We start from the raw sequence: 55,022 nt of genomic DNA on the forward strand, positions 1-55,022 counted from the left end.
TTCCAGCGACGGAATGAATTCTTCGAGCGGCGGCAGGCTGGGCTTCGTTACATAGATCTTTTCGTTTTTCATGACGCCGTCGAGGAGTTGGGCATTATCGCGCAATGGGCCTGGTACGAACATCACGGCTTAACCTGTTCCCAGGCTGACCAGAACATGATGCCGCAAAGTGTGAGCGGTTTTCGGACGACATCATACTCTAATTATATGCAGCACGATTGCCTCCACGGGATCGCGGCCGAGGTCGATCGCAGCCCGATGGAAAAGATCCTTGCTGATCTTCCGCCGCAGGATCATGCATTCGTGGTCGTCCTCCCAGACGCCATCAAGGCCGGCCGGCACCCCGTCGATATCGCCATGCTTCTGCAGTCGGCGGTGCTCCCGCCCGTCACCGCGGCATTGCGCCCGCACCAGCCGGCCGAATTGATTCCGAGGCGATGATAGGGCGTGCCTGAAATATGCGTGCGGCCGCGCGGAATGCGCAGAAGCTCGCCTCCAGACCGCGCCAGGTACGGCCCCTGCTCGTTGCGAGGATGTTCGCGCTTTCTGTTTGCGGATGATCGTTCATCGGTCCGTTCCATTCACTCTTGAATGGGACGGAGACTATCGCAAGCGCCACTGCCGCAGCAAGAAACGGTGTAGCCGGCGCGGGCGAGTTTTCTCAATCGTGCCGCGACAGGAAACCGGAAACGGTCGCCAGGCAAAGCTGCTTTTCCTCGACATGCGGCATGTGGCTGGAATTTTCGAAGAGCACCCATTCGCAGCCCGGAACGCGTTCGAGATAGGGCCTTACCACCAGGGGCGTCGCTTCGTCGTATTTTCCCGAAATCAGCAGCGTCGGGGCCTCGATTCGGTCGAGCCTGTTCTCGATCGTCCAGTCCTTCATCGTGCCGATGACGTGAAATTCGGTCGGGCCGTTCATGTTGCGGTAGACGGTGTTGTCTTCGTCCATGATCGCAAAGGTCCGCGCCACTTCAGGCGGCCACGGCACCACCCTGCAGACATGGCGGTCATAGAAGACGCGCGAGGCGGCGATATATTCCGGATCGGTGAGGCTTCCCGCCAGTTCATGCTTCAGCAGCGTGTCCTGCACCTCTTTCGGCAGTTCCTGCCTCAGCCGGTTCGCCTCCGAAACCCAGGTGTGCATGTTGGCCGGCGAGTTGGCGATGACGAGCGCCTTCAGGCCTTGTGGCCGGCGCACCGCATGTTCGGCACCGAGCATGCCGCCCCAGGACTGACCGAGGAAGGCATAACGATGCTGAATGCCGAGATGGGAAAGCAGCGCGTCCAACTCTTCGAGAAACAGACCGACCGTCCAGAAATCCGGGCCCTTTTCCGGAAGTCGGGTGGAGTTGCCATTGCCGAGCTGGTCGTAATGGATGACCGGACGGCCGTCGAGGGCGGCGATATCCTTGAAGGAATCGACATAATCATGGGTGCAGCCGGGCCCGCCGTGGGCGACGACGAGAGGTAGCTTGCCGCTCTCCAGCGAACCGGTGACGCGATACCAGGTGTGATAGTCGCGAAAGGGCAGATAGGCTTCGTTGGTCGTGACTTCGCCCACTGGCGTCTCCATCTCTTAGCAATGAGAAAAAGCATAACGCGGCGACGACGGTGAAGGCAGCTATCACAAGTTATAGGGTGGCCAATTATGGGTCGGCCGGTCTTCGAGCAGGCGGTAGTGGGTGGCACGCACCACGGCCTGGGTGCGGTTGCGGGCGCCGAGTTTCTTTGTCGCGGCGTTCAGATGCATCACGACGGTCGGTACGGAACGGTCGATGATGCGGGAAATTTCCTTGGCGGAGTAACCTTCCGCCGAATGACGCAGGCACTCACGTTCCCGCTCGGTCAGGCGGATCGTGCCGACGCTCTTCGCCCGCGTGTCGAAAAGCGAATAGGCGGTCTCATGGAAAACATGGGCAAGCAGGTTAAAGTCGGCGATATAGCGCAGTGCGTGCCGTTCGAAATCTTTGTTCCGGCCGAAGCGGATGCCGGTGACGGTCGCATAGTCGCCGCGTGGCATGTGAACCGGAACGGTGACGCCGGTCGACATATCGCGTTCGCTTAAATAACGCGTCACCGGCGCGGTGTCGTCGTTCATGAAACGGTTGATCAGCGTGTCGGCGTCCGGGTCGTAGTTCCAGAAGAAGGGCGCGGAGGTGCGCAGCGCCACCTGTTGCACCGGATCGATACGGAAATAGCCGCGATTGAACCAGTAGTCGTGCATGTCGTCGGAGATATTCCGCAGCTTCAGCAGCGATGGTATCATGATCGCGCCGTCGAGATCGTAAGGCACCGGCGTATAGTCGTAGATCAGCGCCTCGAAGCCGATCTGCTTCATCGCCTCGAAGGCCTGGTCGATCCGGCCGTCCAGCGTCTCATGCGCTGTGAACTGCCGTCTGATCGTTCCAATGTCGTCAAGAATGGGGTCGTCAAGCATGGGCGGCTCCCGGGTTCGGCATTTCGGCCCACCCTATCACTTCTTATAGCTGGCACAGAATGCGGTTTAAGGTAAAAATTTAGCCGTGCCCAAATATTGAGCAAGCGAAATCTTCTGCCGGAGCGATCAATGTGGCGTGAAATACGGCCAGACGAGCGATTCGAGATCGATGTGGATGGCTATCGCGTCGTTGCCTATAGTTTCGGGACCGGCAGCGAGACAGTTTTCTGCCTGAACGGCGGGCCGGGTCTGCCCTGCGATTACCTGCGCGAGGCGCATTCCTGTCTCACCAACAAGGGCTATCGTGTCGTCGCCTTCGACCAACTCGGCACCGGCGCTTCCGACCGGCCGGACGATCTCTCGCTCTGGACGATCGGCCGTTATGTCGAGGAGACCGAGACGGTGCGTAAAGCGCTGGGGCTCGGCAAGATCCATATGCTCGGCCATTCCTGGGGCGGCTGGCTGGCGATCGATTACGCCCTGACCTATCCCGAGAACCTCAAGACACTGATCCTCGAAGATACTGTCGCCGACATGCCGCATCTGATCTTGGAACTAGAACGGCTGCGCGCAGCGCTCGGCCCGGAAACGGTCTCGATGATGCAGAAGCACGAGGCGCAGGGCACCTACAATCATCCGGAATATCTCGCTGCCGTCACCATCCTCAACTATCGCCACGTCTGCCGTCTGCCGGAATGGCCGGCGCCGGTGCGCCGCTCGCTCGACGATTGGAACATGGCGCCCTATGAGACGATGCAGGGGCCGAACGAGTTCCTCTATATCGGCAACCTCAAGGACTGGAACCGCATCCCCGATCTGCCGCGGCTGACGCTGCCCGTGCTCATCACGACGGGAGAGCATGACGAGCTGACGCCGGCCTGTGCGCTCAGGATGAAGCTTGCGCTGCCGAATGCCGAGCTCAAGGTATTTGCCAATGCCAGCCATATGCCGTTCTATGAGAACCCGCAGGACTATTATCCGGCGCTTCTCGATTTTCTCGACCGGCACGAGGCAGGCTGATGCAAGAGGGAGCGGACCGAACCCGACGAAGACAAAGGGGCGATCGCCGTCATGCATCGCTATAAATTCGTTCTGACGCGACCGCTGCAGTTCCTGCCCGTCATCTTCGGTATCAGCGTCATCACTTTCATTCTGGTCCGGCTGATCCCCGGCGATCCGGCGCGCAATATCCTCGGGACGCGCGCGACGCCGGCAGCGCTTGCCAGCATTCGCGCCCAGTACGGCCTCGACCAGCCGATGTGGCTGCAATATGTCTATTTCCTCAAGAACCTCGCCAACGGCGAGATGGGCAAGTCGATCCTCTACAAGATCGACGTGCTGAAGCTGATTGTCACCCGTATCGAGCCGACACTCGCGCTCGTCGTCTCCAGCGTCGTGCTTTCGGTCCTGATCGCGGTGCCGATGGCCGCAATCGCCGCACGTAATGCCGGCCGGGCGCCGGATCATGCGGTGCGCATCGTCTCGACCTTCGGCATCGGCTTTCCGCCCTTCTGGCTGGGTTTGATGCTGATCATCCTCTTCAGCGTCGAACTCGGTGTGCTGCCGGTCTCGGGCTATGGTGCGACGATCGGCGAAAAGCTGTCGCATCTGGTGCTGCCGAGCCTGACGGTGGCGCTGTCGCTTTCGACCGTGCTGACGCGCAGCCTGAGGGCCGCGATGATCGACCAGCTGAAATCGGATGTCGCGACGGCAGCGCGCGCCCGCGGCATGCCCGAAGGTATCGTCTTCTGGCGGCATGTGCTGCCGAATTCGCTGGTGCCGACGATCAACCTGCTCGCCGTCAATATCGGCTGGCTGATCGGCGGTACGGTGGTGGTCGAGAGCGTCTTTGCGCTGCCCGGCATGGGGCAGCTGCTGGTCCGGGCGATCTTCTCGCGTGACTACATGGTGGTCCAGGGCGTCGCCATGGTCTTTGCCTGCGCCACCGTGCTCATCAACTTCATCGCCGACATCGTCACCGTCGCCGTGGATCCGAGGGTGAAGCTATGAGCATCGAGGCGATCGCCCCCGCATCCCTCGGCTGGCGCCGGTTCTTCGGCCGGCGGCTGATGCTTGCCGTCGGTGCCGGCTTGCTGCTGTTCTTCGTCCTGCTGGCGATCGGTGCGCCCATCATCGCGCCCTACGACCCGATCATGCAGAATGCCGAGGTGCGCCTGCAGGCGCCTTCGCTGTTGCACCCCTTCGGCACTGACAATTTCGGCCGCGATATTCTCTCCCGCGTTATCTGGGGCGCGCGCCTCGACCTGCAGATGGCGCTGATCGGCGTCATCTTCCCCTTCGTGATCGGCACGACAGTCGGCACGATCGCCGGCTTTTTCGGTGGGATCGTCGATGCGCTGTTCATGCGCCTCGTCGATATCATCCTCGCCTTCCCCTTCCTCGTGCTGATGCTGTCAATCATCGCGATCCTCGGCCCAGGCCTCGGCAGTTTCTATATCGCCATGGCGCTGGTCGGCTGGGTCTCCTATGCGCGGCTGATCCGGGCGCAGATGCTGGTGCTGAAGGGCAGCGACTATGCCGTTGCTGCCGTCAGCCTCGGCTTTAGCCGCCCACGCATCATGTTCCGCCACCTGCTGCCGAACGCGATCGCCGGCTCGATTGTCTTTTCGATGTCAGATGCGACGCTGGTGCTGCTCAGCGGCGCTGCTGTCAGCTATCTCGGCCTTGGCGTCCAGCCGCCGATCGCCGAATGGGGTGTCATGGTCGCGGAAGGACAGAGCTTCATCACCACCGCATGGTGGATCACGCTGTTTCCCGGTCTCTCCATCATCTGCCTCGCCTTCGGCTTCAGCATGCTGGGCGACGCGCTCGGCGAACTGCTGGGGGTGCACGAATGAGCGGCTCCGTGCTGTCCGTCCGTGATCTCACAGTCAGGGCGCATGTCGATTCCGGCCCGCGCACGCTGCTCGATGCGGTCTCGCTCGACCTCGGCAAGGGCGAGATCCTCGGTCTCGTCGGTGAGAGCGGCTCGGGCAAGAGCCTGTTCTGCCGTTCCCTGGTGCGCCTGCTGCCCTCCTCGCTGCTGAAGATCGAAAGCGGTAGCGTGCTGCTCGAAGGGCGCGACCTCATGCGGGTCGACGATGGCGAGATGCTGAAAGTGCGCGGCGGCGAGATCGGCATGATCTTCCAGAACCCGACCAGCCATCTCGACCCGGTGATGCGGATCGGCGATCAGATCGCCGAGGGCATCCGCTATCACCAGGGCCTCAACACCCGGGAGGCCCGCGTCGCGGCGACGGAAATCCTGGCGCAAGTCGGCTTCCCCGATCCGAAGCGCCAGTACGATAGCTATCCGCACGAATTTTCCGGCGGCATGCGGCAGCGGGCGATGATCGGCGTGGCGCTGTCCTGCAATCCGAAGATCCTGATCGCCGACGAGCCGACCACGGCACTCGACGTGACCATTCAGGCGCAGATCCTGCGGCTGTTGATTGACATTCGGGACCGGCGCGGCCTGTCGATCATTCTGATCACCCACGATCTCGGTATCGTCGCCCAGACCTGCGACCGCATCGCCGTGCTGCGCGGTGGCAAACTGCTCGAAGAGGGGCCGAAGCGGACGATCCTCGCGCGGCCCCAGCATCCCTATACGATCAACCTGATCAACAGCCACCCTTCCCTGCCGAGCGCGATATCAGCGCCGTTACCCGAGCTTGCCGAAGCCAGCAACCCGGCGAGACCGTTGCTCGAAATCGACGATCTCCATGTGCGCTTCAGAGCGGGCGGTGCGCTGCTCAGGGGCGGTGCCAAGATGGTCAGCGCCGTTGCCGGCGTCAGCCTGCAGATCATGCCGGGCGAGACGGTCGGCATCGTCGGCGAGTCCGGCAGCGGCAAGAGCACGCTTGCCCGCGCCGTGCTCGGCCTCACGCCGCTTTCCTCGGGCCACGTCACTTTCGACGGTATCGATCTGGCTCTGCAGAAAAGCGCGGGCCTCGCAAAGCTCAGACGCGAGACGGCGATGGTCTTCCAGGACCCCTACAATGCACTTAATCCGCGGCTGACGATCGGGCAGATGCTGGCCGAGGTGCTGAAGGTGCAGGGCAAGGTCGCCAAGGCCGATATCCCGGCGCGGATCGGCGAACTGCTCGATCTCGTCGGCCTCGAACGCGAATTCGCCGGCCGCAAACCGCGCAGCATGAGCGGCGGCCAATGCCAGCGCGCCGGCATCGCCCGGGCCCTCGCCGTCGATCCGAAGATGATCATCGCCGACGAATGCGTGGCCGCCCTCGACGTCACCATCCAGGCCCAGATCATCGAGCTCTTCCGCGAGCTCACGGCGAAGATGAATCTCACGCTGATCTTCATCGCCCATGATCTCGCGATCGTCCGCAATCTCTGCGAACGGGTCGTCGTGATGTATCGCGGCGAGATCGTCGAGGAAGGTCGCTCCGAAGAGGTCTTCGCGCGGCCGAAGCATCCCTATACGGCGGCGCTGATCGCCGCCATTCCCGACATCGATCCTGACAAGCGGCTGCTTCAAGACGCCGACGGCAAGGACGATCCGCATTCGATGCCGATCCAGCCCATCAAACGCATGCCATAACAACGAAGGGAACGAACTCATGACAAACAGGTGGAAATCAATCGGGCTTGCAGCCTTGTTCGCCGGCCTGACGCTCAGTGCAAGCTATGCGGAGGCCGCCGGTGTACTCACCATCGGCCGCCGCGAGGATTCGACGACATTCGATCCGATCAAGACTGCGCAGAACATCGACAACTGGGTGTTCTCCAACGTCTACGACGTGCTGATCCGCGTCGACAAGACAGGCACGAAACTGGAGCCAGGCCTTGCCGAAAGCTGGACCACCTCGGATGACGGGCTGACCTACACGTTCAAGATCCGCGACGCGAAATTTTCCGACGGTTCGCCGCTGACGGCGGAAGACGCGGCCTACAGCCTGCTGCGCATCCGCGATGACGCGGCCTCGCTCTGGAGCGATTCCTACAAGGTGATCGACACGGCGGTCGCAACCGACGCGCACACGCTGACGATCAAGCTCAAGAACCCGTCCGCGCCGTTCCTTTCGACGCTGGCACTGCCGAATGCCTCCGTCATCTCCAAGAAGGGCATGGAAGCGCTTGGTCCCGATGCCTATGGCGAAAAGCCGATCGCATCCGGCGCCTTCGTGGTCGAGGAATGGCGGCGCGGCGACCGCGTCATTCTCAAGAAGAACCCGAACTTCTGGCAGGCGGACCGGGTGAAGCTCGACGGCGTCGAGTGGATCTCGGTGCCTGACGACAATACCCGCATGCTGAACGTCCAGGCGGGTGAGCTGGATACGGCGATCTTCGTGCCCTTCTCCCGCGTCGAGGAGTTGAAGAAGGACCCGAACCTCAACGTCGATATCGACGCTTCGACCCGCGAGGACCATCTGCTGATCAACCATGCGCATGGCGCGCTCGGCAAGAAGGAAGTCCGCCAGGCGCTCGACCTGGCGATCGACAAGAAGGCGATCGTCGATACCGTCACCTTCGGCCAGGGCACGGTCGCCAACTCCTACATTCCCAAGGGCGCCCTCTATTATTATGCCGACAATCTGCAGCGGCCTTATGATCCCGCAAAAGCAAAGGAGCTGCTGGCAGCCGCCGGCGCCTCTGACCTGACGCTGAATTATCTGGTGCGCGCCGGCGACGAAGTCGACGAACAGACGGCGGTGCTGGTCCAGCAGCAGTTGCAGAAGGCCGGCATCACCGCCAATCTGCAGAAGGTCGACCCAAGCCAGGAATGGGACATGATCGTCGCCGGCGACTACGACGTCTCGGTCAACTACTGGACCAATGACATTCTCGATCCGGACCAGAAGACCACCTTCGTGCTCGGCCACGATTCCAACAACAACTACTCGACCAATTACAAGAGCGAGGCGGTGAAGGAACTGGTTGCCAAGGCGCGCCTCGAGCTCGACCCGAAGAAGCGCGAACAGATGTATGTCGATCTGCAGAAGATGGCCAAGGACGACGTCAACTGGATCGACCTCTATTACAGCCCCTATATCAACGTCTCACGCAAGAATATCGAGAACTTCTACCAGAACCCGCTCGGCCGGTTCTTCCTGGAAGATACGGTCAAGAACTGAGTTCTGACAGCATGCAGATGCTCCGCCGCCTCCAGGCGGCGGAGCATCATTTGGTGCTGCGACACGTGGCTGGGGCCGCTTGCTTACTCGGCGGCAGCGAGTTTGTCCTGCGTCCTGGTGTCGAAGTCGCTGGCGTCGTGGCGCTCGTGCAACTGGCTCGAGGGCTCGCCGGAGAGGCGGTTGACCATCCGGCCGCGTTGCACGGCCGGCCTGCTGTGGATGGTGTCGGCCCAGCGCAGCACGTTCTTATACTCTTCCACCTGCAGAAACTCGGCTGCACCGTAGGTCCAGCCCTTCACCAACCCGCCATACCAGGGCCAGACGGCAATATCGGCGATCGTATAATCGCTGCCTGCCAGATACTCGCTTTCGGCAAGGCGACGATCGAGCACGTCGAGCTGACGCTTCACCTCCATGGCGAAGCGGTCGATCGCATATTCGATCTTCGTCGGCGCATAGGCGTAGAAATGGCCGAAGCCGCCGCCGAGATAGGGGGCGCTACCCATCTGCCAGAACAGCCATGACAGGCATTCGGCGCGGGCGGCCGGTTCAGTCGGCAGGAAGGCGCCAAACTTTTCAGCGAGATAGGTCAGGATGGCGCCGGATTCGAAGACACGGATCGGCTTTGGCCCGCTGCGGTCCATCAGCGCCGGTATCTTGGAATTGGGATTGACCGCGACGAAGCCGCTGCCGAACTGGTCGCCATCGCCGATCTTGATCAGCCAGGCGTCATATTCGGCACCGCTATGGCCAAGCGCCAGCAACTCCTCGAGCATGATAGTGACCTTCTGGCCGTTCGGGGTGCCGAGCGAATAGAGCTGCAGCGGATGGCGGCCGACCGGAAGCTCCTTGTCATGCGTCGGCCCTGATATCGGGCGGTTGATACTGGCGAATTGGCCGCCATTCGCCTTGTTCCAGGTCCAGACCTTCGGGGGTGTATAATCGAGAGAACCGCTCATCTTTCAAACTCCTGGCATTGATCGGACAGAGCGCGACGCCGGTTGGGGCCGCCGCATTTTTCCTGACATAGCAGAGGCGATGAGGTTTTGTCAGAGGTGTCGGAGAAGGTTCACACAATCGTCAGAGTGTTGGAAAGCCCATGGCTCCATCTCTCATATTCGGTTGCTGCGACTATTGCTTGACCATTGCGATCAGTTTTCGGTTCCCGAGGAAGCGATGATCTCGTCCAGCTGTCCGACGAGCACGCGGCTGCCCTCCACGTCGCCAGCCATCCTGGCAAAGAGGTCCGCCATGCCGCGGAAGATGGTCGCCGCCGGATCATCGTCTCCAAGGAAATCGGCAATCTCCTGCATTTCGGCGACCCATCGATAGGCCTTCGGGTACATGTCGGGAATGGATGTCGACAGCTTGCGATCGACGTCCGGAAGGCTTTCGGAGAGTTCGGCTTTCAGGCTTTCGGCAGCACCCGAACGCGATGCGGCAAGCAGCATGGCGGTGCCGAGGCCGGTAAATCCCTTGTTGATGCCGGCATAACACATCTTCAGGGCCGAGGCGGCGCCGAGCGGTCCGTCGAGCCTGCGGATCCGCAGGCCGCAATCCTCGAGCAGCCGGCTCCGCTCCGCGGTATCGCCGCTGATATAGATGGTCGGACCTGATTTGCCGGGGACCGGCGGCCCGCCGATGATCGCACCGTCAAGCACTTCGACGCCGCTGCTTTCGAAGCGTGCCGCCAACGCCTGCATCGTTTTCGGCGCAATTGCGTTAAGGTCGACGAAGGGCGGCGGGGCCGGCATCCCCGACGATATGTCCGCGACGAGGTCGGCGACCTTGATCGCCTCCGATGGCGGAACGATCGACAGGATCAGCTCGGCCTTCGTCAGCTCCTGGCGGCCGACCGGCACCATGCCGGCTGCCTTTGCCCGCGCAATCGTCTGCTCGCTCCTGCCCTCGAGGTAAGTCAGCACCGTGGCGCCGTGGTCGATCAGCCGTTTGGCGACAGCACTTCCCATCGCACCCGATCCGATAATCGCAAAATTCGGCATATGAACCTCAATCAGTGACGACATCGGGTTAGAAATGTTGCTGATGGCCATGCCGTCAACTGCGACGATTCAGCCGGAGGTTCGTTCACAAGCAGCTGGCCGTTTCATGCGCGCTGCCGTTGCGGCGCTTTTTCTTGATATTCGTCAATGCCGGGATGGTCGACACCGGTATGATCGGTGTTATCATTCGCATTCGAGGATATGGATTTCAATGTATCGAACGATCATCTGCGGCATCGGCATGGGCTCCCGGGAAACGGCAAGCCGCCTTTTGCGTCGGGCTGCTGCGCTGGTGGATGAAGGCGGAAGCCTCGTCGTCATGCACGTCATCGAGAGTATCCCCCACCGTCACCTGACGGAGCTTCCCGAAGAATTCGAAACGACCGCGATCGTCGACGCCGAAAAGAAACTTGCATCGCTTTGTAAAGAGATGGGAGTTCCGGCAACGATCGAGGTTCGTATCGGCGTTGCCGCCTCCGTGCTCGTCTCCGTCGCAAGGCAGAAATCGGCCGATCTCATCCTGCTTTCATCCCATGTGACGGATATCACCGACTACGTCTTCTCCTCGATCGTCGACAAGGTCGTGCGCCACGCCGGGTGCTCGGTTCTCATCGACCGGCGACCCGATCCCGCGCATGAAGGCTCGGCGCCTCAAGTGGAAGACGCGCCGTTGTTTTAGTTCCGCTGCGGATTGATGAAGTCGATCAGAGCGACCGGACTCCCCTCCCCGGCGGCGGCCCGACAACCTATATCATCCCCAAGCCAACCAGCAGTATTCGCTGCCTGACCGGAGATATGCATGAGCCAGGATCCATATGAGCTTCTGGGCGTAAAGCGGGATGCGACGCAAAAGGATATTCAAAGCGCGTTCCGCAAGCTCGCCAAGAAACTTCACCCCGACCTCAACCCCGGCGACAAAAAGGCCGAGGAACGGTTCAAGGAAATTTCAACCGCCTACGAGATCTTGAGCGACGAGGAAAAACGCGGACGCTTCGATCGCGGCGAGATCGATATAACAGGCGCCGAGCGGGCGCAGCGCAATTATTACCGCGACTATGCTTCAAAGAGCGGCCCTGGCGATCCCTATCACAACGGTGCCGGCTTTGCCGATTTCGGCGATGCCGACGATATCTTTGCCAACTTCTTTTCGCGCCGGGCGGGAGGCGGCCAGAACCATGGTCGTGGCCGGGACCGCCAGTTCTCCATGGAGGTCGATTTTCTCGAGGCCGCCAACGGCACCAGGACGGAAGTCAAGCTGCCGAATGGTCCGGCGCTTGACGTGCAGATCCCGCCGGGGACGCGCGACGGCCAGACCTTGCGGCTGCGCGGCAAGGGCGAACCTGGCATCGGAGGCGGACCGGCGGGCGATGCCCTGATCGAAATCCGTGTCCGCCCGCACCGTTTCTTCACGCGAGACGGTGACGATATCCGCCTGGAACTGCCGATCTCCCTCAGCGAGGCCGTGCTCGGTGGCAAGGTTCGTGTGCCGACGCCGTCCGGAGCAGTCAATCTGACGCTGCCGCCTCATTCGAACAGCGGCAAGGTGTTGCGTCTCAAGGGCAAGGGTGTTGCAAAACGCGGCGGCGAACATGGTGACGTCTACATTTCGCTGAAGATTGTGCTGCCCGACGCCCCGGATGAACGGCTGACGGCCTTCATGAAGGAATGGGCAACAGCAAACTCCTACGATCCGAGAAAGAACATGGAGGCTTGATCATGGATGATCTCGAATTCCGTCTTTACTTGAAAATCGACATCGTCCAGCTTGACCTCTGGGTCGAAGAGGGTTGGCTGATCCCGGAGACGTCAGGCGGCCAACGGCAATTTCGCGACGCCGATGTCGCACGCGCCCGGCTCATCCTGGACCTCATGGGAAACATGGGTGTCAACGAAGCCGGCGTCGATATCGTCATGGAGCTGGTCGACGAGTTGCACGGCCTGCGGGGAACGATGGGCAAGCTGATGACCGCCATCAGCAAGCAGGAGCGGGATGTTCAGCACCGGCTGTTCGAGAGCCTCGAGGAGATCGACCGGCTTTAGCCAAAACCAGCTTCTACGTGGTGAACCAATAGCGGACGATGTGGAAGAACAGCGGCGCTGCGAAGGTGATGGAATCCAAGCGGTCGAGCACGCCGCCATGGCCCTCGATCACATAGCCCCAGTCCTTGGCATTGAGATCGCGCTTGATGGCCGAGAGCACGAAGCCGCCGAAGAAGCCGGCGACGACGATGACCGTGCTGATGGCTGCGGCCTGCAGCGGAGAGAACGGCGTCAGCCGATAAAGCAGTGTTCCCACAAGGATGGCCGAGGCGCCGCCTCCGACCAGCCCTTCGATCGTCTTCGACGGGCTGATATTCGGCGAGAAACGGTGCTTTCCGAGGAGCTTGCCCCAGACATACTGGAAGACGTCGCTGAGCTGCACGACCACGACCAGATAGACGAGAAGGAGCGCCGGCGGCGTGCCGGTCTCCAGCATGAGAAGTGCGGGAGCATGGCTGATCGAATAGACCGTCAGCATCAATCCCCATTGCACCCTGGCGCTGCGGGCGAGGAATTCGTTGACGTCACCCGTCAAGGTCGCCACCGCCGGCAGGATCAGGAAGGCATAGACCGGGATGAAGATCGCAAAGAGGCCGTACCACTCCGTTCCGAGCAGCACGTAATGCAGCGGCAAGACGACGAAGAAGGACAGGAAAAGCGCCAGATGATCGCCGCGCCGCGATGGTGTCAGGGTCCAGAATTCGCGAAGCGCCATAAAGGATAGGAATGCGAACAGGATGACGGTCGCCGTGTCGCCGAGCAGGATTGCGCCGCCGAACACTGCGACCATGATCCACCAGGAGCGGATACGGGCGTTGAGATTTTGGACGGTGGCGACGGAGCCGGGCTCGGTTGCGCGCCGCTGCAGAATGAAACCGACCGCGGAGGCGACGGCAAGCAGGCCGAGGATGGCGGCCAGTACGATGGAGAAAATGCTGGTCATGCAATGCGCCCCCCGTCCGCGAGCTCAATGACCGCGGCACGGGCGCGGGCCAGGAATTCGGTCTTTTCCTCGCCCGGTTCGACGCGGAGCGGCTTGCCGAAGCGCGCCGTGCAGGTGATCGGGACGATCAGCATGCTTCCCTTCGGCAGGATGCGCTGAAGATTATCGAGATGGATCGGCACGAGATCGACATCCGGAAAACGGCAGGCGAGGCGATAGATGCCGCTGCGGAACGGGGCGACCTCATCGGTGGCGCTTCTCGTTCCCTCAGGAAAAATCAGGATCGAACGGCCTTCCTCGAGCAGGCGCTCGAGAGGTTCCAGCGGATTGCTGTCGGGCAGAGGTTTGCGGTCTATCAGAACGGCGCGCAGGCACTTCTCCGCTATGAACCGGCGAAAGGCATTGGTTCCCCAATAATCTCGTGCGGCGACCGGATGGGTCAGCCGGCGCACAGGCCACGGCAGGGCAGCCATGACGGCGACGGTATCGACATGGCTGTTGTGATTGGCGAAATAGATGCGGCGGCGGGGATCGGGCGTGCAGCCTCGCCATTCGCTTCGGGCGCCGACCAGAATACGGACGAACAGCACGAGAAGGCGACGGACGAGCGCGATCATGGTCTCTCCAGCGAACGGGCAAGCGTTATCGTGCGTGTGATGCAGGTGATGAGGCTTCCGGCCGCGATGATCGCCGACGCGAGGATCAGCGACCAATTGCTGGCGGATATCAGCGTCTCGATACTCTGGGCAACGAGACCCGCGGTCAGTACCGCCATGCGGCGCTGTTTGGCCATGATGCCGCTGAAGTCTTGGGGAAGACCGACCGCTCCTCCGAAGACCCTGATATAGGCGGTGAGTGCAGCAAGCAGCGCAGCTAACCAGCCGAGCCAGGCAAAGCCGCAGGCATAGCCGGCCGCGACAAGAAGCAGACTGTCGGCGATCCGATCGGGAAATTCATTATAGAGCGGTCCGCTCTTGGTTTTCTTGCCGCCTTCGATCGCGACCATCCCGTCGAGCAGATTACAGACGAGCCGCAACTGCACCGAGATCGCCGCACAGACCATCGCAATCGGATGTGATGTAAGCAGGATAAGCGCTGCGCCGATACCGGCAAATAGGATCGACAGTAGAGAAATGCCGTTCGGCGTGACGCCGGTGCGCGCCAGCCATGCGCTAGTGCCGATCGCCCAGGACGACGATCGGCTCGCGATCGGTCGCCGCGAAGCGTCCTCATCTTCCCCCATTTTCATTTCCCCAACCCCTATCCTCCTTGCATATCCTGCCAATGTCGTCGCGCCAAGCCGCGACGACACACAGGTTCGGAAAATTTGGCTGCAAACACAAGGCGCAACAGATTGAACAGCCTGATTTTTAAGCCCATTCGCTGCTTGACACATTTTTAGGCGCTACTATTATTTTTGAACCAAATGGTAAAAAAGGGGAACAATCAATGACCAAAGATATCCTGATTTCACGCCGGGCAGTGATCGCGTCCGGCATTGCGCTTGGGGTCAGCGGCTTTGCCCCGCTGGCAAGAGCCGCCGCGCCGCTGAAGGTTGCCGGCATTCATGCGTCGCCGGTTGAAAATGCCTGGAACTCCTGTCTGCACAAGGCGCTGCAGGACGCGGCCAAGGAAGGCGTCATCGAATATGTCTTCTCCGAAGGCGTCTCCGGCACCGATTATCCCCGCGCCATGCGTGAATATGCCGAACAGGGCAACAAGCTGATTATCGGCGAGGCCTATGCGGTGGAGAAAGAGGCCCGGCAGGTCGCGGCCGACTACCCCGATACCGCTTTTGTCCTGGGTTCGAGCGGCGAGCAGGCCGGCGACAATTTCGGCGTCTTCGGTACCTGGAACCATGACGGCGCCTATCTTGCCGGCATGCTGGCGGGCAAGATGACCAAGTCGAATGTCGTCGGTTCGGTCGGCGCCATTCCGATCCCCGAGGTCAACATGCTGATCAATGCCTTCGCGGCCGGCGTCAAGGCGGTCAATCCGGACGCGAAGCACCTCGTCTCGTTCATCGGCACCTTCTTCGATCCGCCGAAGGCTCGCGAAGCCGGTCTTGCCCAGATCGACGCCGGCGCCGACATCCTGTTCGGCGAGCGCATCGGCACCGCCGACGCCGCCAAGGAGCGCGGCATCAAGTCGGTCGGCTCGCTGATCGACTATACGCCACGTTATCCGGATACGGTGTTTGCCAACGCCATGTGGTATTTCCGGCCGATCCTGGACGCTGCGATCGCCGATGTCGCTGCCGGAAAGCCGGTCGGCAGGAACTACACGTCCTATGGCCTGATGAAGGAAGGCGGCAGCGATATCGTCTTCGTCAAGGGCGTGGCACCCGCCGATGCGGAGGCTGCGATGGAAGCCAAGCGGGCTGAGATCAAGGCCGGCACCTTCGAAGTTCCGAAGATGACGGACGAGCCGAAGTAATTCGGCTCATGAAGGACGATGCGACGGATCTGGCGGCAGCGATCAGAAATGGCAATCTGAGCGCTGCAGAGGCGATGCAGGCGTCTCTTGCCGCAGCTCAGCGGCAGGAGCCGCTCGGCGCCATCGCCTATCTCGATGCCGCCATGGGTCTCGCCTCAGCCGACGGCCGCGACCGGGAAAATCGGAGCGAGCCCAAACGCTTTTCCAACAGGCCGTTTGCCGGAGTGCCGATCTTGGCGAAGGATCTTGGCGGCCCCTTCGCCGGGCTGCCGGTCACGGCCGGCTCCCGTCTCTTCGAAAGAAAAGGCGGCGAAGCGGACTCCGAACTGGCCGCCCGTTTCCGCGAGGCCGGCTTCTGCCTGTTCGGCCTGACAACCAGCCCGGAATTCGGCCTTTCGCTTGCCAGCGAACCGGCAATCGGGCCGATCTGCCGCAATCCGCTTGATCCGGCCCGGACCGCGGGTGGTTCCTCCGGCGGTGCGGCGGCAGCGGTTGCCGCCGGGATCGTCGCGATTGCGCATGCCACCGATGCCGGCGGTTCGATCCGTGTGCCGGCTGCCTGCTGCGGCCTTGTTGGAATGAAGCCGACGCGCGGCGCCATCCCCGGCGGACCATCTTTCGGCAATCACCTCGCCGGCATTGCGAGCGAACTCGCGGTTTGCCGTTCGGTGCGAGATACGGCGCTGATTTTCGACGAACTGAGCGGCAATTCACGGGGCCCCTTTGCGGATCCCTCCCCTGTCGATATCGTTAACGGCCGTCTGCGGATCGGCCTGTTGATCGATACCGGAGCGGCCTATCCGACCGAGGGTGATCGGCTCGCAGCCGTCGAGGATGCGGCTCGTGCCCTCGAGAGTGACGGGCACGTTATCGTCCCGCTAAGCTGGGTCGAGTTCGAATCGAGCGTCGCCGCCAGCGGCCGCGCCTTCGCCGATATTGTCTCCGTCAACCTTGCGGCGCTCATGAAGGTTGCGGCGCTTGATGAAAGCCGGGCCGAGCCTCTGACGCAGGCTTTCGCGGCGCGCGGACGGGCGCTTTCGGTCACATCGCTCTGGAACACGCTGAATGAGGCCGTCCTGGTGAGCCATAAGCTCTGGGCGCTATTCGACAGGATCGATTGTATCCTCATGCCGATGCTTTCGTCTGCGCCTCTTGTGATCGGCTCCTTTCCGTCCGATCATGCCGATACGGATCTTCATCTCGAGCGGATGACGGCATTTGCGCCGCTTGCCTGCCTCGCCAATATTTCGGGTTTTCCTGCTTTGACTCTGCCTTTCGGACAGGATGAGCATGCCATGCCGCTGCCGGTGCAGATGATGGCGCCGATGGGTCACGAGCCGAGGCTCCTGTCGCTTGCCGCACGCCTGGAGGCCGAGGGGCGGTGGCAGCACCGTTTTCCCGTTGCAGGACTGCCGTCATGACTGGGCCGGTGCTGGAGATTATCGGCGTCAGCAAGCGCTTCGGCGCCAATCTCGCCAATGACGATATTTCCATGACGCTTGCCGGGGGTGAGGTCGTCGCCCTGCTCGGCGAGAACGGCGCGGGCAAGACCACGCTGATGAGCATCCTTTTCGGTCATTACATGCCGGATGCCGGCCGAATCCTGATCGAGGGCACGGAGGTGCCGCCGGGCAAGCCGCGCGCAGCGATCCGTGCTGGTGTCGGCATGGTCCATCAGCATTTTTCGCTTGCGCCCAATCTGAGCGTTCTCGAAAATGTCATGACCGGCACGGAAAGACTCTGGTCCTGGCGCTCGGGGACGCCAGCGGCGCGGACAAAGCTACTGGCAATTTCCGAGCGCTTCGGCCTCAAGGTCGATCCGGATGCCCGCCTTGGCGACCTGTCGGTCGGCGAGCAGCAGAGAGTCGAGATCCTCAAAGCGCTTTACAACGACGCCCGTATCCTGATCCTCGACGAGCCGACAGCAGTGCTGACCAACATCGAAGCCGAGCGGCTGTTCACAACGCTGAAGGAAATGGCCCGCCAGGGCCTGTCGCTGATCTTCATCTCGCACAAGCTCGACGAGGTCATGGCAGCGGCCGACCGCATCGTGGTCTTACGCGGCGGCAAGATGGTCGCCGAACGCAAGGCGTCGGAAACCAGCAAGGCGGAACTCGCCGAACTGATGGTCGGGCGCCGTGTGACGCGGCCCGTGCGCGAGCCGTCGACACCCGGCGCCGTTGCCCTAGAAGCGGTCGATGTGACGGTGCGCACCGGCGGCATCGATCGGCTGAAGTCGATCAGCTTCCGGCTGCACCAGGGCGAGATCCTCGGCATCATCGGCGTTTCGGGCAATGGCCAGGCGACATTGGCGCATCTTCTCTCCGGTATGCTGGCGCGCAGCGCTGGCGACCTGCTGCTGTTTGGCGAAGCCATCGGCAATCTTGGTGTTACCGATGTCGTCGACGCCGGCATCGGCCGCATTCCCGAGGACCGCAACGAGGAGGGCGTGATCGGCGAAATGGCGATCTGGGAAAACACCGTGCTAGAGCGCATCGCATCACCGGCCTTTTCTCGCCGTGGTTTCGTCAACCGCAAGGCGGGCATGGCCTTCGCCAGGGAGATTATCGACGGGTTCGATGTTCGAGGCGGCGGCCCGGCCATCCGCACCCGGCTGCTCTCGGGCGGCAATATGCAAAAGCTCATTCTCGGCCGCAACCTGCATCAGCGGCCGCGCATCCTGATTGCCGCGCAGCCGGCGCGCGGTCTCGATGAAGGGGCCGTGGCGGCTGTCCACGCGCGCCTGCTCGAAGCCCGCCGGCAAGGTACCGCCGTGCTGTTGATCTCGGAAGATCTCGACGAGGTGATCGCGCTTGCCGATCGCATACAGGCAATCGTCGGCGGCCGCCTGTCTCCGCCCGTCGAGGCCGAAAGCGCCGACGCCCGTAAGCTGGGGCTGATGATGGCCGGCGAATGGCAGGAACCCCCAGAGGCCGGCCATGCGATTTGAGCGCCGCGAGCACCGTCCGCTTTACCTGCTGATCGTCACCCCTGTGATCGCGGTCATCGCAGCGCTGGCGCTGGCCGGCATCCTGATATCTATCGCCGGCGCGCCTGTTATCGATGCCTATTGGCGCATCCTGACCGGCGCCTTCGGCTCGCGGCTGTCGGCGACCGAAACGCTGACGCGGGCAACGCCGCTGATGCTGACGGGGCTTGCCGCCGCCGTCGCTTTCCGGGCGCGGCTCTGGAATATCGGTGCTGAAGGCCAGTTCTATCTCGGCGCTGTCGCCGTTGCCGCGGCGAGCTCGAAACTGCTCGGCAATCTTCCCGCCCCCATTCTCATTCCGCTGCTGCTGCTGGTCGGCGCCATTGCCGGCATGGTGTTGATCCTGATCCCCCTCTGGCTCAGGTTGCGCTTCTCGGTCGATGAAGTCGTCACCAGCCTGCTCTTGAACTTCATCGCTGTGCTCTTCGTCTCGATGCTGATCGACGGCATCCTCAAGGACCCGCTCGCCTTCGGCTGGCCGCAGTCGCAATCCGTCAGCGATCACGCCATGCTGCCGAAGCTGATCGCCCGCTCGCGCCTGCATATCGGCTTTGTGATCGCGATCGCCCTGGCGGTCGTCGTCCATTTCATCCAGTCGCGCACCGTGTTCGGCATGCACTCGCGCGCCGCAGGTCTCAATCCCGGCGGCGCGGTCTTCGCCGGCGTCCCGCTCGCCAGAACGCTGGTGAAGGTCGCCTGTCTCTCGGGCGGGCTTGCAGGGTTGGCGGGAGCGATCGAGGTCATGGGCGTCAAGGGTTATGTGACGACCGATCTGTCGCCGGGTTTCGGCTATGCCGGTATTGTTGTCGCCATGCTCGCCAACCTCAATCCTCTCGGCGTCGTCTTCGCCGCCATTTTCACCGCCACCATGTTCGTGGGCGCGGATGGCATGAGCCGAGGCCTCGGCATACCCACATATATCGCCGATGTCACGGTGGCGCTGTCGCTGCTGACGATGCTGATTGCCTTGTTCTTCACCCAATACAGGATACGGCGATGATGCAGCTGTTCGACATCATCGCTTCATCAGGGCTCTGGGCGGCAATCCTGCGGATCGCCACGCCGCTGATTTTCGGCACGCTCGGCGCACTGCTCTGCGAACGGGCGGGTGTGCTCAATCTCGGCATCGAAGGCATCATGACCTTCGGTGCGATGATCGGTTGGCTTTCTGTCTATCATGGCGCCGATCTCTGGACCGGCCTGCTGATCGCGGCGGTGGCCGGCGGGATCTTCGGCCTGCTGCATGCGGGGCTGACGGTGACGCTCGGCCTCTCCCAGCATGTCTCCGGTCTCGGGGTGACGCTGTTTGCCTCGAGCTTCAGCTATTATGTCTTCCGGCTGATCGTGCCGCTTGCCAATACGCCGCCCACCATCGTGCCGTTCCAGCCGATCGCCATTCCCGGCTTGTCGACGCTGCCTTTCATCGGGCCGGCCTTCTTCACGCAGACGGCGCCGACCTATCTTGCGATCGTAATCGCCCTGCTGATGGCCTACATCATCTTCCGCACGCCCGTCGGCCTTGCGATCCGCATGACCGGCGAGAACCCGCATGCGGCTGAGGCTCAGGGCGTCAATCCGATGAAGGTGCGCTACGGCGCGGTGATTGCCGGAAGCGCGCTGATGGGAATGGGCGGCGCTTTCCTGACTTTGTCGGCGTTCAACAGCTTCTTTCCGACCATGGTTCAGGGGCGCGGCTGGATCTGCATCGCGCTCGTCGTCTTCGCCTCCTGGCGGCCCGGCCGAGCGCTGTTCGGCGCGCTGCTCTTTGCCTTCTTCGACGCCTTTCAGCTTCGGCTGCAAACCGCACTCAGCGGGCTCGTGCCCTATCAGCTCTTTCTGATGACGCCCTATATCCTTTCCATTGCCGCCCTTGCCGTCATGGCCCGCCGCGCCCGCGTTCCGCAGGCACTGATGCAGCCCTATCGGCGCGGCGAACGCTGAACCACTTCTGTCCAATGAGGCTCCGATGTTCGATCTGATCGTCAGAAATGCAAATCTCCCCAATGGCCGAAACGGGATCGATATCGGTATCCAGGGCGGCAAGATCATCGCTGTCGAGCCTAATCTCCAGGCGCAGGCAGGAGAAGAGATCGACGCGACCGGCCGGCTCGCCACCCCGCCCTTCGTCGATCCGCATTTCCATATGGACGCTACGCTGTCGCTCGGCCTGCCGCGTATGAACGTGTCCGGCACGCTGCTCGAGGGCATCGCGCTCTGGGGGGAATTGCGGCCGATCGTGACGAAGGAGGAACTGGTCGATCGCGCGCTGCGTTATTGCGATCTCGCGGTCACGCAGGGCCTGCTCTTCATCCGCAGCCATGTCGATACCAGTGACCCCAGACTGGTGACCGTCGAGGCGATGATCGAGGTTCGCGAGAAGGTCGCGCCCTATATCGATCTGCAGCTGGTCGCCTTTCCCCAGGACGGTTATTACCGCTCGCCGGGCGCAATCGATGCGCTCAACCGCGCTCTCGACATGGGCGTCGATATCGTTGGCGGCATTCCACATTTCGAACGGACGATGGGTGAAGGTACGGCCTCGGTCGAGGCGCTCTGCCGCATTGCCGCCGATCGCGGCCTGCCGGTCGACATGCATTGCGACGAAACCGACGATCCACTCTCGCGCCATATCGAGACGCTGGCTGCGGAAACCATCCGCTTCGGCCTGCAGGGGCGCGTCGCCGGCTCGCATCTGACCTCGATGCATTCGATGGGCAATTATTACGTCTCCAAGCTCATTCCGCTGATGGCGGAGGCCGAGATCAACGTCATCCCCAATCCACTGATCAACATCATGCTGCAGGGCCGGCACGACACCTATCCGAAACGCCGCGGCATGACTCGCGTGCGGGAGCTGATGGATGCTGGGCTCAATGTTTCCTTCGGGCACGACTGCGTCATGGACCCCTGGTATTCGATGGGGTCGGGCGACATGCTGGAGGTCGGCCATATGGCAATCCATGTCGCGCAGATGGCCGGCATCGACGACAAGAAGAAGATCTTCGACGCGCTGACCGTCAATTCGGCGAAGACGATGGGGATTGCAGATTACGGCCTGGAAAAGGGATGCAACGCCGACCTTGTCATCCTTCAGGCCAGCGACACGCTGGAAGCGCTGCGGCTGAAGCCGAACCGGCTGGCGGTGATCCGCCGCGGCAGGGTCATCTCCCGCTCGGCGCCACGCATCGGTGAGCTTTTTCTGGACGGGCGCCCGGCCCGGATCGACGGCGGCCTGGATTACGCACCTCGCTATTGAAATGGGGCGAAAGCAAAAGGGCCGCGAAGCCGCGGCCCTCCTCAATCCGCCTGGCCTGGAGCCTATTTCTTCGAGGCCTCGTAGAGCGCCTTGGTTTCGGCGTTCATCGGGTAGAGGCCGGGCAGCGGGGTGCCTTCATCGATCCTGGTCATGATCCAGGCTTCCATGCGCTCCTGTTCCGGGGCTTCCGCCAGTACGGTGTCGAGTAGATCGGCCGGGATCAGCACCGCGCCGTCCTGGTCGACGACGATGATGTCATCGGGGAAAACAGCCACGCCGCCGCAGCCGATCGGCTGCTGCCAGGCGACGAAGGTGAGGCCGGCGACCGATGGGGGTGCTGCGACGCCACGGCACCAGACCGGCAGGTTGGTATCGAGCACGCCGGCAAGGTCGCGTACGACGCCGTCGGTGACGAGTGCGGCAACGCCTCGCTTCTGCATGCGGGCGCAGAGGATATCGCCGAAGATGCCGGCATCGGTGACGCCCATCGCATCGACGACGGCGACACAACCTTCCGGCATCGCCTCGATCGCGGCGCGGGTCGAGATCGGCGAGGCCCAGGATGCCGGCGTTGCCAGATCTTCACGGGCCGGAACAAAGCGCAGGGTGAAGGCCGGGCCGACGATGCGCGGCTGGCCGGGCTTCAGGGGAACGGCGCCGCGGATCCAGACGTTGCGCAGGCCCTTCTTCAGAAGAACGGTCGTCAGGGTCGCCGTCGAGACGGTCTTGAGGGTTGCTATCGCTTCAGCGCTGAGGGCCATCGGGAATCGGTTCCAATTCGGTTTCTGTCAGATGCTCTGGATCATGCCGCCATCGACGCGGATCACCGATCCGGTGAGATAGGAGGCAGGCTCGCTCGCCAGGAAGGTGACGACATTGCCATATTCTTCCGGCCGGCCATAGCGGCCGAGCGGAATGCTGCCGGTGCTTTCTGCGACGACGTCATCGATGGAGCGGTTTTCGCGTTTGGCCTTCTGCTCGTCGAGGAAGGTGATGCGGCCGGTGGCGATCCGGCCCGGCAGGACGATGTTGACGGTGATGCCGTCGCGCCCGACTTCGCGCGCCAACGTTTTCGACCAGCCGACCAATGACAGGCGCAGCGCATTCGAGATGCCGAGATTGGGGATCGGCGCGACCACGCCCGACGAGGTCGAGGTGACGATGCGACCCCATTTGCGCCCTCGCATCTCAGGCAGCACCCGATCGGTAATGGCGATGACGGAGAGCACCATGCTCTGGAAATACTGGTTCCAGAGCATCGGATCCTGGCCGGAGACGGTGGTTGGCGGTGGGCCGCCGGTATTGTTGACGAGGATATCGACCGGTCCGAACTGCTGTTCGATTGCAGCGACATGCGCATCGATCGAACCGAGATCGGAAAGATCCCATTGCAGAGCCAGTGCCTTGCCGCCTTCGGATTCGATCGCCGCCGTGGTCTTCTCAGCGGCGGCGAGGTCGATATCCGCCGCGGCAATTCTGGCGCCTTCGCGCGCAAGCTTGGCGGCAATCGCGCTGCCCAATCCGCCGCCGGCACCAAGCACCAGGGCCGTCTTGTCCTTCAGGCCGAAATCCATTCCATCCGTCTCCTCAATGATCGGCCATCTTTCGGAGCAACGGACTATAAATAAAATATGGCTTCTGCTTCGTTCAAGAGATAGAAAAACTATCGATGGACACACGTTTTCTCGAAACCTTCATTGTCGTTGCCGAGCGGCACTCGCTGGCAGAGGCCGCGCAGCGGCTGAACCTCACGCCTGCGGCCGTCGCCCAGCGCATCCGCGCATTGGAGGCCGAGCTCGGCGTGCGGCTGCTGGTGCGTTCCGGCCGCGTCATGCGGCCGACGGAGGCGGGTTTTGCCATTCTCGATCGCTGCAGGGATCTGGTGCGCGATACACGCGACCTGAAGGCGATGGCCGGCACCGCGACGATTTCGGGCGAGATGCGGATCGGGGCGATCAATACGGCGCTGACCGGCCTCGTTCCCGACATTCTCCACCGTCTCGCCCAGGACTATCCGCTGATCGAAATCTTCCTCAAGCCGGGCGCGTCGATGGACCTCTATGCCGAGGTTTTGAACGGCGCGCTGGATGCGGCCTTCATCATCGAACCTCGATTTCCGATGCAGAAGACACTGACCTTCAACAAGCTGCGCCAGGAACCCCTGGTGCTGATCGCTCCGCGGGACTGTGAGGGGGCGGATCCGCTCGAACTGTTGAAGACCCTGCCCTTCATTCGCTACGACCGCAACCAGTGGGGTGGTCACATCGCCGATGAATATTTGCGCGAGATCGGCATCCATCCGGTCGAGCGCTATGAGCTCGACGCGCTGGAGGCGATCGCGGTGATGGTAGACCGCGGTCTCGGAATCTCGATCGTGCCGGATTGGGCGCCGCCCTGGCCGGCTGGCCTTGATATCCTCAAGCTGCCCCTGCCCCGCTCGTCCGCTATGCGCACCGTCGGCATCGTGGTGACGCGATCCTCGCCGAGGACGAATCTCGTCGCCGCGCTTCTGGAAACCAGCCGCGCGGCGATGGGAATCTGATCAATTTCAAGCGATCTTCTGGCGGACCGGCAGTTTCCAGCCGGGCCGAACGAAATGGCAGGTATAGCCGTTCGGAATCCGCTCCAGATAATCCTGGTGCTCGGGTTCTGCCTCCCAGAAATCGCTAACCGGCACGACTTCGGTGACGACCTTGCCGGGCCACAGCCCTGATGCGTCGACATCGGCGATCGTATCCTTGGCGACACGCTCCTGCTCAGGGGTGACGTAGAAGATCGCCGAGCGGTAGCTCAAGCCAACATCATTACCCTGGCGGTTGCGCGTGCTCGGGTCGTGGATCTGGAAGAAGAATTCGAGGATTTCCCGAAAGCTGATCCTTGTGGGGTCGAAGATGATCTCGATCGCCTCGGCATGGGTTCCGTGGTTGCGGTAGGTGGCATTCGGCACATCGCCGCCGGTATAGCCGACGCGGGTCGAAATCACGCCCTTGTATCGGCGGATGAGGTCCTGCATGCCCCAGAAGCAACCGCCGGCGAGGACTGCACGTTCTTCGGTCATTGGATATCTCCTTTTCCGCAACAGATAGTATCTCCTGTCGCCGATTTCCACACGGTGCAAAGAGCACAGCTGTGCAATTTCCCTCAGATACCTCCGATCTGTCATGTCGATGTTACGCGCCGGCGCTAGCAAGGCCTCGGACAATCCTGCGGAGGCCGAGCCTCGACACCTGATGGAGACGGGTTATGAATAGACGCGAATTTCTGATCACATCGTCAGCTACAGCCGGTCTGCTGGCTCTTCCGCGTTTCGCATCGGCCGCAGCCGGCACGATCGATCTCTACAGCGGTTCGGATGCCAATATCGTCGACCTCTGGAACAACGTCATCCGCCCGGCCTTCGAAAAGGCGCATCCCGGCGTTGCCCTGAAGGTGACCGATGCCGGCGACAATAATGGCTTGCGCGCCATCGCCGACCGTGCGCTTGCCGCGCTGAAGACGAAGACCGATCCGCAAGCCGACCTCTTCGAGCAATTCGATCCGCGTCTGCCATCCGGCGGCATCGATGCCGGCCTCTGGGTGAAGTTCTCCGCCGAGAACATCGAGGGCTACGACCATATCAACCCGCTTGCCTTCGATACCCCCTACTCCCTTCCCTATCGCGGTTCGCAGGTCCTTCTCGCCTATGACACGACCAAGCTCGATCCGAAGGATGCGCCGAAGAGCTGGGATCAGCTCACCGCCTGGATCAAGGCCAATCCGGGCCAGTTCATCTACAACCGTCCCGACAAGGGCGGTTCGGGCGGAAACTTCGTCCGCCGCGCGATCCATGAGGCCAATGGCCGCGATCCGAAGAAGTTCAAGGTCGACAATTTCACCGCCGACTTCGCCACTGAGACGCTGACACCGGCCTGGAAGATCCTCAACGACCTCGCCCCGGCGCTTTACGACAAGGGCGCCTATACGGCCGGCAACACCCAGTCGATCCAGTTGCTCGCCCAGGGCGTCGTCACCATGGTGCCGGTCTGGTCGGACCAGGTGCTGCAGGCGATCTCCCAGGGTGTGCTGCCTGATACGACCGGCCTCGTGCAGCTTACCGATCTCGCCCTCTGCGGCGGTTTCTCCAGCATCACCGTCTTCTCCAACGGCGCCAACAAGGATGCGGCGCTGAAGCTTGCCGCATTCATGCTGACGAAGGAAATGCAGGAAGCGATCATCACCGAGATCGGCGGCTTCCCCGCCATCTCGTGGGATCACATCTCCGACGATCTTCGCAAGAAATATGCCGACGTTATTCCCTCAACCATTCCGACCTTCCCGGGAGGCGATTGGGAAAAGGCGATCGCCGACGGCTGGTACCGCAACGTCGCTCCGGGCATCAGCCGCACCTGATGTCCACTGACACTGCGCCGGCGGTTCTGCGCCGTCACCGGTCCATGAGAAGGGGGAGCTCTATCGGGCTCCTCCTCGTTGCTCTGCCGGTCTTCCTGGTTGCATGGCTGGTCGTCTTTCCGATCCTTTCGGCGGTCGTCGGCACAATCTTTGTTCGAGGCCCTAACGGAGCGACGGAATTCTCGCTTGCCTCCTACCGCTTCTTCTTCACCGACGGCTACAGCCTCGGCAATCTGTGGCTGACGCTCTGGACCACCGCCGTCTGCGGTATCCTGCTTCTGGCGATCGGCCTTCCGATCGCGCTTTACCTTCGGTTCTCGCAGGGGCGATTTGCCGCCTATGTGCAGGGCATGGCGATCTTTCCAATGTTCGTCCCATCGATCATCCTCGCTTATGCGCTGATCAGGACGATCGGCCCGAACGGCACCGTCGACCTGTTGCTGAATTCCGTCGGCCTACCCAAGCTGCGCACGCCCTATCTGACACCGTGGGGACCGGTCATCGGTCTCGTCTGGGACAATCTTCCGCTCACGGTGCTGATGCTGACATCAGGGCTTTCCTCCATTTCGAACAGTGCGATCGAAGCCGCGCGCGATGTCGGCGCAAGGCCGCTTCGGGTCTTCGTCTCGATCATCCTGCCGCGCATGGGTAACTCGCTGCTGGTGACTGCATCCTTTGCGGTGCTTGGCATCTTCTCCGCCTTCACCCTACCCTATGTGCTCGGCTCGACATCACCGGAGATGATGGGGCCGTTCATGCAGCGCACTTTCGCCGATATGAACGACCCGCTGAACGCCATGACCCAGGCCGTCATCACATTCGGCTTCTGCCTGATCTTCGGCATCCTCTACATCAGGTCGATCGCCCGCAACCGCGAGGCCCAGCCATGAATGCCGGCAGATCGAGCTTCGGCCTGCGCTTCGACTGGATCGGCCTGCTCTTCGCGTGCCTGCTGACGCTGTTCATCGCGCTGCCGCTTATCGTCGTCGGCACATGGGCCTTCACCGAGATCTGGCGTTACCCCTCGGTGATCCCGCAGCAGTTCGGCCTGCGCTTCTGGGGCCAGACGCTGGCGCGCGGGGATGTCTGGGACGCACTCTTCCTCAGCCTGCGGCTGACGACGACGGTCACCATTCTTTCGGCCGTCATCTGCCTTCCTGCCGCTTACGCCTTCGCGCGTATGCGCTTTCCCGGCAGGAACATCCTGTTCCTGTCGTTTCTGGCATCGCATGCCTTTCCGAAATTCGGCCTGCTCGTCGCCATTGCCGGCATCTTCCTGCAGCTCGGCCTGATCAGCACCTTCTGGGGCGTCGTGCTGATCCAGCTCGTCGGCACGCTGATGCTGATGATCTGGATTCCCGTGGCAGCCTTCCAGAATGTCGACCGGCGCATGGAAGAGGCAGCACGCGATGCCGGTGCAACGCCGCTGCGCGTCTTCTGGTCGATCACGCTGCCGCAGGCGGCGCCGACGATATCAGCCGCGCTGCTCTTGACCTTCGTCGGCACTTTCTACGAGACCGAAGGCGCCTGGCTGATCGGCGCGCCCGAGATTCGTACCATGCCGGTGCTGATGATCAGCTTCATCAACAACCAGATCGTCGTGCAATACGGCGCCGTGCTCTCCGTCATGCTGTGGGTGCCGTCCTTCATCGCGCTGATGTTTGCACGCCGCGTGATCGGCACCGGCGCCTTTGCGAGAGGCTTCGGCGCGTGAAGCTTTGCGTGTCAGTTCAGGGAAGGGTTTGAGAATGGCACATCTGGCGATCGAAGGCGTTTCGAAGCTGTTCGGGACCACTTTTGCTGTTCGCGACTTCTCGCTCGAAGTCGGCGACGGCGAGCTCGTTTGTCTGCTCGGGCCATCTGGTTCCGGCAAGTCGACGCTTCTTAGAATGATCGGCGGCTTCGAGCGACCGAGCGGCGGAACCATTCGCATCGACGCGAAGGAGGTGACTACGCTGCCGCCCGAGCGGCGCCCGACCGGTATGGTGTTCCAGAGCCATGCGCTCTGGACGCACATGGACGTCTTCAACAATATCGCTTTTGGCCTGAAGCTCCGCCGGCTGCCGAAAGCGGAAATCCGTGAGCGTGTCGAGGCTGCACTGGCGCTTGTCGGTCTTGCCGATTACGGCCGCCGGATGACGACGCAACTGTCGGGCGGCCAGCAGCAGCGTGTCGCCCTTGCCCGCTCGCTCGTGCTCGAGCCGAAGATCCTTCTGCTCGACGAGCCCTTCGCCAGCCTCGACCAGCATCTGCGCGAGAGGCTGCGGGAGGAGGTGCGCGATATCCAGCAGCGCCTCGGCATCACCACGCTCTTCGTCACGCACGGTCAGGACGAGGCCTTAGCGCTGGCCGACCGCATCGTCGTCATGCGCGACGGACGCACCGAACAGATCGCGCCACCAAGCACCATCTACCGACAGCCGCAGACGGCCTTCGTCGCCGGTTTCATCGGCTCGATGAATTTTGTCCAGAGCCGCGTTAGAAACGGTGTCTGCGAGCATCCGCTCTTTCCGCTTGCCGTTCCCGTCGAGGACGGGCCGGTGACGCTGGCCGCCCGCCCGGAAGCGCTGACGATCCGTCCCTCGGATCGGGCGGATGCCGCGACAGTCCATCGCGCCGTCGATTTCGGCACCCACAAGATGGTCGATGTCGATCTTGCCGACGGCAGCCGTCTGAAGGCGATGGTGGCGCCCGACGATCGCGTCCGGGCCGGGATGAGGGTCGAGCCGAGCTTCGCCGGCTTTTTCGTCTTCCGCGACAACGAACTCGTCCATCAGTCGATGCCGGCAAAGGGCGATGTGGAGATCGAAGAGCTCCTGCGGGTTTAGACGCTCCGAATGCGCCGATTCACGCCTTGCTCTCGAAGCCTTCCAGCAGCCAGGGATGCAGCGCCTTGCTGGCGGCAAGGATATCGCCCCGCCCGTCGACTTCGGCCCCAGAAAACCGGGTGACGATGCCGCCCGCCTCTTCGACCAGCAGCGCCGAGGCGCCGAAATCATGGATCGCGAGCCCGTCCTCGAAGAATCCGTCCAGCCGGCCGCAGGCGACATAGGCGATCGACAGTGCCGCCGAGCCGAGCCGGCGCACACCCGCCGTATTGGCCATCAGCCGTCTGACGGCTTCGAAATATGTCTCTTCCGCAACCGCCTTGACCTGGCCGGGGATCGGCAGGCCGGCGCCGACAAGCACATTCTCGATGTCATCCACATCGGCGCAGCGGATGCGTTCGCCGTTGAGATAGGCGCCGCCGCCGATCTCGGCGCTGAACAGCTCATCCTGCATCGCGTCATAGACGACGCCCATGACGAGCCTGCCGCTTTCGACGATCGAGATGGTCATGCCGAAATGCGGAATGCCCCAGGCGTAATTGGTCGTGCCATCGATCGGGTCGATGTAGATAACAGGCGTTTCCGGCGCGGCCGTGCGGTTGCCGACGGCCTCCTCGCCCTGGATGGCATAGTCCGGGAAGGCCTTCGTCATCTCGTCGACGATGATCCGCTCGACGGCGACATCGATTTCGGTCTGATAATCGCGCGGCGCCTTGGCGAGCATTTCTGCCGACGTTCGTCGCCGCAGCGAGCCACGGGCGGTTTCGCCCGCCTTCAATACCGTTTCTGCAAGCACGACGAGGCGGGACGAGGCGGTCGGGGAAAGACGCGCGGAAATCGAGGGTGATGTCATGAGGAAAGTCCGGATGTAACGGAGGGAATCGCGAGAAGCCCATCCCTTCGCAGAGGCTGATGATGGTTTTATGAAACGCCCGTCACACCGAGCCGGTTATGTCAGGATCGCTTCAAGCTCGGAAATGGTCGGAAACGCCTTTCTGGTTCCATGTCTTGAGACGGTGATAGCCGCGGCCGCGACTGCGTGTTCGATGGCTAGCCGGTCCAGCCGCTGCCGGCGCAGCGCGCAGGATGCTAGTGCTGCGGCCATGAAGGTATCGCCTGCGCCCGTTGTATCCACAACATCGCAGACCTGGGCGGGCACTTCGATGCTGTCGTGCCGGTTCACGAGCGTCGCGCCATCGCCGCCCAGCGTCAGGACGACGTCTCGCAGGCCCCGGCTGAGCAGATATTCGGCAGCCTCCCTGCCCGTCGTTCCCGTCAGGGTCTGCGCCTCGCCCTTGTTGAGGAAGGCGATGTCGATCAACCCCCAAAGATCAGAGAAATAGGAGCGCACCGGCGAGGGATTGAAGGCGGTGACCATGCCGATCGCTCTTGCATGCTCCAGGATCTCGCGGGTCGTCTGGTCGGACAGATTGCCCTGCAGCATCATGAGATCGCCGGTGCCGGCCGTCGAGAGGATCCGCCTGACATCGGAGAGGGACAGGCTCTGCGCCGATTCCGTCGTCGTGACGATGGCATTTTCGCCGCCCGGCAGTCGGAAGATGATCGAGACATCGCTCGATGCATTTTCCATTTCGATCAGTTCGCTCCGAAGCGGTTCGTCCGCGAGGTAATGGCGAATGGTATCGGCCCTCGCATCCCTGCCGACAGGCGCTACCAGCGTTGTCGGAACGCCGCAGCGGGCCATGACGACCGCCTGGTTCGTGCCCTTGCCGCCGAGATCGCTGCCACCGGCATTGCCGAGGATGGAGGCGCCGATGACGGGAAGTTCGGAAACGGCGATGGTTTCGTCGATGGCGACGTTACCGACTATATAGGCGCGCATGCATCTGCTTTCGCAAGGCTGAAGCTAAAGGTAAGGCGCATCGTGAAAATCGATCTCGAGCTGCATCGCCCGGCCGAAGATCGCGCTGAGCCGCGCTTTTTCATCCTCTTCCAGCGTTTCTCCTGCCATGTCGAGTTCATTCTTCAGCCATTGCGCCTGGGCGGCGAAATTCGGATCGACATGCAGGTCGACCCATTCCTTCAACAGGGGATCGCTGATCGGGCGGTTAGCCGCTTCCTTCGACCAGGTCCAGTACATCCACTCGGCCGCAAACATCGCCGCAACCGTGTCGAGGAAGCCGCCCTGGCGGGCGATCTCCAACATACCGGCGCGAAAGGCCTCGACCTCGGCGATGCCGGTATCGAAGGACGAGGGATCGATGCGGCGGCTGGCGAAGGTGCGCTCGAAATAGGTGATCTGCTCGTTGGCAAGCGCGTCGAGAACCGCGATCAGCCAGCGCTTCTGCGTCATCGTCCTGGCGGTCGCCGCCGCATAGGCAAAGATCGAAATGGCGCTGTCGACGAAGGCGCCTTCATAGACGAGATAACGCTCGAAGGCCGCCTTGCTCAACGTGTCGTTTTTCACATCTTCGACGAAGCGGTGGTTCAGCATCGCGCCAAGGACAGCGTCGTTCTCGCGCAGGATGCGGGCCGAAAGGCTCTCTGCCGCCATACTCAGCCCTCCAGTCCCGGTTCGGCCGCCGCCCGGAAGGTGCGCACGCGCTCGACGTCGACGGGGTTCCACCAGACGCCGCCGTGCTTCAGCGAGGAAGCGACGATGACGCCATTGGTGCGGCTCAGAATATCGACGATATTGTCCTTGTTGACGCCGGAGCCGACGAGCAGCGGCAGGTGTGTCGCCGCGCCGATTTCCTCGATCTCCTCCATCGTTGCCGAATTGCCGGTCCGCTGGCCGGTGGCGATGACGCCATCGGCATCGAAGAAGGCGAGATCACGCGTCAGCTCCTGGATCGAGCGGTCGGCGACGACGGCGTGGCTGCCATGCTTGACGTGGCTGTCGGCGAAGACCTTGATGTGCTCGGCCCTGAGCAGCGAGCGGTAGCGCATGGCTTCGGCCGCCCTGCCCTCCATGAAGCCTTCATTGGCGACATAGGCATTGGCCCATTGATTGACGCGGATGAATTTGGCGCCACCGGCCGTGGCGATGGCGAAGGCCGGGATCGGCGCGTTGGCCAGCACGTTGACGCCGAGCGGAATGCCGGCCGCGCGCGCGATCCGGTCGGTGACAACAGACATGAAGCCAGTCGTCTCGGGGCCGATATCCTCGGGCTTCGAGAACGGTACATCGCCATGATTTTCGATGATCAGCCCATGCAGGCCGCCTTCCACGCAGGCTTCGGCGTCGCGCATGCACGCGTCGTAAATCGCATCCATCGCAGCACCCCGGTAGCGCGGCGCGCCCGGAAAGGCCGGGCAATGGATCATGCCGATCAGGACCTTGTCCCTGCCGAAGATGTCCCTGATGGCGTTGGACGGCCTGTCCGAAATTTCCTGCATGTCATTCCCTTTCCAATTCCCGCCGCGTGCTGAAATCACGCCTGCTTTTCCGTGAGCCAGCCGAGGATGTTCTTCCAGAGCCGGCCATAACCTTCCCATTCGCAGAAAGCGGGCGACAGCCAGTGCGGGCCGATATCCGACGTCCAGGCCGCCGTCCGCCCAGTGCCATGCGTGCCGACGACGAGCAGCGGATGGCCGCCCTGATCCTCAGGCAGGCGCGCGACGATCTCGACATCGGCACGGTCTCGCACTTCGACCTCGTTGACGCCGAGAAGCACCGGCCAGGCGCCTTCAAGGCCCTGCATTGTCGGATGCTCCGGCTTCACCACTTCGGCAACAGTTCCCTCGGGAATTTCGACGCGGTCGTCATAGGGCAGGCACGTGACGGGCAGCGTGTCTTCGACGGGGGTGCGCCGCCAGCGGGCCTTGCCGTCGATGCCCTGGAAGGAGAAGTAGCCACCGACCATCAGCAGGCCGCCGCCCTTCTCCACCCACGCCTTCAGAAGCTTCAGCCGGTTCGGCACGGTGCGCGAATGCAGCCACACATCCGGGGGCAGCAGCAGCGAATTGGCGCCGATATCGGAGAGAATGATGGCGTCGTAGGCGTCGAGCCCGGTCATCTCAAAGGGGAATTTCTCCACCGCCTCGTGCGCCGGCATATAGGTGAGCTCGAAGGCGCTGCCGGCGAGCGCCTTCACCAACGGTTCGGCGCCAAGATGGAAGGTGACGCTGCCGAACTGGTCGAAGCCTTTGTAATGCGTGGCGGAGCTGACCCAGCTCTCGCCGACAAGGAGGATTTTTTTTGTCATGGTCTGCCGTACCTGTGATCGATTGAATGGATGGAGCTAGGCTCCGGCATGAAAGACGCGGCGCGGATTGCTGCGCATCATTTCGTCGAGAACCGTCTTGTCGAGGCCGTGCCGCTGAAGACGGGGAAGGAAGTGGCGAAGGATATAGGCGTAGCCATTGCCGCCGTAACGCGTCAGCATCATCTTCAGAAAGACATCGTGCGACAGGAGAATCCGGTCGAGATAGCCGGCCTCGACGAGACGCACGATCGCGCGCGCCGCCTCCTCGTCGCTCGGGCACTGCACCTGCTGGTCGGCATAGAAGAAATCCATGCCGATCATGTCGTATTCGATGAAGGCGCCGCGCGCGGCCAGCTCGCTTTGATAGGCGATGTCGTTATGCGACGGGTTCATGTGGCAAAGCACGGTGTGGCGGAGATCCGCCCCCTCTTCCGCCACCACGTCGAGCACGCGGTGGCCGAGACGGAACCAGCCTGGCAGATGCACCATCAGTGGAAGTCCGGTCAGCACCTGCGCGCGTGCGGCACCGCGCAGCGATTTCTCCTCCTCGGCGGTGAAATCCGAGGAGACACCGATTTCACCGATCAGCCCGATCCTGACGCCGGTGCCGTCGACGCCTTCCCTTGCCTCGCGGACGATCTCCAGTGCGATATCATCGACGCTCATCGCGGCGACGTTTTCCGGATGTGAGGAGCCGAGGTAATAACCCGCCCCCATCACGATGTTGAGGCCCGACGCTTCGGAGATACGCCGGAGCGCCAGCGGATCTCGGCCGATGCCCTTACAGGTCGGTTCCACCACGGTGCGCCCGCCCGCCGTGGCGAAGTCCTTGAGCTCGGCCACCGCCAGATGTTCGTCGTCGAGCGTGATATTGTGCTTGTTAACGAAGGGATCCTGCCTGAGCTCGCCGAGGATCTCCATGCAGACGAAGCTTTCGGCGAGATATTGCCGTTCCGGCGTCTTCGGCGTGTGCCACCAGCAGCGGCAATCGTTGAGGATATGCTCGTGCATCAGTGTCACGCCGAGCGCATCCGCCGAAATCGGACCGGTGACGGTCATCACCTTGCCGGATCGGACATGCGCTTCGGACAAGCTTTCTGCCGTCTGCTCGCTCATCGCTTCATCCTTTCCTGCCGAGCCGGAAATGGAAATTGGCCGTGAAGATGCGCGTGTTCAGCCAGATGGCGACGAGGATGATGGCGCCGGTGACGATCTGGGTGAAGAAAGGCGATATGTGCATCAGGATCAGGCCGTTGCCGATGACGGCGATGGTCAGCGTGCCGAGCACGGTGCCGAGGATGGTGCCGCGTCCGCCCATCAGCGACGTTCCGCCGAGCACGACGGCGGCGATTACCTGCAGCTCGAAGCCGACGGCGGCATTGGACGAACCGGAGCCGAGGCGAGCGGCGATCAGCAGACCGGCGACCGCGCAGGCGATGCCGGAGATGATATAGACCGAGGCGATGATCCATTTGGCGGGCATGCCGACGCGCCGAGCCGCCTCCATGTTGGAACCAACAGCCACGACCTGCCGGCCATATTTCGTCGCGGTGATGACGACATAGCCGAGAATGGCGATGATGACGGCGATGATCGCCGGGATCGGGAAGCTCAGGATTTCGCCCCGGCCGAGCGCAAAGAAGCCCGGCGCATCCTTGATCGGGATGGAATAGCCCTGGGTCAGATAGAGCGCCAGACCGCGCAGGATCGAGAGGCCGGCAAGCGTAACGATGAAGGCCGGAATGCCCTGATAGGCCGTGAACCAGCCCTGAACCAGCCCCATGAAGCCACCGAGCACGATCATGCCGATGACCACGGACGGCCAGGGAACACCCATCGCCATGACGATCGCCGCGACCGCATTGACGAGCGCGACCTGCGAGCCGACCGAAAGATCGATGCCACCGGTGATGATGACGAAGGTCATGGCGATGGCAACGATCAGGATGGGAGCAGCCTGCCGGACGATGTTCAGGATATTGCCGAGCGTGAAAAAGGTTTCGCTGCCGATCGAGAAGAAGATCATGCAGGCCAGGAAGAAGATGGCGATCGACAGGACCTGTGCATGTTCGCCGAAGAAATCGGCGATGCGCGAGCCATGGCCGCGTTCCGTATAAGCCGTCATTGCCTGGCTCCTTCACCGACGATCAAATGGACGAGATCCTCGAGGTTGGTGCTGCCGATCTGCCGTTCGGCCACTTTCGTGCCCTCGTACATCACCGCAATGCGGTCGCAGACCCGGAAGAGATCCTGCAGCCGGTGGGTAATGAGGATCACCGAGACCCCGTTCGCCTTGACGCGGTTGATCAGGGCCAGAACCGCCTCGACCTCGGCGACGGCAAGTGCTGACGTCGGCTCGTCCATGATCAGCACCTTGGGCTTGAAGGAAGCGGCGCGTGCAATGGCGATCGCCTGACGCTGGCCGCCGGAGAGCTGGGCGACCTTGCCGGTCAGCCTTGGGATGCGGATCTCCAGCGAATCCAGCATCTTGCGGGCTTCGGACAGCATCGTCCTGGTGTCGAGAAACGGCCCGCGGCTGAGTTCGCGGCCCAGGAAGAGATTGCCGACGACATCGATATGGTCGCAGAGGCTGAGATCCTGGAACACCATCTCGATGTTTCTGCCACGCGCATCCGCAGGGCCGGAGAAGCGAACCTCTTCGCCTTCCATGGTGATGGTGCCGGCATCGGGAATGTAGGTTCCGGAGATGATTTTCGTCAGCGTCGATTTGCCGGCGGCGTTATCGCCGACAAGGCCCAGGCATTCGCCGGGGAAGATGTCGAGATCGACGCCGCGCAGGGCCTGGTGCGAGCCGAACGACTTCCGGATACCGCGAAGCGAGATGCGCGGGTCGGATCGGGTGCCGCCGGATGTTCCGGTTCCGGAGGGTGCGACCCCTCCGGAACCGGCGGCAGCGATGTCACGCTGTCCGCTTTCGATCATTTGAAGACGGCCCGGTACGGCTCGACATTCTCCTTGGTGACGATGGTGATCGGCACCGAGATCGTCTTGGTGACGGCTTCGCCGGCCGAGGCCTTGACGAGCGCGTCGACGGCGGCACCGCCCATTGCAGCCGGATCCTGCTGGACGACGGCGACGACGAAGCCGGCATCGATGCCGGCAATGGCTTCGGCAGTCAGATCCCAGCCGAACACCTTGATCTTATCCTGCTTGCCTTGGCTCTGGACAGCGGCGATCGCCCCCATCAGGGCCGGCTCGCCGGTGGCGTAGATCGCGGTCAGATCGGGATTGGCGGTGATCAGGTTTTCAGCCGCCGCAAGAGCGTTGTCCTGGATGTTCTGGCCATCGACGACGCCGGCCATTTCAATGCCGTCGACGCCTTTCAGGGTCTTCTCGAAGCCCTCTTGGCGGATGTTCTGGATGAACGAATTCAGCGCGCCGACGACGCCAAGCTTGGCCTTGCCGCCCATGTTCGCCTTGACGTAGTCGAGGAAGTATTTGCCCATATCGGCGCCGGCCGCGGCATTGTCCACGCCGATCTGCGCCTTCTGTGGGCCATCAGGCAGGATGGCGTCGATGGCGACGACAGGAATGCCGGCATCGGCCGCCTGTTTGACCGCCGGCATGATGCCGTTGACATCGATCGCCACGACGGCAAGACCGGAGACCTTTTCCTGGACGTAGGTTTCGATCGCGCTGTTCTGCGCGGTCGTCTCGTTGTTGGCGTTGAAGATCACCAGTTTGACGCCGGCGGCATCGGCCGCCTTCTGGGCGCCCTCATTCATCTGATTGAAGAAAAGCGCCTGCTGGTTGATCTGCACCAATGCGACAGTCTTTTCCTGCGCAGCAGCGCTGGACAGGCCGATGAAGGTCAATGCCGTGAAGCTGGCGGCTGCGATCATCGTTCGTCTTGTCAAATTCAGTGTCATGTTCTCATCCTCTTTTGGTTTTTTGACGTTGCTGATTGTTATTTCGCAGGCGGCGCAACGGAGTTCCGCACCACGATTTCGACCGGCACGAGCTCTTCCGAAGCGGATGGTTTCCACTCGTGCCAATTGGTTTCCAGAAGCAACTCCAGCGACCGCCGGCCGATCTGGCGCACCGGCTGGCGGATGGCCGTCAGCGGCGGTGCAAAAAGATGAAGCGGACCGACATCGTCGAAGCCGATGACCGAGATGTCATCGGGGATCGACACGCCTTGGCTTCTGAAGACCTCGACCAGCCCGATGGCGATCTCGTCGGAGCTGGCGAAGATTGCGGTCGCCTTTCGGTCTCCGGAGAGATAGTCGAGCGCAGCCGCACGGCCGTATTCGATCGTATATTCGCCGGCATAGCGGTCGGCCCGGGCCTCGTCGCCATGCCGTTCGCTGAGCGCCTTCAGCAGGCCGTCATAGCGCCTGCGGGCGCTGATCATGCGCTCGTCACCGCCGATGAAGAGCACATGGCGATGGCCTTGCTCGGCCAGATGCCGGCCGGCGAGATAACCACCCTGCTCGTTGTCGCAGAACAGCTTCGGCGCTTTCGAATCAGGAATGTCCTCGTCGACGATGATGACCTTGCCGCTGCCGTTGATCAGCGCGGCAAGCGCGCCATCGTCGGGGTGGTTGGTGACGAAGATCAGGCCGTCGACGTGATTGCGTTCGATCAACTGCAGATATTCGATCTCGCGCCCCGGCCGGTTGAGGGTGGCGTGCAAGGAGACCGCGAGCTTTTTTTCATCGGCCGCCTGCTCCACGGCGGCGACGAGGGTCGCGAAGAAGGGATTGGCGATATCGGGCACGACGAGACCGATCGTATCCGAACGCCCCCTGCTTAACCGACGCGCATGCGGGTTCGGCCGGTAGTTCAGCGTCTTGATCGCATCCTCGATGCGCTTCTTGGTCTGAAAGGGAAGATCGAGACTGCCGTTGACGAAACGCGACACGGTGGTGACCGACACGCCAGCGGCGGCCGCAACATCCTTCAAGCTTGGTGTCGTTCCCTTGGCCATTGGCTGGACCTATTGTAAAGCGGTTTAGTAAAGCGCTTTACAAGACAATATCGATTGCTCGCCGTTGTCAACGGCGTTGATCGTGCGGGATTTGTTTTTCTTGCGATTCGATCAAAGCTCGACCGGACGGGCCCTCAGGCGATCGTCGGGTCGAGCTTGTCGCGCAGCCAGTCGCCGGTCGTGCTTTCGAGATCTGGCTCGACGGCGTCACCCGGTTCGATTTTATGACAATTCCAAGCCGACAGGCTGCTGCCTTTATATGACGTGATCCGTCGACGCGTCGAAGAGATGGATCTGGTCCGGATCGACCGAAAGTCCGATCATATCTCCTGCCTTGACCCTGTCGCGGCGCGTCTCGACGATCGTCAGTTCCGGTTGGGTCTCCGCGACGATGAAGGTCGAGGAGCCGGTCGATTCGACGAAGGCGATCGGCACATCGAAACTGCCATGTCCGGGCTCGACGACGCCGATATGCTCCGGCCGGATGCCGGCGATGAGCTTACGTCCAGGCTCGATGGCGCGTGATATCGCAAGCGTCTGCTTCACCGCGCCGAAATCCAGGACCAGGCTCTTGCCATCTTCGGCGGCAATCGCGGGAATGAAATTCATGGCCGGTGAGCCAATGAAACCGGCAACAAACCGGTTGGCCGGCCGGTCGTAGAGGTCGAGCGGCGCGCCCTGCTGTTCGATGATGCCGTCGCGCATCACCACCACATGGTCGGCCATCGTCATCGCTTCGACCTGGTCGTGTGTCACGTAGACGAAAGTTGCGTGCAGCCGGTCGTGCAGCGACCGGATTTCCTTACGCATGTGGACGCGAAGCGCAGCATCGAGATTGGACAGTGGCTCGTCGAACAGGAAGGCCTTCGGATGGCGGATGATGGCGCGGCTCATGGCGACACGCTGGCGTTGGCCGCCGGAGAGCTCGCGCGGATAGCGCTTCAGGAGATGCGAGAGACCCGTCGTCGCCGCTACGTCCTCGGCGGCTTTCTTGGCCTCCGCCTTGGCGATGCCGCGGATGCGAAGACTGTAGGTGAGGTTCTCTTCCACCGTCATGTGCGGATAGAGGGCATAGGACTGGAACACCATGGCGACGTCGCGCTTGCGCGGCGGCACGCCGTTCATCAGCTCGCCGGCGATCCTGAGATCGCCCGACGAAATGCTTTCGAGGCCGGCAAGTGAGCGCAGCAGCGTGGACTTGCCGCAGCCCGAGGGGCCGACGAGCGCGACGAAAGTGCCCTTGGCGATCGAAAGGTCGATGTTCTTCAGGGCGTGGAAGGCGCCGTAATATTTGTTGACGCCTCTGAGCTCGATCTGTGTGGTCATTTGAGGGCTCCAGAGGTGAGGCCGGATACGATGCGGCGCTGCAAGAGAACGAAGATGGCAAGGATCGGCGTCACATACATCGTGGCGTAGGCCATGATGTTGTTCCACTCGTTGGTGTTCGGTCCCATGAAGGAATTGAGACCGACGCTTGCCGGCTGAAGGTCGACCGCCTGGATCATCGACTTCGAATAGACGAATTCGCCGAAGGCCTGCATGAAGATCAGGATGGCGCTGACCAGGATGCCGTTGCGGGCAAGCGGCAGCACGATGTTGAAGAAGGCGCCGACGCGCGAATTGCCGTCGACGAGGGCCGCCTCCTCCAGTTCCTGGGGAACGCTCATGAAGGTGGCGCGCACCAAGATGACGAAGAAGGGCATGCTCTTTGCCGCGACCGCGATGATGACGGCAAGGCGCGGAGTTGAAAGTAGGCCGAGTTGCGAGAAGCCGACGAAGATCGGCGTGATCATCAGCGATGCCGGAAGGACCTGCAGCATCAGGATCAGGAACAGGCCAATATCCACCCAGACATTGCGGTATCTGGCGAGCACATAGGCACAGCCGACGCCGAGCAGGGTGATGAGCGCCATCGAGCCGAGAGCGATGACCAGCGAGTTCCAGAGGTAGCGGCCCATGTCGCGGCTTTCCCAGACATAGGCATAGGTGCCCCATTGGGGTGCAGCCGGCCAGAAGCTCGGCGGCGTCGCGAACATCTCCGAGCCGCTTTTCAGCGCGGTGATGTACATCCAGTAGAGCGGGAACAGATAGATCGCCGCCATGACGACCGATATGGCGAGCATCAGGCGGTCGCGGTTCGTCGTCATCATCCGCGCACCTCGTGGCGTGTGGACCGGACATAGACGACGGACGCGAACATGACGAAGACGATCATGATGACGGAGATCGTCGCGCCCTTGGCGAAGTCGTATTGGCGGAAGGAGAGATCCCATGCCCAATATTGCGTGACATTCGATGAATTATTCGGCCCGCCCGACGTGATCGCGGCGAAAAGATCGAACTGCTGCAAGGTGAAGATCAGGCCAAGCGCGATGATGGCGCCGATGGTCGAACGCATCATCGGCAGCGTGATCGTCCAGAAGCGCTGCCAGACATTGGCGCCGTCGAGTTCGGCCGCTTCGTAGAGATCGGCGGGAATGCCGGCAAGGCCGACGGAAAGCAGGATCATGTTGAACGAGGTGCCGAGCCAGACATTGGCGATGATGACGGCATAGAGCGAGTAATGCGGGTCCGAGCGCCAGAAGATGTTGCCCGAGATGATGCCGCTTTCCTTCAGAATGAAATTCAGCACGCCGAAATCGCCCGACAGAATCCAGTTCCAGATGGCGCCGACGACGAGGCCGGGCATCACCCAGGAGACGAGGAACAGGCCGCGCATCCATGAGGCGCCGGGAAAATTGACCCAGAAGAACAGCGCCAGTCCGAAGCCGATCAGGAACTGGCCGGCGATGGAGCCGACGACGAAGATGACGGTGTTGTAGAGGATCGGCAGCGTTTCCGGCTGCGCGAAGAGGTCGGTATAATTCTTGAAGCCGACGAAGGGGCGCGAGAAGGTCCCGAGGCTGAACATGTCGACCTCCTGGAAGCTCATCACGACATTGTAGATCAGCGGCAGCCCCGCCATCAGGAACAGAAAGCCGAGCGGGAAAGCGACCAGCACGATATCGAAACCGCGGCCGTCCCTGACGCTCATCAGGATCCTCTTCATGGGTCCTCCGATACTCCGAACGGGGCCGCCTGGCGCATGATGCGGAAGACGGCCCCTGCCGGGAGGAAATGATGAGATGAACCGAGGTTCATCCGGTTAAAAGACGCGTTGCTTCCGGTTCCTCTTCTCCCCGCTGGGGAGAAGAGGGAGCAAGCGGCTCTCTCGCAGCCAATGATCAGCCTAGTACTGCCTTGATCTTGTCGGCTGCCTGGTCGAGCGCGTCTTTCGGGCTCATCTGGCCGGTCAGCGCTGCCTGGATCGCGTCCTGGATCGCCTTGGAGATCTTCGGCCATTGCGGATGCGGGCCGCGCGGCTTGGCGTATTTCAGCTGTTCGAGGAAGACCTTGAGGGCTGCATCCTTCAGCGGCTGGCCGGTCTCAGGGATCGAGATGTCGGAACGGGCCGGAAGCTGGCCGAAGTTCTTGAACATCTTGTCGTCCTGCGAGGCGAAATATTCGAGCGCCTTGAAGGCTTCGGCCGGATGTTTGCTGGTGGCGAAGATCGCCCAGTTGAAGTCGCCCATGGCCGAGGAGCGTTCAGCCCCTTCCTTGGGAACCGGGAGCAGAGTGACGCCCCAGTCGAACTTCGCTTCCTGCGTCATGCGGTCGAGCTCCCACGGACCCGAGATCGCCATTGCCGCATTGCCTGAGTTGAAGGTGCCGGTCGAATCCCACTGGCCGCGCGTTAAGGTGTCGGGAGAAGCAAGCTTCTCGTCCATGATCGTCTTCCAGATTCCGAGCGCCTTCACCGCACCATCAGCATTGATGTGCTCATAACTGCCGCCGCCCATCTGTGCCCAAGGAAGGAACTGGAAGGTGCCCTCCTCGTTGGCCTTGGCCGAGAAGGCGAGACCGTAGACGTTCTTGGCGGGGTCGGTCAGCTTGCGCGCATCCTCGACCAGTTCGTCCCAGGTCTGCGGCGGCTTGCTCGGGTCGAGACCCTTGGCCTTGAACATGTCCTTGTTATAGTAAAGCGCGATCGTATTGGTCGCCTTCGGCACGCCAAAATACTTGCCGTCCCACTCGACTGATTTCAGCGGGCCGGGGAAATAATTCTCCGGTTTGATGACGGTCGACTTGGCGATCATGTCGGTGAGATCGAGGAAGGCGCCGCGCGACGAGAACAGCGCATGCTCCGGATTGTCGACGGCGATGATATCGGGCGCCTGGCCGGTCGCATAAGCGCGCATGGCCTCGGTGACGACGTCGTCGAACTGGATCAGCCGGTATTCGATCTTGATGCCATTGTTCTGGGCGTTGAACTCCTTGACGAGGTTCGGCGCCGGCTGGGTGTCTTTGTCCAGCGACCAGAGCGTCAGCGTGACGTCCTCGGCCTTGGCCGAAAGACCAAACAGCGAGACGCCTGCAAGCGCGAGAGCGCCCAGAATTGCATATTTGCGGATAGCCATGGTTCTCCTCCTTTGTGGTTATCCCCGTTTCCGGCAATTCCTCCTTGCCGAAAACGATATCATCAGATGGGATCGACGACGAATTCGCCGCCCCGGGCATGCTTGAGGTGGTTCAGCGCATAGACCTGGCCGGTCATTTCAAGCGCGTCGCGATAGACGGGGTCGTGCCAGCCTTCGATGTCGATCGAGCCGGACCAGCCGGCAAGGCGCAGCTCGGAAATGATGTCGGTCCAATTGCTGTCGCCGAAGCCCGGCGTGCGCATGAAGACGAACTTCTCCTTGCCGAAGATGCCGTGTTCCTTGATGACCTCCCAGCGAATGGTCGCGTCCTTGCCGTGGACGTGGAAGAACTTGTGCGCCCATTTGCGGATCTGCGGCAAAGGGTCGATCAGATAGACCATCTGATGGCACGGTTCCCATTCCAGCCCGATATTGTCATCCGGCGTCTCGTTGAAGATCAGCTCCCAGGCATCGGGATTGTGGGCGATGTTCCAGTCGCCGCTTGCCCAGTTGCCGTCCATGGCGCAATTCTCGAAGGCAATCTTGACGCCCTTGTCGGCCGCCCGCTTGGCGAGTTCGCTCCAGATCTGCCTGTAGCGAGGCAGGCTGTCTGTCAGTGGCTTGCCGCGGATGCGCCCGGTGAAGCCGGCAACGCAGGTGGCGCCGAAGTGATGGGCATTGTCGATGCAGTGCTTCCAGCCCTGCAACGTCTCGAGGTCGATTGCGGTCTCTTCCAGCGGATTGCCGAACATGCCGAGCGTCGAGATGGTGATGTCGCGGTCGCCGATCGCATCGAGGCAGCGCTTGCCGAGTTCGGCAAGATCCTGGCCTTTGGTCGTCTGCCAGAAGAAGGGTTCGAAGCTTTCGAAGCCCATGCCGGCGATCTCGCCGATGCGGGTTGCGGCATCGCCCTTGTTGCCGCTGACCATGGTACCGATACGAATGGATTTTGCTGGGTTGCTCACGTCACTTCATCCTATGCTGAAATTTCGACACGCCTGCCCGTCTTGGCGCTTTCGATTGCGCCGAAGACCATGGCAAGGCTTCTGATATTGTCGGAATTGACCGTCTCGGGCTGTGTGCCGGTGCCGATCGCCGCGATGAAGTCGGCGATGACGCTGGCGTGACCATGGGTTTCCTCGTCATGTTCCGGACCGGGAACGTTTACGGCAGCGAAGCCGCGTAGAAGGCCGGGCTCTTCGCCGGCGATGGTCGCCTTGAAACTCTCTTCGCCATCCCAGGTGAGCATTCCCTTCGAGCCGACGAGGCGCCACTGGCTTTCCCAGCTGGTACGCTCGCCCTCGGCGCACCAGGAGCCGCGGTAGGTGAAGACGATGTCGTCGGAAAATTCGAAGATGGCATTGGCTGAGGCGCCATGCCGGTACCACGAACCCTTTGGATTGCGCTCGACGCAATAGACGGCGAGCGGCTTCCTGTCGGCAACGTAGCGCGCCGCATCGAAGGTGTGGATCGCCATGTCGAGAAGCAGGACGTTGTCCATCTCTTCGCGGAAGCCGCCGAAATGCGGCGCCAGGAAGAAGTCGCAATGGATGCCGGTGAGTTCGCCGATCGCGCCGCTGTCGACGAAGCGACGCAGACGCCTGACGCCTGATATGAAGCGACGGTTCTGGATGACGGCGTGGATGCGGCCGGTCTCGGCGGCAAGATTGACCAGCGCAGCGCCCTCGGCAAGCGAGGCCGCCATCGGCTTTTCGCTGAGCACATGGCAGCCGGCCTTGAGTGCCGTCGAAACGACGTCGTAGCGCGCAGCCGGAATGACGATGTCGAAGACCAGGTCGGCCTTCGTGGCCGTGATGACGTCGGACAGATCCGAACCGATGACGGCGCCATCAATGCCGAACTCCGCGGCAAGCTTTTCCGCCGTCTCCCGGTTCAGGTCGACAAGGCCGACGATGGTGATGGAGTCGGCCAGCAGAGGGTTGGAAGCGATGGCTCGCAACCAACCTTTGGACATAGCTCCGCACCCGCACAGAATGGCACTGAATTTCACGATTTCCTCCGAGGGAATGGCGCCAACTCCTCGTGACACGCACTCCGTAAACGTTTACGACTGTATGCGGAAACATTTTACCGTGTCAATAGAGGCGGAATGCGAAATTGCAGACCGAAGGAAAATCGCAGTCGATGAAGGGGATTCGCCAGCTTGCCGAATACCTGGACATCTCGATCGGCACGGTGTCCCGCGCGCTGAACGGCAAGCCCGACGTCAATGAGGAAACCCGCCGGCGGGTGCTGGCGGCGGCCGACGAACTCGGCTACGTCGCCAACCAGTCTGGGCGGAGCCTGAGGCAGGGGGAGACGAAGGTCATCGGGCTGATGATCGAATCCAGCAAGGAAACGGTCGAGAACGCCGACAACTTCTTCCTCGGCGTCACCAGCGGCCTGCAGAGCGTCTTTGCCCGCCACAAGCTCGACCTCATCATGTTGCCCTGCCCGAGCGACGAGGACCCGCACGAATATCTGAAGCGGATGGTGGCGCGGCGCATCGTCGATGCGATGATCATCTCGGACACGCAGCGCGTCGACCGGCGCATCGACTTTCTGTCGCGGGCGAAGATCCCCTTCGTCGCGCTCGGCCGCAGCCTTTCGGCCAGCAATTTTCCCTGGATCGATCTCGATTTCGAGGGCGTGGCCGACCATGCCGTCGAGCGGTTGATCGCGCTGGGACATCGCCGGATCGCAATCACTGCGCCGTCGAGCGAGGCCAACCTCGGCTATCTCTTTATCGAAAGCTATCGCCGCGCGCTCGAGCGGCACGATATTCCCTTCGACCCCTCGCTCGTCATCCGCGTCAAGTCGAGTGAACAGGGCGGCTATCAGGCGGCTCACGAGCTGCTGCTCCTCGAAGAACGGCCGACGGCGGTGATCCTGATCTACGAGCTGATGGCGATCGGCCTTTATCGCTGCCTGATGGAATCGGGCGTCATGCCCGGCCGCGACCTTGCGGTGATCGGCTTCCGCGACGCTCCGCGCGCACGGTTCCTGCAGCCCTCGCTCAGCTGCTTTCGCATGTCGCTCTACGATCTCGGCGTCGAACTCGGCCGGATGCTTCTCGCCAACATGCCGGTCTATCGAGAGTTTTATCCAGGCGACGGGCGCAACATTATCTGGCCGCTCGAACTGATGGCGGGCGAAAGCGACGCGTTTCGGGTTGGGGTCATGGCCTGAGCGCGATCGGCTTGCTTCCGGAAAGCAGAAAGCGAGGCCGTCCATTTCGGCGATCTTGTAAATCGAGCCGGATGTAGTATATTTCTTAACAAATGTAGTATGGATGATTTCGATGAAAATGTCCTTCATGACCAGTGCCGCCTTCAATCAGAATCCGAGCAAAGCGAAGAAGGAGGCGAGCGAGCAGCCACTCGTGATCACCGATCACGGTGAGGCAGCCTACGTGCTTGTCAGCTATGCCGAATTCCAGGCGAACTGGAAGGCGCCCAAGACCCTTTTTGCGGCCCTGCGCGATCCGGGGGCCGATGAAAGAGAGTTCGAACCTGAGCGGCTGAACTTCGACAACAGGACCGTCGAGTTCTAATGGCATTTCTGCTCGACACGAATGTCATCTCTGCTGCGCGAAGGGTCGAACGGCAGGCGGCGGAATTCCAGAACTTCATGAAGGAGTTTTCGGTCGCCGATGCCTATCTCTCGGCGATCACCATTATGGAAATCCAGTTCGGCATCCAGCGCGAGCGGGCAAAGGATCCTGGTTTCGCCGAGGATCTCCGCCGCTGGATGGATGAGATCGTGCTTGCCGAATTCGCCGAACGCATCCTGCCCTTCGATGCCGCAACGGCAAGCCGGGCCGGCCTGCTGCCGACTCCGGACAAGCGCCCCTCCGCCGATGCGATGATCGCCGCCACCGCGCTGGAGCACGAGCTGAAACTGGTTACGCGCAATGTCGCGCATTTCATCCCGCTCGGGATCGAATGCATCGATCCCTGGCGCTTTGCCGGCCTGCAAACCTAAGCACCAGCAGCAAAGAACCGGTTCTCCGGCCGCGGCAATCCGAGATGCTCGCGCAGTGTCGTGCCTTCGTATTCGCTGCGGAACAGGCCGCGGCGCTGAAGCTCGGGAACCAACCGTTCGGTGACGTCGAGGAGACCCTGCGGCAGATAGGGAAAGACGACGTTGAATCCGTCCGAGCCTTCCTCGTCCAGCCAGCGCTCCATGTCGTCGGCGATACTTGCCGGCGTGCCGACGAAGGCAAGGCCGGCATAGCCGCCATAACGCTGCGCCAGCTGCCGCACCGTCAGATTTTCTTCCGCGGCAAGTTTCAGCACCTGGGCGCGGCCGGTCTTGCTGGCATTGGTGTCGGGAATATCTGATGGTAGCGGTGCGTCGGGATCGAAGCCCGAAGCGTCATGGCCTAGCGCGATCGAAAGCGAGGCGATAGCGCTGTCGTAATGCACCAGGCTGTCGAGCGTGGCGCGTTTGGCGCGGGCCTCCTCGATGCTGTCGCCGACGATGACGAAGGCGGCGGGCAGGATCTTCAGATGGTCGCGGTTGCGGCCGATGGCTTCCATGCGGCCTTTGATATCGGCATAAAGCGCCTTGCCGGCGGCCAGATCGCGCGGCGAACAGAAGACCATCTCGGCGGTCTCAGCGGCAAGCTGGCGACCGGGGTCCGACTGGCCGGCCTGGACGATGACGGGCCAACCCTGCGGCGGCCGGGCGATATTGAGCGGCCCACGCACGCTGAGTTCGTCACCCTTGTGGTTCAGCACATGCATCTTCGCCGGATCGAAGAACAGACCGCTTTCCCGGTCGCGCATGAAGGCATCGTCGGCGAAGCTGTCCCAGAGCCCGGTGACGACATCGTAGAATTCCCGGGCGCGATGATACCGCTCGCCATGCTCCACATGTTCGTCGAGGCCGAAATTGAGCGCGGCGTCGGGGTTCGAGGTCGTGACGATGTTCCAGCCGGCGCGGCCGCCGCTGATATGGTCGAGCGAGGCGAACCGCCGGGCGATGTGATAGGGCTCGTCGAAGGTGGTGGAGGCGGTGGCGACAAGGCCGATGCGCTCCGTCACCGCCGCCAGCGCCGAGAGCAATGTGAAGGGCTCGAAGGAGGTCACGGTGTGGCTGCGCCTGAGCGCCTCGACCGGCATGTTGAGCACGGCGAGGTGATCGGCCATGAAGAAGGCGTCGAATTTTGCCCGCTCCAGCGCCTGCGCGAAGGACTTCAGATGGGCGAAATTGAAATTGGCGTCGGGATAAGAACCGGGATAGCGCCAGGCGCCGGTATGCAGGCTGACAGGACGCATGAAGGCGCCGAGGCGCAACTGCCGTGAACGGGTCATGATTTTCCTCATGGATCGGGCAAGGCGGTCGCCCTGCCCCGCATTGGGCGTTCTTTCTGCAACCGGCGCGGTGACGCACCTGACATCGATTACGTAGGAGGTCGCCGTCGTCAAATCGAGACCGGAAGCGCCAGTTCTGGGCAGGATTTTTATCGCTTCCAGGCAACCGCGTCGCACGAGTGCCGGACCGCAACACTAATCGCGGCGGTCTAAGCCTGATAAGCAAACACTTTTCATTTTCCATCGCATCTATAGAATTTGTGCTCTTATCTCGGCGCTTAATTTCTTTCACCGATAGGCTCGTCAGAATTGGAGACATCGATGAACACCGTGCTGAGGCAAGCAGATCAGATCCGGCCCGTGGCCGACCGTATCGGCAGCGATGATGAGGCGATCGCCACCGCCCGCAGACTGGCGGTGCAATTTGCCGCACGCGCAGCCGAGCGCGATGCCGACCGGATCCTGCCGTTTACCGAACTGGATCTTCTCGCCCAGTCCGGCCTTCTGGCAATCACCGTGCCAGCGCAATATGGAGGGCTCGACGTCTCCAACGCCGTGCTTGCCGAGATCACCGCGATCCTGTCTGAGGCGGACGGTTCGATCGGCCAGATCCCGCAGAACCATTTCTATATTCTCGAGGCGCTCAGAACCGACGGTGGCGAGGAGCAGCAGCGTTATTTCTTCGGCCGGGTGCTGGCCGGCGATCGTTTCGGCAATGCCCTTTCCGAGCGCGGCACGAAGACGGTCGGCCACTACAACACGCGCATCACCCGCGACGGCCCGGGTTACCGGATCAATGGCCGCAAATTCTATTCGACCGGCGTCCTCTTCGCCGACTGGATCACCATCTTTGCGCTCGATCCGGAGGATCGGCTGACCATGGCCTTCGTGCCGAAGGGCACCGAAGGCGTCGAGATCGTCGACGACTGGGACGGTTTTGGCCAGCGCACCACCGGCAGCGGTACGACCATCCTCGACAATGTCTATGTCAGCGCCGATTCCGTGGTCTTCCATCACAAGGGTTTCGAGCGGCCGACGACGATCGGTTCGGTCGGTCAGATCATCCATGCCGGCGTCGATCTCGGTATCGCACGGGCGGCCTTTGCCGAAACGCTTGATTTCATCAGGACGAAATCGCGCCCGTGGATGGATAGCGGCCTTGACCGCGCCTCAGACGATCCGCTGACGATCGCCAAGGTCGGCCAGATCGCCATCCGGCTGGAAGCCGCAACGGCTCTTGTCGAGCGCGCCGGCCACAAGGTCGATGCCGCGCAGGTCGAGACGACGGAGGAAAAGGTGGTTGCGGCGACGCTTGCGGTTGCCGCCGCCAAGGTGCTGACGACCGAAGTGGCGCTCGAGGCCTCGAACACGCTTTTCGAGCTTGCCGGAACCTCATCGGTGCAGGCCGGCCTCAACCTCGACCGCCACTGGCGCAATGCCCGCACCCACACGCTGCACGATCCCGTGCGCTGGAAATATCACGTCGTCGGCAACTACCATCTGAACGGCGTTACGCCGCCGAAAAACGGCGCGCTCTGAAATTTTCGTTGCTGCTAAACGAAAACCCCACCGCCGGTGCCGGCAGTGGGGTTTTTCACTTTCGATCACAGCGCGGCCGCCTCAGCTATAGAGGCTGACTTCCGGTATCCTGTCGTTCAGCACGAATTCGCCAACTTCCTTCGCCTTGTAGAAAACGGGATCGTGCAGCGTGTGGGTACGGACATTGCGCCAGAAGCGGTCGAAGCGGTATTTGTCGGCCGTCGAGCGCGCGCCTGTCAGCTCGAAGACGCGCGAGGTAATGTCGAGCGAGACATGGGTGGCGTGGACCTTGGCGGTATAGGCTTCCGCCGCCGCCTCGCCGCGCTCGCGCGCGGTGACGTCGCGGCCGCGGGCAAGGCCCGCCTGCACGGCTGATGCCGCGCTGTCGGCAAGGGCCGCCGAGGCCTTCAGCGCGGCGGTGAATTCGCCGACGCGTTCGAGGATATATGGATCATCCGCCGCCCGCTCGACACCGGAGGTGATCCACGGCCGGGTGGTGGTTCTGACGTAATCGACGGCCGCCTGCAGAGCGCCTTCGGCGGTACCGAGATAGAAATTGACGAAGACCAGCTGGATGAACGGCGTGTTGAAGGTCGACAATACAGGCGGCGCCACATCAGGTGCGGCCGGCGCGCCGACGAAATCCTCCTCGTAGACGGGGAAGTCGCGGAACTCGACGCTGCCGCTGTCGGAGAGGCGCTGGCCGATATTGTCCCAGTCGTCATTGGCGACGTAGCCGGGGCGATTGGTCGGCACGGCGAAGCCGGCGATCTTGTCGTCGAGCGTCGCATTGGCATTGATATAGTCGGAGACCCGCGCCGCCGTGGAGAAGGACTTGCGTCCGTTCAATACATAACCGTTGCCGCGACGGGTGAGCACCAGCCCGGGGTCGCGCGGATTGACGGCTGCACCCCAATAGAGGTTCCTGGCGACCGTATCGCTCCCCAGCGCATGGGCGCGTGCGGCATCGAGGGCCCAATAGATGTACTGGCTGTTGACATAGTGGTAGCCGAGCAGCTGGCCGATCGAGCTCTCGCCACGGGCGAGGATGCGCACCAGCCTCAGCCCGTCGACCCAATCGAGGCCACCGCCGCCGATTTGCGTGGGATGCAGCGCATTGAGCAGCCCGGCATTTTTCAACTTGATGATTTCGGCAAGCGGCGGGCGGCCTTCGCGTTCGAGGTCTGCGGCGCGCCTGGAAAGGTCAGCCGAGATATCCTCCGCACGGGCAAAGAGGTCTTCTCGCGTTGGGTTGCGGCTGGCCGCGAAAACGACATTGGACTGGCTCATGAGCGAAACTCCAATTCTCCAAAAAGGGGCTCCGGCGGGAGCTTGACGCTCCCGCCGGAAGGATCGAGGGTGACCTCCTCAGAAAAGCTTGTCCGGAATCCAGCTCGCGGTCGCCGCGTCGCTCGTGCTGAAGACCGGGATCTTCGCAGCCAGTTCCTCGATCGTCTTAACACCGGCCGCGCGCAGGCTCTCCTGCGTCAGAAGCGTCGGCTTCACGGTAATCTGATGGGGAACCGTCTGGCCGGCGATCTCAAGGGCGGCGGCGCGGATGGAGACGGCGCCGACGACGGCGGGATTGGTCGCGACGGTCGCAACCCAGGGGCTGCCTTCCTCGGTAATTTCCTGGATATCGGCCGTCGAGACGTCGGCCGAATAGATCTTCAGCTTCTTTGCTATGCCGAGGTCGTTGGCCGCGAGCTTCACACCGCGGGCGAATTCGTCATAGGGGGCAAAAACAACCGATATATTGGGATTGGCGGTGAGCGCGGCCTTCGCCTGGTCGGCGGTCGAGGTCGCCGTCGTGTCGCTGACATTGCCGAAACGGGCCTTTTCGACCACGCCCTTATTCTCCGACTTGAACTTGTCCCAGACCTCGTTGCGGCGGTCGAGCGGCGCAAAGCCCGCGACATAGACATAACCGGCGTTGAAGTCTTTGCCGTTGTCCTTCACCACCTGTTCGAGCGCCAGAGAGGCGAGCTCGTGATCGCTCTGCTCCACCTGCGGGATCTTGGGGTTGTTGAGGTTGACGTCGAAGGCCACGACCTTGATGCCCTTGTCGAGCGCCTGCTGCACGACGTCGCCGAGCGATTCCGGCAGGCCGTGGTCAATGACGATGCCGGAGACGCCGAGATTGATCGCCTGCAGGATCTGCTCGCGCTGCTCGGCGGCGTCCTGCCGTCCGGGGAAGACGCGCAGGTCGATATCCAGCGCCTTGGCCTGGGCTTCCGCACCGGCCTGGTAGGCCTGGAAGAAATCGCCGGCCGAGATGTAGCTGATCAGAGCCACCTTGACGCCGCCCTTATCGAAGGGGGCCGGAGCGCCGGACAGGCCGTCGGCTTTGGCGGCTTGAATGAAAATGAACGGAATGACGGCGGCAGACAGTGCGAGCCGTGCGAGGGATTTCATCGTCGCGTTCCTTCTAGCAAACGAAAGCGTCGTCTGACAGGTCTGACAGCCCTCGCGACGCGTCGGATTATTTAGATATAATCTCTATGTTTTTAGTAGAGTAAATGATCCGATTTTACGGGCTGCGGGAGATTCTTTGTTTCCCGAGGACAGTTTGTGAGGGAAAGGCGTGCCTGGAGTTCGACCGCCCGGACAGGGCACACTCCGGCTTCGAATGCAGCCCCGGACACTATTGATGCCGCTTCTTCACATTGAAAACATCACCCGCAGTTTCGGGTCGACGCGGGCGCTTGCCGGTGCTGATCTGTCGATGGAGCGCGGTGAGATCGTGGCGCTGATGGGTGCAAACGGCGCGGGCAAATCGACGCTGGTGAAGATTCTTTCCGGCGTGCTTCCGGCCGATGGCGGCACGGTCAGTCTCGACGGTCGCCCCTTTGCGCCGCGCAGCCCGGCCGAAGCGGCGAAGGCTGGCGTCGTGACGGTGCATCAGTCGACAGACCTGGTCGGCGCCGCCGGCCTGACGGTTGCCGATGCGCTGCTGCTCAACCGGTTCGCCGATCGCAGCACGCCCTTCTTCGTCTCGCGCGCCGGCATCCGTCGCGCCGCGCAGACAATGCTCGATGCCGCCGGCTTCAGCCTGCCGCTGGAGCGTGATTTCGGCGAACTCACCAGCGCCGACCGGCAACTGGTGGCGATCGCCCGGGCGCTTGCCAACCGTGCAGATCTCCTCATCCTCGACGAGCCGACGGCGAGCCTTTCCGGAGAAGAAAGCCGCCGCCTCTTCGATATTCTGCTGAAGCTTCGCAAGCGGGGCCTGGCAATCCTCTATATCTCGCACCGTACCGCCGATCTCGAAGCCATCGCCGACCGCGCGCTGGTCATGCGCGGCGGTCGCGTCGTCGGCTCCTTCTCGCGGCCGATCGATTTTTCGAGCGCCATCGAGACGATGATCGGCCGCAGACTGGAGGCGGCTCGGCCGGATGCGCGGCCTGCGACCGGTCCGGCGATTTTCGAGATGCGTGATATCAGCCTGCTCCCTGAAGCCGCACCCTTCGATCTGTCATTGCATGAGGGCGAGGTGGTGGCGGTGACCGGTGTGCTCGGCGCCGGCAAGAGCCGGTTGCTCCAGGCGATCTTTGGGGTGACGGCGCTTGCCGGTGGCACGATGTTCCTCGGTGGCCGGCCCTATCGGCCGAAAAGCCCGGCCGAGGCGATCGCCGCAGGCGTCGCGATGGCGGCCGAAGACCGGCACCGTTCCTCGCTGATGCCACCGGCATGGCCCGGCCATTCATTGTCGGCAACCATCAGCCTGCCGCATCTTGGCAAATGGTATCCGCACGGTTTCCTGGTCGGCGGCCGTGAACGGCGCGAGGCCGAACAGGCGATCGCCCGTCTCGGCATCAAGGCCGCAGGCCCGCTCGCCTCGGTCTGGTCGCTGTCCGGCGGCAACCAGCAGAAGGTGGTGATCGCCCGCTGGGAGGCGGAACCGAGCCGGCTGCTGCTGCTCGACGAACCCTTCCAAGGTGTCGACGTCGGCGCCCGTCACGACATCATCCGGGCAATTCGCGCCCGCACCGACAGGGCGACGCTGATCGCGACCTCCGATCCGGAGGAGGCCTATGAGGTGGCCGACCGCATCCTCGTCATCGACCGCCACGTGTTGAGGCCTGCGGCAGACGGGGCCGCTCTTGCCTCCGCCATCCAGGGAATATCCGCATGACGACGATCGATGACGACACTCTTCCACAGGCAAGCGCCCGGCCGAAGGCATCGCCGCAAGCTGATAGCGGTCGTCTCGCAGCCCTCGGGGCCTTCCTCCGGGCGGGCGCGGTGTTCATCCTGCTGGCGCTGCTCGTCGTCGGCTTCACCATCGCCCAACCCGCCTTCATCAATATCGCCAATCTGATGAGCATTCTGCAGGCGGTGTCCGTCGTCGCCATTCTCGGCGCCGGCGTCACCATGACGCTTGCTGTCGGCGGTTTCGACCTGTCGATCGGCGCGGTCGCCGCATCGAGCGTGATGGCGGCGAGTTACGCGATGATCGTCTGGCATCTTGATGCCTATGCGACGGTGCCGCTGGTGCTCGCCTTTGGCGCCCTGATCGGCCTCGTCAACGCCTTCCTCATCGTGCGCCTGAAGGTGCCTGATCTCTTGGCGACGCTGGCGATGATGTTCCTGCTTTCCGGCCTGCAGCTGATCCCGACCGCTGGCCGATCGATTTCGGCCGGCCTTACCCTGCCCGACGGCTCGAAGGCGACCGGCGCCTACGACCCGGCCTTTCTGCTGATTGGCCGCTACAGCATCCTCGGCACCCTGCCCGTTTCCGTGGTGCTGATGGCGGTGGTCGCCGTCGCACTCTTCATTCTCACAGAACGTACCCGCATCGGCCGATTGCTGTTTGCGACAGGCGGCAACGAAGTCGCGACCCGGCTTGCCGGCGCGTCCACAGTTCGACTGAAGACGCTCGCCTATGTCATTTCTGGCACGCTGGCGGCACTGGGCGGCATCGTCATCGCCGCCCGCGTCGGGCGTGGCGATGTCTCCTCCGGCGGTTCGCTGCTGATGGATTCGGTCGCCGCCGCGCTGATCGGTTTTGCCGTCCTCAATCTGCGCCGTCCGAACGTGCTCGGCACCATTGCCGGCGCTGTCTTCGTCGGCGTGCTGCTGAACGGTCTCACCATGCTGAACGCTCCCTATTACACCCAGGATTTCGTCAAGGGCGCCGTGCTCGTCGGAGCCTTAGCGCTGACC

55 protein-coding genes and 1 pseudogene (1 of these 56 running past the window's edge) are annotated in these 55,022 nt (G+C 62.2%); 26 read left to right on the forward strand and 30 right to left on the reverse strand.

All coding sequences use genetic code 11. From position 1 onward, the window contains the following. Positions 1-123, reverse strand: a pseudogene (locus BS629_RS40295) (DegT/DnrJ/EryC1/StrS family aminotransferase); the annotation flags it as partial. A 135-nt stretch (positions 124-258) separates the two neighbouring features. Here BS629_RS40295 and BS629_RS40300 point away from each other — a divergent pair. Further along, the gene (locus BS629_RS40300) at positions 259-441 is read left to right on the forward strand and encodes a hypothetical protein (RefSeq protein ID WP_342588321.1); all 183 of its coding nucleotides are present in this window, start codon (positions 259-261) and stop codon (positions 439-441) included. Between the two features lie 220 nt (positions 442-661). On the opposite strand, the gene BS629_RS01725 is transcribed toward BS629_RS40300, so the two are convergent. After that, complete coding sequence (locus tag BS629_RS01725; RefSeq protein WP_018246938.1) at positions 662-1,564, reverse strand: proline iminopeptidase-family hydrolase; 903 nt, start codon at positions 1,562-1,564, stop codon at positions 662-664. 63 nt (positions 1,565-1,627) lie between these two features. Then, the gene (locus tag BS629_RS01730; RefSeq protein ID WP_018246939.1) at positions 1,628-2,440 is read right to left on the reverse strand and encodes a helix-turn-helix transcriptional regulator; all 813 of its coding nucleotides are present in this window, start codon (positions 2,438-2,440) and stop codon (positions 1,628-1,630) included. Positions 2,441-2,569: 129 nt separating this feature from the next. On the opposite strand from BS629_RS01730, the gene BS629_RS01735 reads away from it, so the two are divergent. Genes BS629_RS01735 through BS629_RS01755 form a run of 5 tightly spaced genes read left to right on the forward strand, consistent with a single transcriptional unit; the run spans position 2,570 to position 8,538 of the window. Continuing rightward, positions 2,570-3,460 (forward strand): proline iminopeptidase-family hydrolase, encoded by an 891-nt coding sequence (locus BS629_RS01735; RefSeq protein WP_018246940.1) that lies wholly within the window; start codon positions 2,570-2,572, stop codon positions 3,458-3,460. A gap of 51 nt (positions 3,461-3,511) precedes the next feature. Further along, positions 3,512-4,450 (forward strand): ABC transporter permease, encoded by a 939-nt coding sequence (locus BS629_RS01740; RefSeq protein WP_018246941.1) that lies wholly within the window; start codon positions 3,512-3,514, stop codon positions 4,448-4,450. Beyond that, positions 4,447-5,298, forward strand: coding sequence for an ABC transporter permease (locus BS629_RS01745; RefSeq protein ID WP_018246942.1), 852 nt, complete (start codon positions 4,447-4,449; stop codon positions 5,296-5,298). Before BS629_RS01740 ends, BS629_RS01745 begins: the two co-directional genes overlap by 4 nt. Beyond that, positions 5,295-7,004: a dipeptide ABC transporter ATP-binding protein gene (locus BS629_RS01750; protein ID WP_018246943.1), complete on the forward strand. Its 1,710-nt coding sequence runs from the start codon at positions 5,295-5,297 to the stop codon at positions 7,002-7,004. Before BS629_RS01745 ends, BS629_RS01750 begins: the two co-directional genes overlap by 4 nt. Positions 7,005-7,023: 19 nt before the next feature. Then, entirely contained in the window at positions 7,024-8,538 is a 1,515-nt protein-coding gene (locus BS629_RS01755; protein ID WP_018246944.1) for an ABC transporter substrate-binding protein, read from the forward strand. 83 nt (positions 8,539-8,621) lie between these two features. Here BS629_RS01755 and yghU read toward each other — a convergent pair whose 3' ends face one another. Further along, complete coding sequence (gene yghU / locus BS629_RS01760; RefSeq protein ID WP_018246945.1) at positions 8,622-9,497, reverse strand: glutathione-dependent disulfide-bond oxidoreductase; 876 nt, start codon at positions 9,495-9,497, stop codon at positions 8,622-8,624. Between the two features lie 192 nt (positions 9,498-9,689). Beyond that, positions 9,690-10,592 (reverse strand): NAD(P)-dependent oxidoreductase, encoded by a 903-nt coding sequence (locus BS629_RS01765; RefSeq protein WP_018246946.1) that lies wholly within the window; start codon positions 10,590-10,592, stop codon positions 9,690-9,692. A 160-nt stretch (positions 10,593-10,752) separates the two neighbouring features. Here BS629_RS01765 and BS629_RS01770 point away from each other — a divergent pair, with 160 nt between their 5' ends. The 3 genes from BS629_RS01770 (at position 10,753) to BS629_RS01780 (ending at position 12,581) form a co-directional block, all read left to right on the forward strand. Beyond that, entirely contained in the window at positions 10,753-11,220 is a 468-nt protein-coding gene (locus BS629_RS01770; protein WP_018246948.1) for a universal stress protein, read from the forward strand. Between the two features lie 120 nt (positions 11,221-11,340). Further along, on the forward strand, positions 11,341-12,255 hold the full coding sequence (locus BS629_RS01775; RefSeq protein WP_018246949.1) for a DnaJ C-terminal domain-containing protein: 915 nt from the start codon (positions 11,341-11,343) through the stop codon (positions 12,253-12,255). Positions 12,256-12,257: 2 nt separating this feature from the next. Next, positions 12,258-12,581 carry a chaperone modulator CbpM gene (locus BS629_RS01780; protein WP_018246950.1) on the forward strand — a complete coding sequence of 108 codons (324 nt, stop codon included), beginning with the start codon at positions 12,258-12,260 and terminating at the stop codon, positions 12,579-12,581. Positions 12,582-12,594: 13 nt separating this feature from the next. Here the strand turns inward: BS629_RS01780 and BS629_RS01785 are convergent, their stop codons facing one another. The 3 genes from BS629_RS01785 to BS629_RS01795 are packed head-to-tail and all read right to left on the reverse strand — an operon-like array spanning position 12,595 to position 14,767. Beyond that, positions 12,595-13,524: a phosphatidate cytidylyltransferase gene (locus BS629_RS01785; RefSeq protein ID WP_018246951.1), complete on the reverse strand. Its 930-nt coding sequence runs from the start codon at positions 13,522-13,524 to the stop codon at positions 12,595-12,597. Next, entirely contained in the window at positions 13,521-14,141 is a 621-nt protein-coding gene (locus tag BS629_RS01790) for a lysophospholipid acyltransferase family protein (protein WP_018246952.1), read from the reverse strand. Before BS629_RS01790 ends, BS629_RS01785 begins: the two co-directional genes overlap by 4 nt. Then, a complete protein-coding gene (locus tag BS629_RS01795; RefSeq protein WP_026188816.1) occupies positions 14,138-14,767 on the reverse strand; it encodes a CDP-alcohol phosphatidyltransferase family protein in 630 nt (209 codons plus the stop codon). Before BS629_RS01795 ends, BS629_RS01790 begins: the two co-directional genes overlap by 4 nt. Before the next feature lie 206 nt (positions 14,768-14,973). Between BS629_RS01795 and BS629_RS01800 the strand changes: the two genes are divergently transcribed. The 6 genes from BS629_RS01800 to BS629_RS01825 are packed head-to-tail and all read left to right on the forward strand — an operon-like array spanning position 14,974 to position 22,205. Next, the gene (locus BS629_RS01800; protein WP_018246954.1) at positions 14,974-15,960 is read left to right on the forward strand and encodes a BMP family protein; all 987 of its coding nucleotides are present in this window, start codon (positions 14,974-14,976) and stop codon (positions 15,958-15,960) included. A gap of 8 nt (positions 15,961-15,968) precedes the next feature. Then, entirely contained in the window at positions 15,969-17,381 is a 1,413-nt protein-coding gene (locus tag BS629_RS01805) for an amidase (protein ID WP_018246955.1), read from the forward strand. After that, entirely contained in the window at positions 17,378-18,910 is a 1,533-nt protein-coding gene (locus BS629_RS01810; protein WP_018246956.1) for an ABC transporter ATP-binding protein, read from the forward strand. The genes BS629_RS01805 and BS629_RS01810 overlap by 4 nt, the downstream gene beginning before the upstream one ends. Further along, entirely contained in the window at positions 18,900-19,949 is a 1,050-nt protein-coding gene (locus BS629_RS01815) for an ABC transporter permease (RefSeq protein WP_018246957.1), read from the forward strand. Before BS629_RS01810 ends, BS629_RS01815 begins: the two co-directional genes overlap by 11 nt. Then, positions 19,946-20,890 carry an ABC transporter permease gene (locus tag BS629_RS01820; protein ID WP_018246958.1) on the forward strand — a complete coding sequence of 315 codons (945 nt, stop codon included), beginning with the start codon at positions 19,946-19,948 and terminating at the stop codon, positions 20,888-20,890. The genes BS629_RS01815 and BS629_RS01820 overlap by 4 nt, the downstream gene beginning before the upstream one ends. A 25-nt stretch (positions 20,891-20,915) precedes the next feature. Then, entirely contained in the window at positions 20,916-22,205 is a 1,290-nt protein-coding gene (locus BS629_RS01825; RefSeq protein WP_018246959.1) for an amidohydrolase family protein, read from the forward strand. 62 nt (positions 22,206-22,267) lie between these two features. Here the strand turns inward: BS629_RS01825 and BS629_RS01830 are convergent, their stop codons facing one another. Both BS629_RS01830 and BS629_RS01835 read right to left on the reverse strand, forming a co-directional pair. Next, positions 22,268-22,966: a ribonuclease activity regulator RraA gene (locus tag BS629_RS01830; RefSeq protein ID WP_018246960.1), complete on the reverse strand. Its 699-nt coding sequence runs from the start codon at positions 22,964-22,966 to the stop codon at positions 22,268-22,270. A 27-nt stretch (positions 22,967-22,993) separates the two neighbouring features. After that, positions 22,994-23,779 carry an SDR family oxidoreductase gene (locus BS629_RS01835; RefSeq protein ID WP_018246961.1) on the reverse strand — a complete coding sequence of 262 codons (786 nt, stop codon included), beginning with the start codon at positions 23,777-23,779 and terminating at the stop codon, positions 22,994-22,996. A gap of 95 nt (positions 23,780-23,874) precedes the next feature. Between BS629_RS01835 and BS629_RS01840 the strand changes: the two genes are divergently transcribed. Beyond that, a complete protein-coding gene (locus BS629_RS01840) occupies positions 23,875-24,747 on the forward strand; it encodes a LysR family transcriptional regulator (RefSeq protein ID WP_018246962.1) in 873 nt (290 codons plus the stop codon). A 6-nt stretch (positions 24,748-24,753) separates the two neighbouring features. Here the strand turns inward: BS629_RS01840 and msrA are convergent, their stop codons facing one another. Continuing rightward, positions 24,754-25,263, reverse strand: a complete 510-nt coding sequence (gene msrA, locus BS629_RS01845) for a peptide-methionine (S)-S-oxide reductase MsrA (protein WP_018246963.1) — start codon at positions 25,261-25,263, stop codon at positions 24,754-24,756. A 185-nt stretch (positions 25,264-25,448) separates the two neighbouring features. Here msrA and BS629_RS01850 point away from each other — a divergent pair, with 185 nt between their 5' ends. From BS629_RS01850 to BS629_RS01865, 4 genes are read left to right on the forward strand one after another with little or no spacing between them, the layout of a single operon-like run. Then, a complete protein-coding gene (locus BS629_RS01850) occupies positions 25,449-26,594 on the forward strand; it encodes an extracellular solute-binding protein (protein ID WP_018246964.1) in 1,146 nt (381 codons plus the stop codon). After that, positions 26,594-27,484 carry an ABC transporter permease gene (locus BS629_RS01855; RefSeq protein ID WP_018246965.1) on the forward strand — a complete coding sequence of 297 codons (891 nt, stop codon included), beginning with the start codon at positions 26,594-26,596 and terminating at the stop codon, positions 27,482-27,484. Before BS629_RS01850 ends, BS629_RS01855 begins: the two co-directional genes overlap by 1 nt. After that, entirely contained in the window at positions 27,481-28,308 is an 828-nt protein-coding gene (locus tag BS629_RS01860; RefSeq protein WP_003551980.1) for an ABC transporter permease, read from the forward strand. The genes BS629_RS01855 and BS629_RS01860 overlap by 4 nt, the downstream gene beginning before the upstream one ends. A 34-nt stretch (positions 28,309-28,342) precedes the next feature. After that, positions 28,343-29,422, forward strand: coding sequence for an ABC transporter ATP-binding protein (locus BS629_RS01865; RefSeq protein ID WP_018448984.1), 1,080 nt, complete (start codon positions 28,343-28,345; stop codon positions 29,420-29,422). Positions 29,423-29,441: 19 nt separating this feature from the next. On the opposite strand, the gene BS629_RS01870 is transcribed toward BS629_RS01865, so the two are convergent. The 16 genes from BS629_RS01870 to BS629_RS01945 all read right to left on the reverse strand — a co-directional run bounded on the left by BS629_RS01870 (position 29,442) and on the right by BS629_RS01945 (position 45,010). Then, positions 29,442-30,275, reverse strand: coding sequence for an inositol monophosphatase family protein (locus tag BS629_RS01870; RefSeq protein WP_018246967.1), 834 nt, complete (start codon positions 30,273-30,275; stop codon positions 29,442-29,444). A gap of 96 nt (positions 30,276-30,371) precedes the next feature. Continuing rightward, the gene (locus BS629_RS01875) at positions 30,372-31,265 is read right to left on the reverse strand and encodes a ribokinase (protein ID WP_018246968.1); all 894 of its coding nucleotides are present in this window, start codon (positions 31,263-31,265) and stop codon (positions 30,372-30,374) included. A gap of 24 nt (positions 31,266-31,289) precedes the next feature. Beyond that, positions 31,290-31,937: a TenA family protein gene (locus tag BS629_RS01880; protein WP_018246969.1), complete on the reverse strand. Its 648-nt coding sequence runs from the start codon at positions 31,935-31,937 to the stop codon at positions 31,290-31,292. Between the two features lie 2 nt (positions 31,938-31,939). Then, on the reverse strand, positions 31,940-32,782 hold the full coding sequence (locus BS629_RS01885; RefSeq protein ID WP_018246970.1) for a BtpA/SgcQ family protein: 843 nt from the start codon (positions 32,780-32,782) through the stop codon (positions 31,940-31,942). 35 nt (positions 32,783-32,817) lie between these two features. Then, complete coding sequence (locus BS629_RS01890; RefSeq protein WP_018246971.1) at positions 32,818-33,591, reverse strand: glutamine amidotransferase; 774 nt, start codon at positions 33,589-33,591, stop codon at positions 32,818-32,820. 36 nt (positions 33,592-33,627) lie between these two features. Continuing rightward, positions 33,628-34,707 carry a phosphotriesterase family protein gene (locus tag BS629_RS01895; protein ID WP_018246972.1) on the reverse strand — a complete coding sequence of 360 codons (1,080 nt, stop codon included), beginning with the start codon at positions 34,705-34,707 and terminating at the stop codon, positions 33,628-33,630. 4 nt (positions 34,708-34,711) lie between these two features. Next, positions 34,712-35,716, reverse strand: coding sequence for an ABC transporter permease (locus tag BS629_RS01900; protein WP_018246973.1), 1,005 nt, complete (start codon positions 35,714-35,716; stop codon positions 34,712-34,714). Continuing rightward, a complete protein-coding gene (locus tag BS629_RS01905) occupies positions 35,713-36,534 on the reverse strand; it encodes an ATP-binding cassette domain-containing protein (RefSeq protein WP_018246974.1) in 822 nt (273 codons plus the stop codon). The genes BS629_RS01900 and BS629_RS01905 overlap by 4 nt, the downstream gene beginning before the upstream one ends. Then, positions 36,531-37,481: an ABC transporter substrate-binding protein gene (locus BS629_RS01910; RefSeq protein ID WP_018246975.1), complete on the reverse strand. Its 951-nt coding sequence runs from the start codon at positions 37,479-37,481 to the stop codon at positions 36,531-36,533. The genes BS629_RS01905 and BS629_RS01910 overlap by 4 nt, the downstream gene beginning before the upstream one ends. A gap of 38 nt (positions 37,482-37,519) precedes the next feature. Continuing rightward, positions 37,520-38,542 (reverse strand): LacI family DNA-binding transcriptional regulator, encoded by a 1,023-nt coding sequence (locus BS629_RS01915; protein ID WP_018246976.1) that lies wholly within the window; start codon positions 38,540-38,542, stop codon positions 37,520-37,522. A 255-nt stretch (positions 38,543-38,797) separates the two neighbouring features. Next, the gene (locus BS629_RS01920; protein WP_018246977.1) at positions 38,798-39,868 is read right to left on the reverse strand and encodes an ABC transporter ATP-binding protein; all 1,071 of its coding nucleotides are present in this window, start codon (positions 39,866-39,868) and stop codon (positions 38,798-38,800) included. After that, complete coding sequence (locus tag BS629_RS01925; RefSeq protein ID WP_018246978.1) at positions 39,865-40,692, reverse strand: carbohydrate ABC transporter permease; 828 nt, start codon at positions 40,690-40,692, stop codon at positions 39,865-39,867. Before BS629_RS01925 ends, BS629_RS01920 begins: the two co-directional genes overlap by 4 nt. Beyond that, positions 40,689-41,591, reverse strand: coding sequence for a carbohydrate ABC transporter permease (locus BS629_RS01930; RefSeq protein ID WP_003552007.1), 903 nt, complete (start codon positions 41,589-41,591; stop codon positions 40,689-40,691). The genes BS629_RS01925 and BS629_RS01930 overlap by 4 nt, the downstream gene beginning before the upstream one ends. Positions 41,592-41,766: 175 nt before the next feature. Further along, positions 41,767-42,999, reverse strand: a complete 1,233-nt coding sequence (locus BS629_RS01935) for an ABC transporter substrate-binding protein (protein WP_018246979.1) — start codon at positions 42,997-42,999, stop codon at positions 41,767-41,769. Positions 43,000-43,061: 62 nt separating this feature from the next. After that, complete coding sequence (locus tag BS629_RS01940) at positions 43,062-43,964, reverse strand: sugar phosphate isomerase/epimerase family protein (protein ID WP_018246980.1); 903 nt, start codon at positions 43,962-43,964, stop codon at positions 43,062-43,064. A gap of 11 nt (positions 43,965-43,975) precedes the next feature. Next, positions 43,976-45,010, reverse strand: a complete 1,035-nt coding sequence (locus tag BS629_RS01945) for a Gfo/Idh/MocA family protein (RefSeq protein WP_018246981.1) — start codon at positions 45,008-45,010, stop codon at positions 43,976-43,978. A gap of 134 nt (positions 45,011-45,144) precedes the next feature. On the opposite strand from BS629_RS01945, the gene BS629_RS01950 reads away from it, so the two are divergent. The 3 genes from BS629_RS01950 (at position 45,145) to BS629_RS01960 (ending at position 46,983) form a co-directional block, all read left to right on the forward strand. Beyond that, on the forward strand, positions 45,145-46,188 hold the full coding sequence (locus BS629_RS01950) for a substrate-binding domain-containing protein (protein ID WP_018246982.1): 1,044 nt from the start codon (positions 45,145-45,147) through the stop codon (positions 46,186-46,188). Between the two features lie 103 nt (positions 46,189-46,291). Beyond that, on the forward strand, positions 46,292-46,552 hold the full coding sequence (locus BS629_RS01955; protein WP_018246983.1) for a type II toxin-antitoxin system Phd/YefM family antitoxin: 261 nt from the start codon (positions 46,292-46,294) through the stop codon (positions 46,550-46,552). After that, positions 46,552-46,983, forward strand: coding sequence for a type II toxin-antitoxin system VapC family toxin (locus BS629_RS01960; protein WP_018246984.1), 432 nt, complete (start codon positions 46,552-46,554; stop codon positions 46,981-46,983). Before BS629_RS01955 ends, BS629_RS01960 begins: the two co-directional genes overlap by 1 nt. Here the strand turns inward: BS629_RS01960 and BS629_RS01965 are convergent. Next, positions 46,980-48,317: an LLM class flavin-dependent oxidoreductase gene (locus BS629_RS01965; RefSeq protein ID WP_018246985.1), complete on the reverse strand. Its 1,338-nt coding sequence runs from the start codon at positions 48,315-48,317 to the stop codon at positions 46,980-46,982. The genes BS629_RS01960 and BS629_RS01965 overlap by 4 nt on opposite strands. A 321-nt stretch (positions 48,318-48,638) precedes the next feature. Here BS629_RS01965 and BS629_RS01970 point away from each other — a divergent pair, with 321 nt between their 5' ends. Continuing rightward, positions 48,639-49,856 carry an SfnB family sulfur acquisition oxidoreductase gene (locus BS629_RS01970; RefSeq protein WP_026188817.1) on the forward strand — a complete coding sequence of 406 codons (1,218 nt, stop codon included), beginning with the start codon at positions 48,639-48,641 and terminating at the stop codon, positions 49,854-49,856. A gap of 81 nt (positions 49,857-49,937) precedes the next feature. Here BS629_RS01970 and BS629_RS01975 read toward each other — a convergent pair whose 3' ends face one another. Beyond that, positions 49,938-51,146 (reverse strand): acyl-CoA dehydrogenase family protein, encoded by a 1,209-nt coding sequence (locus BS629_RS01975; RefSeq protein ID WP_018246987.1) that lies wholly within the window; start codon positions 51,144-51,146, stop codon positions 49,938-49,940. Positions 51,147-51,224: 78 nt separating this feature from the next. Next, positions 51,225-52,271 carry a substrate-binding domain-containing protein gene (locus tag BS629_RS01980; protein ID WP_018246988.1) on the reverse strand — a complete coding sequence of 349 codons (1,047 nt, stop codon included), beginning with the start codon at positions 52,269-52,271 and terminating at the stop codon, positions 51,225-51,227. A gap of 235 nt (positions 52,272-52,506) precedes the next feature. Here BS629_RS01980 and BS629_RS01985 point away from each other — a divergent pair, with 235 nt between their 5' ends. Continuing rightward, positions 52,507-53,991 carry a sugar ABC transporter ATP-binding protein gene (locus tag BS629_RS01985; RefSeq protein ID WP_018246989.1) on the forward strand — a complete coding sequence of 495 codons (1,485 nt, stop codon included), beginning with the start codon at positions 52,507-52,509 and terminating at the stop codon, positions 53,989-53,991. Further along, positions 53,988-55,022, forward strand: partial view of an ABC transporter permease gene (locus tag BS629_RS01990; protein ID WP_018246990.1) — the 5' portion only. 27 nt of this gene lie beyond the right edge of the window; the window shows 1,035 of its 1,062 coding nt (coding positions 1-1,035); the start codon lies at positions 53,988-53,990; its stop codon lies off the right edge, out of view. The genes BS629_RS01985 and BS629_RS01990 overlap by 4 nt, the downstream gene beginning before the upstream one ends.

It is taken from the genome of Rhizobium leguminosarum bv. viciae USDA 2370, from assembly GCF_002008365.1.
GTDB classification, from domain to species: Bacteria; Pseudomonadota; Alphaproteobacteria; order Rhizobiales; family Rhizobiaceae; genus Rhizobium; species Rhizobium leguminosarum.

What these genes read in the sequence shown, in the direction of transcription:
- BS629_RS40300 (WP_342588321.1), top strand. Translation starts at nt 259, where the DNA reads ATGGAAAAGATCCTTGCTGATCTTCCGCCGCAGGATCATGCATTCGTG.
- BS629_RS01730 (WP_018246939.1), bottom strand. Translation starts at nt 2,440, where the DNA reads ATGCTTGACGACCCCATTCTTGACGACATTGGAACGATCAGACGGCAG.
- BS629_RS01735 (WP_018246940.1), top strand. Translation starts at nt 2,570, where the DNA reads ATGTGGCGTGAAATACGGCCAGACGAGCGATTCGAGATCGATGTGGAT.
- BS629_RS01740 (WP_018246941.1), top strand. Translation starts at nt 3,512, where the DNA reads ATGCATCGCTATAAATTCGTTCTGACGCGACCGCTGCAGTTCCTGCCC.
- BS629_RS01745 (WP_018246942.1), top strand. Translation starts at nt 4,447, where the DNA reads ATGAGCATCGAGGCGATCGCCCCCGCATCCCTCGGCTGGCGCCGGTTC.
- BS629_RS01750 (WP_018246943.1), top strand. Translation starts at nt 5,295, where the DNA reads ATGAGCGGCTCCGTGCTGTCCGTCCGTGATCTCACAGTCAGGGCGCAT.
- BS629_RS01755 (WP_018246944.1), top strand. Translation starts at nt 7,024, where the DNA reads ATGACAAACAGGTGGAAATCAATCGGGCTTGCAGCCTTGTTCGCCGGC.
- yghU (WP_018246945.1), bottom strand. Translation starts at nt 9,497, where the DNA reads ATGAGCGGTTCTCTCGATTATACACCCCCGAAGGTCTGGACCTGGAAC.
- BS629_RS01765 (WP_018246946.1), bottom strand. Translation starts at nt 10,592, where the DNA reads ATGGCCATCAGCAACATTTCTAACCCGATGTCGTCACTGATTGAGGTT.
- BS629_RS01770 (WP_018246948.1), top strand. Translation starts at nt 10,753, where the DNA reads ATGTATCGAACGATCATCTGCGGCATCGGCATGGGCTCCCGGGAAACG.
- BS629_RS01775 (WP_018246949.1), top strand. Translation starts at nt 11,341, where the DNA reads ATGAGCCAGGATCCATATGAGCTTCTGGGCGTAAAGCGGGATGCGACG.
- BS629_RS01780 (WP_018246950.1), top strand. Translation starts at nt 12,258, where the DNA reads ATGGATGATCTCGAATTCCGTCTTTACTTGAAAATCGACATCGTCCAG.
- BS629_RS01785 (WP_018246951.1), bottom strand. Translation starts at nt 13,524, where the DNA reads ATGACCAGCATTTTCTCCATCGTACTGGCCGCCATCCTCGGCCTGCTT.
- BS629_RS01790 (WP_018246952.1), bottom strand. Translation starts at nt 14,141, where the DNA reads ATGATCGCGCTCGTCCGTCGCCTTCTCGTGCTGTTCGTCCGTATTCTG.
- BS629_RS01795 (WP_026188816.1), bottom strand. Translation starts at nt 14,767, where the DNA reads ATGGGGGAAGATGAGGACGCTTCGCGGCGACCGATCGCGAGCCGATCG.
- BS629_RS01800 (WP_018246954.1), top strand. Translation starts at nt 14,974, where the DNA reads ATGACCAAAGATATCCTGATTTCACGCCGGGCAGTGATCGCGTCCGGC.
- BS629_RS01805 (WP_018246955.1), top strand. Translation starts at nt 15,969, where the DNA reads ATGAAGGACGATGCGACGGATCTGGCGGCAGCGATCAGAAATGGCAAT.
- BS629_RS01810 (WP_018246956.1), top strand. Translation starts at nt 17,378, where the DNA reads ATGACTGGGCCGGTGCTGGAGATTATCGGCGTCAGCAAGCGCTTCGGC.
- BS629_RS01815 (WP_018246957.1), top strand. Translation starts at nt 18,900, where the DNA reads ATGCGATTTGAGCGCCGCGAGCACCGTCCGCTTTACCTGCTGATCGTC.
- BS629_RS01820 (WP_018246958.1), top strand. Translation starts at nt 19,946, where the DNA reads ATGATGCAGCTGTTCGACATCATCGCTTCATCAGGGCTCTGGGCGGCA.
- BS629_RS01825 (WP_018246959.1), top strand. Translation starts at nt 20,916, where the DNA reads ATGTTCGATCTGATCGTCAGAAATGCAAATCTCCCCAATGGCCGAAAC.
- BS629_RS01830 (WP_018246960.1), bottom strand. Translation starts at nt 22,966, where the DNA reads ATGGCCCTCAGCGCTGAAGCGATAGCAACCCTCAAGACCGTCTCGACG.
- BS629_RS01835 (WP_018246961.1), bottom strand. Translation starts at nt 23,779, where the DNA reads ATGGATTTCGGCCTGAAGGACAAGACGGCCCTGGTGCTTGGTGCCGGC.
- BS629_RS01840 (WP_018246962.1), top strand. Translation starts at nt 23,875, where the DNA reads ATGGACACACGTTTTCTCGAAACCTTCATTGTCGTTGCCGAGCGGCAC.
- msrA (WP_018246963.1), bottom strand. Translation starts at nt 25,263, where the DNA reads ATGACCGAAGAACGTGCAGTCCTCGCCGGCGGTTGCTTCTGGGGCATG.
- BS629_RS01850 (WP_018246964.1), top strand. Translation starts at nt 25,449, where the DNA reads ATGAATAGACGCGAATTTCTGATCACATCGTCAGCTACAGCCGGTCTG.
- BS629_RS01855 (WP_018246965.1), top strand. Translation starts at nt 26,594, where the DNA reads ATGTCCACTGACACTGCGCCGGCGGTTCTGCGCCGTCACCGGTCCATG.
- BS629_RS01860 (WP_003551980.1), top strand. Translation starts at nt 27,481, where the DNA reads ATGAATGCCGGCAGATCGAGCTTCGGCCTGCGCTTCGACTGGATCGGC.
- BS629_RS01865 (WP_018448984.1), top strand. Translation starts at nt 28,343, where the DNA reads ATGGCACATCTGGCGATCGAAGGCGTTTCGAAGCTGTTCGGGACCACT.
- BS629_RS01870 (WP_018246967.1), bottom strand. Translation starts at nt 30,275, where the DNA reads ATGACATCACCCTCGATTTCCGCGCGTCTTTCCCCGACCGCCTCGTCC.
- BS629_RS01875 (WP_018246968.1), bottom strand. Translation starts at nt 31,265, where the DNA reads ATGCGCGCCTATATAGTCGGTAACGTCGCCATCGACGAAACCATCGCC.
- BS629_RS01880 (WP_018246969.1), bottom strand. Translation starts at nt 31,937, where the DNA reads ATGGCGGCAGAGAGCCTTTCGGCCCGCATCCTGCGCGAGAACGACGCT.
- BS629_RS01885 (WP_018246970.1), bottom strand. Translation starts at nt 32,782, where the DNA reads ATGCAGGAAATTTCGGACAGGCCGTCCAACGCCATCAGGGACATCTTC.
- BS629_RS01890 (WP_018246971.1), bottom strand. Translation starts at nt 33,591, where the DNA reads ATGACAAAAAAAATCCTCCTTGTCGGCGAGAGCTGGGTCAGCTCCGCC.
- BS629_RS01895 (WP_018246972.1), bottom strand. Translation starts at nt 34,707, where the DNA reads ATGAGCGAGCAGACGGCAGAAAGCTTGTCCGAAGCGCATGTCCGATCC.
- BS629_RS01900 (WP_018246973.1), bottom strand. Translation starts at nt 35,716, where the DNA reads ATGACGGCTTATACGGAACGCGGCCATGGCTCGCGCATCGCCGATTTC.
- BS629_RS01905 (WP_018246974.1), bottom strand. Translation starts at nt 36,534, where the DNA reads ATGATCGAAAGCGGACAGCGTGACATCGCTGCCGCCGGTTCCGGAGGG.
- BS629_RS01910 (WP_018246975.1), bottom strand. Translation starts at nt 37,481, where the DNA reads ATGACACTGAATTTGACAAGACGAACGATGATCGCAGCCGCCAGCTTC.
- BS629_RS01915 (WP_018246976.1), bottom strand. Translation starts at nt 38,542, where the DNA reads ATGGCCAAGGGAACGACACCAAGCTTGAAGGATGTTGCGGCCGCCGCT.
- BS629_RS01920 (WP_018246977.1), bottom strand. Translation starts at nt 39,868, where the DNA reads ATGACCACACAGATCGAGCTCAGAGGCGTCAACAAATATTACGGCGCC.
- BS629_RS01925 (WP_018246978.1), bottom strand. Translation starts at nt 40,692, where the DNA reads ATGATGACGACGAACCGCGACCGCCTGATGCTCGCCATATCGGTCGTC.
- BS629_RS01930 (WP_003552007.1), bottom strand. Translation starts at nt 41,591, where the DNA reads ATGAAGAGGATCCTGATGAGCGTCAGGGACGGCCGCGGTTTCGATATC.
- BS629_RS01935 (WP_018246979.1), bottom strand. Translation starts at nt 42,999, where the DNA reads ATGGCTATCCGCAAATATGCAATTCTGGGCGCTCTCGCGCTTGCAGGC.
- BS629_RS01950 (WP_018246982.1), top strand. Translation starts at nt 45,145, where the DNA reads ATGAAGGGGATTCGCCAGCTTGCCGAATACCTGGACATCTCGATCGGC.
- BS629_RS01955 (WP_018246983.1), top strand. Translation starts at nt 46,292, where the DNA reads ATGATTTCGATGAAAATGTCCTTCATGACCAGTGCCGCCTTCAATCAG.
- BS629_RS01960 (WP_018246984.1), top strand. Translation starts at nt 46,552, where the DNA reads ATGGCATTTCTGCTCGACACGAATGTCATCTCTGCTGCGCGAAGGGTC.
- BS629_RS01965 (WP_018246985.1), bottom strand. Translation starts at nt 48,317, where the DNA reads ATGACCCGTTCACGGCAGTTGCGCCTCGGCGCCTTCATGCGTCCTGTC.
- BS629_RS01970 (WP_026188817.1), top strand. Translation starts at nt 48,639, where the DNA reads ATGAACACCGTGCTGAGGCAAGCAGATCAGATCCGGCCCGTGGCCGAC.
- BS629_RS01975 (WP_018246987.1), bottom strand. Translation starts at nt 51,146, where the DNA reads ATGAGCCAGTCCAATGTCGTTTTCGCGGCCAGCCGCAACCCAACGCGA.
- BS629_RS01980 (WP_018246988.1), bottom strand. Translation starts at nt 52,271, where the DNA reads ATGAAATCCCTCGCACGGCTCGCACTGTCTGCCGCCGTCATTCCGTTC.
- BS629_RS01985 (WP_018246989.1), top strand. Translation starts at nt 52,507, where the DNA reads ATGCCGCTTCTTCACATTGAAAACATCACCCGCAGTTTCGGGTCGACG.